At 67.8% G+C, this 56,135-nt stretch carries 59 protein-coding genes (2 of these 59 running past the window's edge); 50 read left to right on the top strand and 9 right to left on the bottom strand.

All coding sequences use genetic code 11. From position 1 onward, the window contains the following. Positions 1-291: the 3' portion of an NAD(P)/FAD-dependent oxidoreductase gene (locus tag V4U86_RS23105; protein WP_395308206.1), read on the top strand. The gene continues 897 nt to the left of window position 1, outside the view; the window shows 291 of its 1,188 coding nt (coding positions 898-1,188); its start codon lies beyond the left edge, outside the window; the stop codon is at positions 289-291. Positions 292-337: 46 nt separating this feature from the next. Here the strand turns inward: V4U86_RS23105 and V4U86_RS23100 are convergent, their stop codons facing one another. The 3 genes from V4U86_RS23100 to mftR form a co-directional block, all read right to left on the bottom strand. Beyond that, positions 338-1,615, bottom strand: a complete 1,278-nt coding sequence (locus V4U86_RS23100) for a VOC family protein (RefSeq protein ID WP_395308205.1) — start codon at positions 1,613-1,615, stop codon at positions 338-340. Continuing rightward, entirely contained in the window at positions 1,612-2,136 is a 525-nt protein-coding gene (locus V4U86_RS23095; protein ID WP_395308204.1) for an RNA polymerase sigma factor, read from the bottom strand. Before V4U86_RS23095 ends, V4U86_RS23100 begins: the two co-directional genes overlap by 4 nt. Before the next feature lie 97 nt (positions 2,137-2,233). Next, positions 2,234-2,824: a mycofactocin system transcriptional regulator gene (gene mftR, locus V4U86_RS23090; RefSeq protein WP_395308203.1), complete on the bottom strand. Its 591-nt coding sequence runs from the start codon at positions 2,822-2,824 to the stop codon at positions 2,234-2,236. Positions 2,825-2,926: 102 nt separating this feature from the next. Between mftR and mftA the strand changes: the two genes are divergently transcribed. The 7 genes from mftA (at position 2,927) to mftG (ending at position 9,398) form a co-directional block, all read left to right on the top strand. Then, on the top strand, positions 2,927-3,022 hold the full coding sequence (gene mftA / locus V4U86_RS23085; protein ID WP_073856536.1) for a mycofactocin precursor MftA: 96 nt from the start codon (positions 2,927-2,929) through the stop codon (positions 3,020-3,022). Then, positions 3,007-3,324 carry a mycofactocin biosynthesis chaperone MftB gene (mftB, locus tag V4U86_RS23080; protein ID WP_395308202.1) on the top strand — a complete coding sequence of 106 codons (318 nt, stop codon included), beginning with the start codon at positions 3,007-3,009 and terminating at the stop codon, positions 3,322-3,324. Before mftA ends, mftB begins: the two co-directional genes overlap by 16 nt. Further along, positions 3,321-4,547 carry a mycofactocin radical SAM maturase gene (gene mftC / locus V4U86_RS23075; RefSeq protein ID WP_395308201.1) on the top strand — a complete coding sequence of 409 codons (1,227 nt, stop codon included), beginning with the start codon at positions 3,321-3,323 and terminating at the stop codon, positions 4,545-4,547. Before mftB ends, mftC begins: the two co-directional genes overlap by 4 nt. Before the next feature lie 5 nt (positions 4,548-4,552). Then, positions 4,553-5,737, top strand: a complete 1,185-nt coding sequence (mftD, locus tag V4U86_RS23070; protein ID WP_395308200.1) for a pre-mycofactocin synthase MftD — start codon at positions 4,553-4,555, stop codon at positions 5,735-5,737. 110 nt (positions 5,738-5,847) lie between these two features. Beyond that, the gene (gene mftE, locus V4U86_RS23065) at positions 5,848-6,591 is read left to right on the top strand and encodes a mycofactocin biosynthesis peptidyl-dipeptidase MftE (protein WP_395308199.1); all 744 of its coding nucleotides are present in this window, start codon (positions 5,848-5,850) and stop codon (positions 6,589-6,591) included. Then, entirely contained in the window at positions 6,588-7,997 is a 1,410-nt protein-coding gene (mftF, locus tag V4U86_RS23060; RefSeq protein ID WP_395308198.1) for a mycofactocin biosynthesis glycosyltransferase MftF, read from the top strand. Before mftE ends, mftF begins: the two co-directional genes overlap by 4 nt. 9 nt (positions 7,998-8,006) lie before the next feature. Further along, positions 8,007-9,398 (top strand): mycofactocin dehydrogenase MftG, encoded by a 1,392-nt coding sequence (gene mftG, locus V4U86_RS23055; protein WP_395308197.1) that lies wholly within the window; start codon positions 8,007-8,009, stop codon positions 9,396-9,398. Between the two features lie 6 nt (positions 9,399-9,404). On the opposite strand, the gene V4U86_RS23050 is transcribed toward mftG, so the two are convergent. Then, a complete protein-coding gene (locus tag V4U86_RS23050) occupies positions 9,405-10,994 on the bottom strand; it encodes an MFS transporter (RefSeq protein WP_395308196.1) in 1,590 nt (529 codons plus the stop codon). 92 nt (positions 10,995-11,086) lie between these two features. Here V4U86_RS23050 and V4U86_RS23045 point away from each other — a divergent pair, with 92 nt between their 5' ends. Then, on the top strand, positions 11,087-11,743 hold the full coding sequence (locus tag V4U86_RS23045) for a TetR/AcrR family transcriptional regulator (protein ID WP_395308195.1): 657 nt from the start codon (positions 11,087-11,089) through the stop codon (positions 11,741-11,743). Here V4U86_RS23045 and V4U86_RS23040 read toward each other — a convergent pair. Continuing rightward, positions 11,709-12,974 carry a cytochrome P450 gene (locus V4U86_RS23040; protein ID WP_395308194.1) on the bottom strand — a complete coding sequence of 422 codons (1,266 nt, stop codon included), beginning with the start codon at positions 12,972-12,974 and terminating at the stop codon, positions 11,709-11,711. The two genes, V4U86_RS23045 and V4U86_RS23040, sit on opposite strands and share 35 nt — an antisense overlap. Before the next feature lie 152 nt (positions 12,975-13,126). On the opposite strand from V4U86_RS23040, the gene V4U86_RS23035 reads away from it, so the two are divergent. Both V4U86_RS23035 and V4U86_RS23030 read left to right on the top strand, forming a co-directional pair. After that, the gene (locus V4U86_RS23035) at positions 13,127-14,680 is read left to right on the top strand and encodes a carboxylesterase/lipase family protein (protein ID WP_395312175.1); all 1,554 of its coding nucleotides are present in this window, start codon (positions 13,127-13,129) and stop codon (positions 14,678-14,680) included. Beyond that, on the top strand, positions 14,680-15,012 hold the full coding sequence (locus V4U86_RS23030; RefSeq protein ID WP_395308193.1) for a nuclear transport factor 2 family protein: 333 nt from the start codon (positions 14,680-14,682) through the stop codon (positions 15,010-15,012). The genes V4U86_RS23035 and V4U86_RS23030 overlap by 1 nt, the downstream gene beginning before the upstream one ends. Here V4U86_RS23030 and V4U86_RS23025 read toward each other — a convergent pair. Further along, the gene (locus V4U86_RS23025; RefSeq protein ID WP_395312174.1) at positions 15,003-15,482 is read right to left on the bottom strand and encodes a hotdog fold domain-containing protein; all 480 of its coding nucleotides are present in this window, start codon (positions 15,480-15,482) and stop codon (positions 15,003-15,005) included. The two genes, V4U86_RS23030 and V4U86_RS23025, sit on opposite strands and share 10 nt — an antisense overlap. A gap of 434 nt (positions 15,483-15,916) precedes the next feature. On the opposite strand from V4U86_RS23025, the gene rpsJ reads away from it, so the two are divergent. From rpsJ to V4U86_RS22925, 20 genes are all read left to right on the top strand, one after another. Then, on the top strand, positions 15,917-16,222 hold the full coding sequence (gene rpsJ, locus V4U86_RS23020) for a 30S ribosomal protein S10 (protein ID WP_003883485.1): 306 nt from the start codon (positions 15,917-15,919) through the stop codon (positions 16,220-16,222). Between the two features lie 14 nt (positions 16,223-16,236). Next, complete coding sequence (rplC, locus tag V4U86_RS23015; RefSeq protein ID WP_073856300.1) at positions 16,237-16,890, top strand: 50S ribosomal protein L3; 654 nt, start codon at positions 16,237-16,239, stop codon at positions 16,888-16,890. Continuing rightward, positions 16,890-17,540, top strand: a complete 651-nt coding sequence (rplD, locus tag V4U86_RS23010; RefSeq protein WP_395308192.1) for a 50S ribosomal protein L4 — start codon at positions 16,890-16,892, stop codon at positions 17,538-17,540. Before rplC ends, rplD begins: the two co-directional genes overlap by 1 nt. Further along, the gene (rplW, locus tag V4U86_RS23005; RefSeq protein ID WP_073856302.1) at positions 17,540-17,842 is read left to right on the top strand and encodes a 50S ribosomal protein L23; all 303 of its coding nucleotides are present in this window, start codon (positions 17,540-17,542) and stop codon (positions 17,840-17,842) included. Before rplD ends, rplW begins: the two co-directional genes overlap by 1 nt. Before the next feature lie 31 nt (positions 17,843-17,873). Beyond that, positions 17,874-18,710 carry a 50S ribosomal protein L2 gene (gene rplB / locus V4U86_RS23000; RefSeq protein WP_395308191.1) on the top strand — a complete coding sequence of 279 codons (837 nt, stop codon included), beginning with the start codon at positions 17,874-17,876 and terminating at the stop codon, positions 18,708-18,710. Positions 18,711-18,721: 11 nt separating this feature from the next. Beyond that, complete coding sequence (gene rpsS / locus V4U86_RS22995) at positions 18,722-19,003, top strand: 30S ribosomal protein S19 (RefSeq protein WP_010908582.1); 282 nt, start codon at positions 18,722-18,724, stop codon at positions 19,001-19,003. Continuing rightward, positions 19,003-19,461 carry a 50S ribosomal protein L22 gene (gene rplV / locus V4U86_RS22990; protein ID WP_395308190.1) on the top strand — a complete coding sequence of 153 codons (459 nt, stop codon included), beginning with the start codon at positions 19,003-19,005 and terminating at the stop codon, positions 19,459-19,461. Before rpsS ends, rplV begins: the two co-directional genes overlap by 1 nt. Further along, on the top strand, positions 19,461-20,288 hold the full coding sequence (gene rpsC, locus V4U86_RS22985) for a 30S ribosomal protein S3 (RefSeq protein WP_395308189.1): 828 nt from the start codon (positions 19,461-19,463) through the stop codon (positions 20,286-20,288). The genes rplV and rpsC overlap by 1 nt, the downstream gene beginning before the upstream one ends. A 1-nt stretch (position 20,289) precedes the next feature. After that, positions 20,290-20,706 (top strand): 50S ribosomal protein L16, encoded by a 417-nt coding sequence (gene rplP, locus V4U86_RS22980; protein ID WP_395308188.1) that lies wholly within the window; start codon positions 20,290-20,292, stop codon positions 20,704-20,706. Continuing rightward, a complete protein-coding gene (gene rpmC, locus V4U86_RS22975) occupies positions 20,706-20,939 on the top strand; it encodes a 50S ribosomal protein L29 (protein WP_087019260.1) in 234 nt (77 codons plus the stop codon). Before rplP ends, rpmC begins: the two co-directional genes overlap by 1 nt. Before the next feature lies 1 nt (position 20,940). Further along, positions 20,941-21,237: a 30S ribosomal protein S17 gene (gene rpsQ / locus V4U86_RS22970; RefSeq protein ID WP_395308187.1), complete on the top strand. Its 297-nt coding sequence runs from the start codon at positions 20,941-20,943 to the stop codon at positions 21,235-21,237. A gap of 371 nt (positions 21,238-21,608) precedes the next feature. Further along, a complete protein-coding gene (locus V4U86_RS22965; protein WP_395308186.1) occupies positions 21,609-23,117 on the top strand; it encodes a hypothetical protein in 1,509 nt (502 codons plus the stop codon). A 68-nt stretch (positions 23,118-23,185) separates the two neighbouring features. After that, positions 23,186-25,114 (top strand): hypothetical protein, encoded by a 1,929-nt coding sequence (locus V4U86_RS22960; RefSeq protein ID WP_395308185.1) that lies wholly within the window; start codon positions 23,186-23,188, stop codon positions 25,112-25,114. 38 nt (positions 25,115-25,152) lie between these two features. Further along, positions 25,153-26,637, top strand: coding sequence for a hypothetical protein (locus V4U86_RS22955; RefSeq protein WP_395308184.1), 1,485 nt, complete (start codon positions 25,153-25,155; stop codon positions 26,635-26,637). Beyond that, on the top strand, positions 26,634-28,124 hold the full coding sequence (locus tag V4U86_RS22950) for a glycosyltransferase (RefSeq protein WP_395308183.1): 1,491 nt from the start codon (positions 26,634-26,636) through the stop codon (positions 28,122-28,124). The genes V4U86_RS22955 and V4U86_RS22950 overlap by 4 nt, the downstream gene beginning before the upstream one ends. Continuing rightward, positions 28,121-29,797, top strand: a complete 1,677-nt coding sequence (locus V4U86_RS22945; RefSeq protein WP_395308182.1) for an ArnT family glycosyltransferase — start codon at positions 28,121-28,123, stop codon at positions 29,795-29,797. Before V4U86_RS22950 ends, V4U86_RS22945 begins: the two co-directional genes overlap by 4 nt. An 18-nt stretch (positions 29,798-29,815) precedes the next feature. Further along, complete coding sequence (locus V4U86_RS22940; protein ID WP_395308181.1) at positions 29,816-32,494, top strand: alpha/beta hydrolase-fold protein; 2,679 nt, start codon at positions 29,816-29,818, stop codon at positions 32,492-32,494. 87 nt (positions 32,495-32,581) lie between these two features. Continuing rightward, positions 32,582-34,933, top strand: coding sequence for an arylsulfatase (locus tag V4U86_RS22935; protein WP_395308180.1), 2,352 nt, complete (start codon positions 32,582-32,584; stop codon positions 34,931-34,933). Beyond that, positions 34,933-35,655 (top strand): hypothetical protein, encoded by a 723-nt coding sequence (locus V4U86_RS22930; RefSeq protein ID WP_395308179.1) that lies wholly within the window; start codon positions 34,933-34,935, stop codon positions 35,653-35,655. Before V4U86_RS22935 ends, V4U86_RS22930 begins: the two co-directional genes overlap by 1 nt. A gap of 41 nt (positions 35,656-35,696) precedes the next feature. Further along, positions 35,697-36,503, top strand: a complete 807-nt coding sequence (locus V4U86_RS22925) for a formylglycine-generating enzyme family protein (protein ID WP_395312173.1) — start codon at positions 35,697-35,699, stop codon at positions 36,501-36,503. A gap of 4 nt (positions 36,504-36,507) precedes the next feature. Here the strand turns inward: V4U86_RS22925 and V4U86_RS22920 are convergent, their stop codons facing one another. Both V4U86_RS22920 and V4U86_RS22915 read right to left on the bottom strand, forming a co-directional pair. Then, positions 36,508-37,206, bottom strand: coding sequence for a YoaK family protein (locus V4U86_RS22920; protein ID WP_395308178.1), 699 nt, complete (start codon positions 37,204-37,206; stop codon positions 36,508-36,510). After that, positions 37,206-38,786 (bottom strand): hypothetical protein, encoded by a 1,581-nt coding sequence (locus tag V4U86_RS22915; protein WP_395308177.1) that lies wholly within the window; start codon positions 38,784-38,786, stop codon positions 37,206-37,208. Before V4U86_RS22915 ends, V4U86_RS22920 begins: the two co-directional genes overlap by 1 nt. Before the next feature lie 371 nt (positions 38,787-39,157). Here V4U86_RS22915 and V4U86_RS22910 point away from each other — a divergent pair, with 371 nt between their 5' ends. Beyond that, a complete protein-coding gene (locus tag V4U86_RS22910) occupies positions 39,158-40,552 on the top strand; it encodes an MFS transporter (RefSeq protein WP_395308176.1) in 1,395 nt (464 codons plus the stop codon). Positions 40,553-40,558: 6 nt separating this feature from the next. On the opposite strand, the gene V4U86_RS22905 is transcribed toward V4U86_RS22910, so the two are convergent. Further along, on the bottom strand, positions 40,559-42,229 hold the full coding sequence (locus tag V4U86_RS22905; RefSeq protein ID WP_395308175.1) for a PucR family transcriptional regulator: 1,671 nt from the start codon (positions 42,227-42,229) through the stop codon (positions 40,559-40,561). Positions 42,230-42,462: 233 nt separating this feature from the next. Between V4U86_RS22905 and V4U86_RS22900 the strand changes: the two genes are divergently transcribed. The 18 genes from V4U86_RS22900 to rpsE form a co-directional block, all read left to right on the top strand. Further along, complete coding sequence (locus V4U86_RS22900) at positions 42,463-42,915, top strand: GlcG/HbpS family heme-binding protein (protein ID WP_395308174.1); 453 nt, start codon at positions 42,463-42,465, stop codon at positions 42,913-42,915. A gap of 191 nt (positions 42,916-43,106) precedes the next feature. Then, on the top strand, positions 43,107-43,826 hold the full coding sequence (locus tag V4U86_RS22895) for a TenA family transcriptional regulator (RefSeq protein ID WP_395308173.1): 720 nt from the start codon (positions 43,107-43,109) through the stop codon (positions 43,824-43,826). A 65-nt stretch (positions 43,827-43,891) separates the two neighbouring features. After that, entirely contained in the window at positions 43,892-44,224 is a 333-nt protein-coding gene (locus tag V4U86_RS22890; protein WP_395308172.1) for a Rieske (2Fe-2S) protein, read from the top strand. Then, positions 44,221-45,447: an NAD(P)/FAD-dependent oxidoreductase gene (locus V4U86_RS22885; protein ID WP_395308171.1), complete on the top strand. Its 1,227-nt coding sequence runs from the start codon at positions 44,221-44,223 to the stop codon at positions 45,445-45,447. The genes V4U86_RS22890 and V4U86_RS22885 overlap by 4 nt, the downstream gene beginning before the upstream one ends. After that, the gene (locus tag V4U86_RS22880) at positions 45,444-46,895 is read left to right on the top strand and encodes an aldehyde dehydrogenase family protein (protein WP_395308170.1); all 1,452 of its coding nucleotides are present in this window, start codon (positions 45,444-45,446) and stop codon (positions 46,893-46,895) included. Before V4U86_RS22885 ends, V4U86_RS22880 begins: the two co-directional genes overlap by 4 nt. A gap of 28 nt (positions 46,896-46,923) precedes the next feature. Further along, positions 46,924-47,301 carry a Rieske (2Fe-2S) protein gene (locus tag V4U86_RS22875; RefSeq protein WP_395308169.1) on the top strand — a complete coding sequence of 126 codons (378 nt, stop codon included), beginning with the start codon at positions 46,924-46,926 and terminating at the stop codon, positions 47,299-47,301. After that, on the top strand, positions 47,298-48,902 hold the full coding sequence (locus tag V4U86_RS22870) for a gamma-glutamyltransferase family protein (protein WP_395308168.1): 1,605 nt from the start codon (positions 47,298-47,300) through the stop codon (positions 48,900-48,902). Before V4U86_RS22875 ends, V4U86_RS22870 begins: the two co-directional genes overlap by 4 nt. Next, entirely contained in the window at positions 48,892-49,326 is a 435-nt protein-coding gene (locus V4U86_RS22865) for a RidA family protein (RefSeq protein ID WP_395308167.1), read from the top strand. Before V4U86_RS22870 ends, V4U86_RS22865 begins: the two co-directional genes overlap by 11 nt. A gap of 212 nt (positions 49,327-49,538) precedes the next feature. Continuing rightward, positions 49,539-51,059: a permease gene (locus V4U86_RS22860; protein ID WP_395308166.1), complete on the top strand. Its 1,521-nt coding sequence runs from the start codon at positions 49,539-49,541 to the stop codon at positions 51,057-51,059. An 11-nt stretch (positions 51,060-51,070) separates the two neighbouring features. Next, positions 51,071-52,447, top strand: a complete 1,377-nt coding sequence (locus V4U86_RS22855) for an amidase (protein WP_395308165.1) — start codon at positions 51,071-51,073, stop codon at positions 52,445-52,447. A 194-nt stretch (positions 52,448-52,641) separates the two neighbouring features. Beyond that, positions 52,642-53,010, top strand: a complete 369-nt coding sequence (rplN, locus tag V4U86_RS22850) for a 50S ribosomal protein L14 (protein ID WP_068000387.1) — start codon at positions 52,642-52,644, stop codon at positions 53,008-53,010. Further along, entirely contained in the window at positions 53,011-53,328 is a 318-nt protein-coding gene (gene rplX, locus V4U86_RS22845) for a 50S ribosomal protein L24 (protein WP_395308164.1), read from the top strand. It begins immediately after the preceding gene. A 2-nt stretch (positions 53,329-53,330) separates the two neighbouring features. Next, positions 53,331-53,903 (top strand): 50S ribosomal protein L5, encoded by a 573-nt coding sequence (rplE, locus tag V4U86_RS22840; RefSeq protein WP_057167044.1) that lies wholly within the window; start codon positions 53,331-53,333, stop codon positions 53,901-53,903. Between the two features lie 3 nt (positions 53,904-53,906). Continuing rightward, on the top strand, positions 53,907-54,092 hold the full coding sequence (locus V4U86_RS22835) for a type Z 30S ribosomal protein S14 (RefSeq protein WP_019510998.1): 186 nt from the start codon (positions 53,907-53,909) through the stop codon (positions 54,090-54,092). A 69-nt stretch (positions 54,093-54,161) separates the two neighbouring features. Beyond that, positions 54,162-54,560, top strand: coding sequence for a 30S ribosomal protein S8 (gene rpsH / locus V4U86_RS22830; protein WP_087019285.1), 399 nt, complete (start codon positions 54,162-54,164; stop codon positions 54,558-54,560). A 12-nt stretch (positions 54,561-54,572) separates the two neighbouring features. Next, the gene (rplF, locus tag V4U86_RS22825; RefSeq protein ID WP_395308163.1) at positions 54,573-55,112 is read left to right on the top strand and encodes a 50S ribosomal protein L6; all 540 of its coding nucleotides are present in this window, start codon (positions 54,573-54,575) and stop codon (positions 55,110-55,112) included. Positions 55,113-55,115: 3 nt separating this feature from the next. Beyond that, the gene (rplR, locus tag V4U86_RS22820; RefSeq protein WP_395308162.1) at positions 55,116-55,520 is read left to right on the top strand and encodes a 50S ribosomal protein L18; all 405 of its coding nucleotides are present in this window, start codon (positions 55,116-55,118) and stop codon (positions 55,518-55,520) included. A 25-nt stretch (positions 55,521-55,545) separates the two neighbouring features. Next, positions 55,546-56,135, top strand: the 5' portion of a protein-coding gene (gene rpsE, locus V4U86_RS22815) for a 30S ribosomal protein S5 (RefSeq protein WP_395308161.1). The gene runs 79 nt beyond the window's last position; the window shows 590 of its 669 coding nt (coding positions 1-590); it begins with the start codon at positions 55,546-55,548; its stop codon lies beyond the right edge, outside the window.

The following is a 56,135-nucleotide window of genomic DNA, read 5'->3' as shown; positions in this document are numbered from 1 at the left end:
CGGGTGCTGGTGCCGGCGATCCTGGGCCAGGAGCCGGGCAGCCCGGCGATCTCGGTGCCGTACTTCTGGAGCGACCAGTACGACGTCAAGATCCAGTGCCTCGGCGAACCGGCGTCCGACGACGTGGTGCACCTCGTCGAGGACGACGGCCGCAAGTTCCTGGCCTACTACGAGCGCGACGGGGTCGTCACCGCCGTCGTCGGCGGTGGGATGCCCGGCAAGGTGATGAAGGCCCGCGGCAAGATCGCGTCCGGCGCCGCCATCGCCGACGTGCTGCCCGCTTCTTCGTGATTTGTGGAGTTACCCGGAACCATTCCGGGTAAGCCTCCACAAACCGCTAGTGCTGGCCGAGATAGAACCGGCCGCCCTGATCGTCGGCGCACAGCGCGGACCTGCCGTAGGGCTGGGTCGAGGGTTCCTCGATGACGGTGCCGCCGGCCGCCCGCACCCGGGCCACGGCGGCATCGACGTCGGTGACCGTCCACATCGGCACCGTCGCGGGCTGCGCCGATCCACCGGCCATCCCCGCCATCGGCTGTGACTGCTGCACGGCCCACCCATCGCGGACCCGGCCGGACTCGAACGTCCAGTGCAGCACCCGGCTGTAGAACGCCCGGAAGGCGGCGGAGTCCTCGACGAGATAGGTGATGTAGGAAAGCTCGCCCGGCCCGGCCCCGTTGCGCGGCGGCCGCGGGGTGGCAGCGGTGTCGCGGTACACCGCGAACGGGGCGCCCTGCGGATCGGTGGCGTCGAGCACGGTGCCGAACTCGCGGGGCTGCGGTTCGCCCACCGTGCCGCCCCCGGCCAGGATCGCCTCGCGGGCGGCCTCGAGATCGTCGACGGCGTAGCAGCAGAACAGCGTGCTGGGGCCGGGGGTCTCGAAAACCCCCATCGACAGCGCGGATTCGCTGGGCGGGGTGATGTGGTGGCCCTCGAACGACCAGTCGAGCACGTGTGCGTAGAACGTCTTGGCGCGCGCGGCGTCCGGGGTGTTGATCGACACGTAGCCGACGTCGCCGTGCTGGATCAGCAGCGGTGCACCGGTGATCGGGCCGGACAGCATCCACCGGTGCCCGGCCGGGTCGAGGATCGTCGCGCCGCGCGACCCGTGACTCTCGTGGGCCTCCTGCAGCACGGTGGCGCCGCGGTCCCGGGCGCGACGCAGCGCCGCATCGGTGTCGTCGACCGGAAGCATCAGGCTCACCGAGACTGACTGCGGGGCAGGCGCTTTGAGGCCGAGTTCGGGGTACTCGTCGGCCAGGTAGAGCACTCCGCCGCCGACGGACAGTTCGGCGTGCCCGACCCGGCCGTCGTCCATCAGGATCGGGGCACCGACGAGCGTCGCGCCGAGGGCGTCGACGTACCAGTCGATGGCGGCGCGCGCATCCGGCACCGACAGATACGGGATCGCGGCGGGGCGAGGGTTGCTGATCTCGGTCGAATTCAGTTCAGCGATGGCGGTGTCGGTGCCACTCATGACAACTCCTGACGTATTGGCGGGTAGGGAGAGGGCCGACTCCAGACGTGCGCGCAGCCGGGCCGCGAACGCCGGATCGGGGGCGACCGGCCGGTCGCCGCCACGCAGCGCGGCCAACGGATCGTGCGAGTTGTTCACGGCCGCCCTCCTTCCGGTGCCGGGTACTGGGATCTGAAGGCGCGTCGGGCCCGCACCAGCAGGGTTTCGGTGGCGTGCACGGTGCGGCCGATCAGCTCGGCGCACTCGCCGACCGTGCAGTCGTCGAGATAGCGCAGCGCAAGCACCGTGCGGTGGTGTTCGGGCAGCCGGGCCAGCACCGCCTCGGCGACGATGCGGTCCAGTTCGGAGTCCCACTCGTCGACCGGGTCGAACGGCTCCGGCGGTTCGGCCACCGGAACGCTCAGGTGGGCGTGCCCTCGGCGGTAGTGGTCGGCGAGTTTGTGCCGGGCCACGCCGATCAGCCAGGGCACCGTCATCGGCGGCGGTGCCGGTTTGCGTGCCGCGTCCATGGCCGCGAGGAAGGTGTCCGAGGTCAGGTCCTCGGCGGACGCCCGGTCACCGCACCGCCGGGCGAAGTACCCGTACACGACCGGCAACGCCTCGTCGTAGAGCTCCAGCAGCTCCCGAGGGGCATCGCGGTGACCCGATTCGACGCTCACATATCTATCGTCGCCGCCCGGCGCCGAACTCCGACACCCCAATTTCGAGCGATTTGTGGAGTTCTCGTCGGAGTGGTTCCTACTAAGACTCCAGAGATCACAGATCGGAGAGGCCGCGACCGACCACGTCGAAGGATTCGCCCAGCAGTTCGGGCAGCGACGCGGACTCGTCGGCCAGCCACTGCTCGTAGGCCGTGAGGGCCACGCCCAGCAGGGTCCAGGCGACCGTCTGCGGGACCAGGCCATCGGGTTTGTCGCCACGGCGGTGGGCCACGAAGTCCGCGACGACGGTGCGCCAGCCGGCATACATGGTCATCGAATGTGCCTGCAGCGCATCGGTTCCCAGGATAAGACGCATCCGCTGGCGGTGCCGGTCCTTGTCGTCGAACTCGTTGAACGCCAGCAGGGCGGTGCGCAGGGCCTCGCCGATGCCCATGCCCGGGTCGGCCTTGGCGAGCAGCGTCCGCATCAGGTTCAGGTGCGCGTCGAAGTCGCCCCAGGGGATGGCGTTCTTGGACGGGTAGTAGCGGAACAGCGTGCGGCGGGCGATCCCGGCCGCCCGGGCGACGTCGTCGACGCTCACCTCGTCGAAGCCGCGGCTGGCGAACAGGTCCAGCGCGACGGCGGTGATGTGGTCCTGCGTGGTGGACGGCCGGCGGCCGACCCGCGGCCCGGACACCTGCGCCATCAATCCCCCTCTTCCGTTTCTGCACTCGATGCCATATTCTTGCGACCCGGGTCACAAAAGTCGAGAGCCATGACCCCATTACAGCCCAGAAAGGTGCGATCCATGGACCAGAATCAGCAGGTCGAGACCGAAGCTCAGCTCGTCACCGAGTCCCTCGTCGAAGAGGTCTCGATCGACGGTATGTGCGGGGTTTACTGATCGTGACCGCACCCACTGCTGATGCAGTGGCGTTCGACCCCGATCGCGGCTGGCGGCTGCACCCCCAGGTGGCGGTGCGGCCGGAGCCGTTCGGGGCGCTGCTGTACCACTTCGGTACCCGCAAGCTGTCCTTCCTCAAGAACCGGACGATCCTCGACGTGGTCAACTCGCTGGACGAGCACCCGAGTGTCCGATCCGCTTGTCGCGCCGCCGGAATCGACGACGACGCCCAAGCCCCGTATCTACACGCGCTGAGCGTGCTGGTGAAATCCCACATGCTGGTCGCGAAGGAGACTCAATGACCGCCGTATTGCCGCCGACGACGGCGCAGGCCCAGGCCCCCGTCAAGGTGCCCCGTCTGGTCGAGCAGTTCGAACACGGGCTGGACGCGCCGATCTGCCTCACCTGGGAACTGACCTACGCCTGCAACCTGTCCTGCGTGCACTGCCTGTCCTCGTCGGGTAAGCGTGACCCGCGCGAGCTGTCCACGCAGCAGTGCAAGGACATCATCGACGAGCTCGAGCGCATGCAGGTGTTCTACGTGAACATCGGCGGCGGCGAACCGACCGTGCGGTCGGACTTCTGGGAACTGGTCGACTACGCGACCGAACACCATGTCGGGGTGAAGTTCTCCACCAACGGTGTGCGCATCGACAAGAAGGTGGCAGCGAAGCTGGCCGCCAGCGACTACGTCGACGTGCAGATCTCGCTGGACGGCGCGACCGCCGAGGTCAACGACGAGGTGCGCGGTCCGGGCTCCTTCGCGATGGCGATCCGGGCGCTGGAGAACCTGCGCGAAGCGGGCTTCAAGGACGCCAAGATCTCGGTCGTGGTGACCCGCCAGAACGTCGATCAGCTCGACGAATTCAAGGCGCTGGCAGACAATTACGGCGCCACCCTGCGTATCACCCGGTTGCGGCCGTCCGGTCGCGGCGCCGATGTGTGGGATGACCTGCATCCCACCCCCGTGCAGCAGGTCCAGCTCTACGACTGGCTGGTCGCCCACGGCGAAGGCGTGCTCACCGGCGATTCGTTCTTCCACCTGTCGGGGCTGGGGGAGCCGGGCGCACTGGCCGGGCTGAACCTGTGCGGCGCGGGCCGGGTGGTCTGCCTGATCGACCCCGTCGGCGACGTGTACGCCTGCCCGTTCGCCATCCACGAGAAGTTCCTGGCCGGAAACATCCTGGAGGACACCGGTTTCGGAACCGGGTTCAAGAACGTCTGGCAGAAGTCTCCACTGTTCCAGGAGCTGCGCGAACCGCAGTCCGCAGGCGCCTGCAGCGGCTGCGCGCACTACGACGCGTGCCGGGGCGGCTGCATGGCGGCCAAGTTCTTCACCGGTCTGCCCATGGACGGCCCGGACCCCGAATGCGTGCAGGGTTACGGCGAACCTGCCCTGGCCGCCGAACGGGAGAAGCCCAAGTCCAGCGTCGACCACTCCCGGGCCGGTGGCCGTAAAGGTCCGATCCCGCTCAAATTGCTCACCGTCCCACCCAAGAAGTTCTGTAACGAAAGTCCTGTGTAGAGATCATGGCTCGCGATACCTGGTTCGAGACCGTTGCCATCGCCCAACAGCGTGCGAAGAAACGGCTGCCCCGCTCCGCCTACTCCTCGCTGATCTCGGCCAGCGAGAAGGGGCTGACGGTGTCCGACAATGTCGAGGCATTCGGCGAACTGGGCTTCGCCCCGCACGTCATCGGCGCCACCGAGAAGCGTGAGATGGCGACAACGGTGATGGGGCAGGACATTTCGATGCCGGTCATCATCTCGCCGACCGGCGTGCAGGCGGTCGACCCGGACGGTGAGGTTGCGGTCGCCCGTGCCGCGGCTGCTCGTGGGACTGCCATGGGTTTGTCGTCGTTCGCCAGCAAGCCGATGGAGGAAGTGACCGCGGTCAACGACAAGATCTTCTTCCAGATCTACTGGCTGGGCAGCCGCGACGACATCCTGGCGCGGATGGAGCGGGCTCGGGCGGCCGGTGCCAAGGGCCTGATCCTGACCACCGACTGGAGCTTCAGCCATGGCCGGGACTGGGGTAGCCCCAAGATCCCGGAAAGCATGGACCTCAAGACGATGGTGAAGATGTCCCCGGAGGTCATCACCAAGCCGCGCTGGTTCTACAGCTTCGCCAAGCATCTGCGTCCGCCCGACCTGCGGGTTCCCAACCAGGGCCGCAAGGGTGAAGCGGGTCCGACCTTCTTCGAGGCCTACGGCCAGTGGATGGGCACCCCGCCGCCGACCTGGGAAGACGTCGCCTGGCTGCGCGAGCAGTGGGGCGGGCCGTTCCTGCTCAAGGGCATGGTCCGCGTCGATGACGCCAAACGCGCTGTGGACGCGGGTGTTTCGGCGATCACGGTGTCCAACCACGGCGGCAACAACCTGGACGGCACCCCGGCGGCGATCCGCTGCCTGCCGGCCATCGCCGACGCCGTCGGTGACCAGGTCGATGTTTTGCTGGACGGCGGCATCCGGCGCGGCAGCGATGTCGTCAAGGCCGTCGCACTCGGTGCCCGGGCGGTGATGATCGGGCGCGCCTACCTGTGGGGGCTGGCGGCCAACGGGCAGGCCGGTGTCGAGAACGTCCTGGACATCCTCAGTGGTGGCATCGACTCGGCGCTGCGCGGCCTGGCCAAGTCCTCGATCCACGATTTGACGCCCGAGGACATTCTGATCCCGGAGGGGTTCACCCGTACGCTCGGAGCGCCGAAAGCCTGACCCCCTGAGACAGGCGTGACAGACGTGACGGGCGTGACCGGTTGTCCGCCGACTGGCCGACAGTACGGAAATCAATTGCTGCGCATGCGCCAACAATCGGTGCATACCAGGTGAATTCGGCCTACCATCGGCGGGTGCCTACACCCGGGGAACTCGGCAGTCTGACGTCGAGTGGACTGCTCGGCACGTCAGCTGTCGGCCATCCGGCGCTCATTGTGCCGCTCGGTTCGACCGAGCAACACGGACCGCACCTGCCGTTGGACACCGATACCCGGATCGCCACCGCGGTGGCCCGGGCCGCGGCCGCCCGGCTGGGGGCGGACTGGTTGCTGGCCCCGGCCCTCGGGTACGGCGCCAGCGGGGAACACGAGGGCTTCGCGGGCACCGTGTCCATCGGTACCCAGGCCCTGCGGTTGCTGCTGTTGGAGTACGGCCGCTCCGCGTGCAACTGGGCGCCGCGGCTGGTGTTCGTCAACGGCCACGGCGGTAATGTCGAGGCGCTTGCCGAGGCGGTGGCGCTGCTGCGCGCCGAGGGGCGTGACGTCGGCTGGACGTCGTGCATGGTGGCCGGCGCCGATGCGCACGCCGGGCACACCGAAACGTCTGTATTGCTACATATTTCGCCGGACGTGGTGCGCAGCGAGGCGGTGGTGGCCGGAAACAGCGCGCCGCTGGCCGACCTGATGCCCGCGCTGCGGGCCGGTGGGGTTGCCGCGGTCAGTGCCGTCGGGATCCTCGGCGATCCGACCACGGCCACGGCGGCCGATGGCCAACGTTATTTCGCCGACATGGTTGACGGCTGTGTCCGTCGGGTGCTGGCCTGGACTCCGAACGGGCGCGGGATGCTGGCATGACGGGGCCGCGGCTTCCGGACGGATTCGCCATTCAGGTGGACCGCAGGGTCAAGGTGCTGGGTTCGGGGTCGGCGTTGCTGGGTGGTTCGCCGACCCGGCTGCTGCGGTTGGCTCCGGTCGCGCAGACCATGATCGACGGTGGTCGCCTGGAGGTGCACGACGCGTTGTCCGCGCAGTTGGCGCGCACCCTGCTCGACGCCACCGTCGCGCATCCGCGTCCGCCCAGTGGGCCGTCCCACCATGACGTCACCGTGGTCATTCCGGTGCGCGACAACGTGATCGGCGTGCGGCGGCTGGTGCGGTCGCTGCGCGGGATGAAGGTGGTGGTGGTCGACGACGGGTCCGCAGAACCGCTACAGGAGTCCGACCTCGACGGCGCGCTGTGCGAGGTGCGGGTGCTGCGGCACCCACGCAGTCGCGGCCCGGCGGCCGCCCGTAACACCGGTCTGCGGACCTGTGACACCGACTTCGTGGCCTTCCTGGACTCCGACGTGGTGCCCCGGCGCGGCTGGCTGGAGGCCCTGCTCGGACATTTCTGCGACCCGGCGGTGGCGCTGGTGGCGCCCCGGATCGTGAGCCTGCGCGAGCCGGAGAACCTGGTGGCCCGATACGAGGCGGTGCGCTCCTCGCTGGACCTGGGGATGCGGGAGGCGCCGGTGGTGCCCTACGGCCCGGTGTCCTACGTGCCGAGCGCGGCCATCATCTGCCGGCGCAGCGCGCTGACCGAGGTGGGCGGTTTCGACGAGACGTTGCGGTCCGGTGAGGACGTCGACCTATGCTGGCGGCTGGTGGAGGCGGGGGCCCGGCTGCGCTACGAGCCGATCGCGCTGGTCGGCCACGAACACCGCACACGGTTACGGGAGTGGTTCCAGCGCAAGGCTTTCTACGGACAGTCTGCGGCCCCGCTGGCGGTCCGGCACCCGGGCAAGACCGCCCCGATGGTGGTGTCCCGGTGGATGCTGCTGCTGTGGTTCCTGATCGCGACTCGGTCGGGCTGCGGCTACTTCCTCGCGGCGGTGGTGGCGGTGCTGTTCGGCAAACGGATCGCCGGTTCGTTGGAGTCCGCGGAGACCGGGCGCCGCGACGTGGCCGCCGTCGCGGCCGGCGGGGTGTGGGGAGCGGCGCTGCAGGTGGCCGCGGCCATCTGCCGGCACTACTGGCCGGTGACGCTGCTGGCGGCGGTGCTGTTCCGGCGGTGCCGGCATGTGGTGCTCGCGGCGTCGGTGCTCGACGGGCTGGCCGACTGGGCGAAACGCCGGCACAGCACCGAGGACGAGCACCGGGTCGGGTTGCTGAGCTATCTGATGCTCAAACGTCTCGACGATGCCGCCTACGGGCTGGGCCTGTGGACCGGCGTCCTGCGCGAACGCCACATCGGCGCGCTCAAACCGCAGATCCGAAGCTGATTCAGCACGGTGCAAGCCCTCGACGTCGTCCGTAGTGACGTCCTGATCATCGGTGCCGGCAGTGCCGGTTCGGTTCTGGCCGAACGGCTTTCCGCGGATGCCGACCGCCGCGTGGTGGTCCTGGAAGCGGGTCCGCAAGCCGTCCCGTCGCGCCCCGGCGATGCCCATCTGGTGCCGATCGGACCCGACAGCGCGGTGGCCGGGCGCTACCCGGCGGTGCTGACCGAGCAGCCGCGCCGGGAAGTCGAGCTGGTGCGTGGCGCCGTGGTCGGCGGATCCGGCGCGATCAACGGCGGCTACTTCTGTCGCGGGTTACCCGCGGACTTCGACGCCTGGGCGATCCCCGGCTGGTCCTGGGCGGACGTGCTACCGCACTTCCGGGCGATCGAGACCGATCTGGACTTCGCCGGCCCGCTGCACGGTGCCGACGGCCCCATCCCGGTCGCACGTGTTCGCGAATTCAGCGCCGGTACCGATCAATTCGTCCAACGTGTGTTGGGCCTCGGGTTCGGTTGGGTCGACGACCTCAACGGCGCAGGCCCCTTCGACGGGGTCGGTGCGTTACCGCTCAATGTCGCGGACGGCACCAGGATCGGTCCGGGAGCCGCGTTCCTGCACCCCGCGCTGGCCCGCCCGAACCTGAGCGTGCACCCCGGGACCAGGGTGGCGCGGATCCTGTTCTCGGGGCATCGGGCGGTCGGGGTGGATGCGCAGGGCCCGGCGGGGCCGGTGCGACACATCGCCGAGCGGATCGTGCTGTGCGCGGGCGCGATCGGTTCCGCGCACCTGCTGATGGTGTCCGGATGCGGCCCGGCCGACGTGCTGACCGCCGCCGGGATCCCCGTGCGGGCCGACCTGCCCGTCGGTGCGGCGTTCGGCGATCACCCGGAGTGGGTGCTGCCGGTCGACTGGCCCGCCACCGGTGGCCGGACCCCGCTGGAAGCGGCGCTTTCCGTGGGAGATGTCGAGATCCGCTTGTATACAACGGGTTTTGCTCAGATGACCGGGGAGCCGCCCTCGGATCCACCGCATATCGGGGTGGCCCTCATGCGACCAGAGGCCCGCGGTCGCCTGACCGTGCGTTCCGCGGACATCTCGGTCGTGCCCCGCATCGAGCACCGCTACGACACCGTCGCCGGGGACGTCCGGGCGCTGCAGCGAGGTGCGGGCCTGGCCCGCGAGATCGCCGGAATCGTTGCCCGTGAAGCGAACTGGTCGACAACTCAGCATCTGTGCGGGACGGCTCCGTTGGGGACGGTCCTCGACCCGCAGTGCCAAGTGCGCGGTGTCGACGGGTTGTGGGTGGTCGACGGGTCGATCATGCCGACGCCGATATCGCGGGGCCCGCACGCCACCATCGCGATGATCGGGCACCGCGCGGCACAGTTCCTGGCCGGCTGAACTCGATCAGGCCCGGTGTCGTCCGGCACTGCGGTTGCGGCGGATCGGGCGCAGCTGCTGCCCGTCGCGACCCGGCGCCCACAGGCCGATGAGGACGGCGCTGACAGCGACGGTCACCGCCAGCCCGAATGTCGAGGCGTTCATCGCCTCGACGAACGCGGTCTTGCTCAGCTCGGCGATCTGCGCGCCCAGCGGGCCGAGCTGGGCCGACACCTCCAGGGCCTGGCCCAGCGACCCCAGGGTGGCCTCGCGGACCGGTTCGGGAAGTTGCTCGGGCAACCGTGGTGCGAGCAGGTCGGTGTACTGCGCGGCCAATAGGGAACCGGCCAGCGCGATGCCGAGCGCAGCGCCCACCTCGCGGGCGGCGTCGTTGACCGCAGAGGCGACGCCCTGCTTGTCGTCGGGCGCGGTGTTCATGATCGCCGAAGTCATTGGTGCGGTGAGCAAGCCGATACCGAAGCTCATGACCAGCATGGGCCACGCGATGGCCCCGTAACCGTCGTCGACGGTGATACCGCCCATCAGCAGGAAGCCGAGCGCGATGAGGCCCAGACCGGAGAACACCACGAGCCGCAGACCGAGTCTGGGCACGAACCAAAAGGCGGTCGCCGACAGCACCAGGATCGGACCTATCAACGGGGAGATGGCGATTGCGGTCTTGATCGGGCTGTAGCCCAGGATCAACTGCATGTACTGCATGACGATGTAGAAGTAACCGAAGTTGGACAGGAAGAACACCGTGATGGCGGCGGCCCCGGTGGTGAAGGTCGGGTGGGCGAACAACCGGACGTCCAGCAGCGGGTAACGCGTTCGCAGCTCGACGACACCGAAAGTCAGTGCCAACAGCACACCTATCGCGATGCTGCCGATCACCAGCCCATCCGACCAGCCACGAGCGGGCACCTCCAGGATGCCGAACACGATCATCGCCAACCCGCCGCCGATCAGGACTGCACCGATCCAGTCCAGCGGTTTGGGTTCCGACTCCTTGGACGTCCCGATGGTCAGCGCGAACAGGAACAGCACGGCACCGGCTCCGGTGAATCCCCAGAAGATCGACTGCCAGCCGAAGAAGTGCAGCAGCGCACCGGATCCCAGCATGCCGACCACCGCGCCGCTGCCCGCCGCGCCGGCCCAGAACCCCACGGCCTTGTTGCGCTGGTCTCTCGGATAGGCGGTGGTCAGCAGGGACAGCGTCGCGGGCATCACGAAGGCGGCACCGACCCCGGCGGCCCCGCGCGCGATGATCAGGTGCAGCGGGTCGGACCAGATGGCCGGCGCGATCGAGGCCAACGTGAACACGGCGAGCCCGAGCAGCAGTGCACCGCGCCGGCCGTACCGGTCGCCCAGTGCCCCGGCCGGGAGCAACAGGCAGGCCAGCACGAGGGTGTAGCAGTCGACGATCCAGGTGAGTTCGGTTTGGGTGGCCGAGGTGGCCACGGCGAGGTCGGGGAGCGCGGTGTTCAGGGCGACCATCGAGGAGATCACCAGCAAGACGCCCAGGCAGGCCACGCACAGCGTCCAGGCGCGGGCTCGGCTGGACAGGCCGTCCAGCGCGTCGCCGCGGCGGTCGGGCTCGGCGAGTGTCTCGACCATGGCCCCCCCGTTTCGACGAGTGCGTTATTTTTAATACTGCTCGTCTTGTTCCGAGACTAACAGTCTCGTAGCGTCTCAGGAGGGGAGTTGGGATGACGACGACGGATCCACGCCCGGCGCGGTCGCGGGCCCGGCTTCTGGAGGCAGCGACCGCGCTGCTGCGCACCGGGGGCCCCAGCGCGGTGACGGTGGACGCCGTGGTGCGCGCGTCCAACGTCGCACGGGCAACCCTGTACCGGCACTTCCCGAGTGGCAACGACCTGCTGGCCGCGGCCTTTCACGCGCTGATCCCGCCCGCGCCCATGCCGCCGGAGGACGGCACCCTGCGGGACCGGTTGATCGCCGCCCTGGACGGCTTCGCCGACCTGATCGCGGAGGCGCCGATCAGCCTGGCTGCGACGTCCTGGCTCGCGTTGGGCGGGGGATTGGATCCGTCCTGGTGGACCAGCAAGGGGGACCGCACCGCGGAAAGCGATGCCGTCCGCACCCTGCGTGAGCGGGTCGCCGAACAGTACGCGGCACCGTTCGACGCGGTCTTCGATCACCCGGACGCCGTCGAGGCGCTCGGTGACGTCGACCGGATCCAGGCGGTGGCGCTGCTGCTCGGGCCGATCGTGCTGGGCAAGCTGTCCACGCTGACCGATTTCGACTACCGCAGGGTCGCGCGCATCGCGGTCGACGGCTACCTGGCGACGCACCAGGCGCCAGGTGTCGTCAGCGCAGCGAGTACCGGATCGGCAGGTGTTTGAGCCCGCCCACGAAGGTCGTCGCCGACAGCTCCGGGGTGCCGGCGAGCTCGATCGAATCCAGTCGCGGGATCAGTTCGGAGAACAGGCTGTGCATCTCCATCCGGGCCAGTGCCGCGCCCAGGCAGAAATGCACCCCGTAACCGAACGCGACATGCTTGTTCGGGTCGCGACTCACATCGAAGCGGAACGGGTCGGTGAACACCTCTTCGTCGCGGTTGCCCGAAACATAAGCGAGATAGACGGATTCGCCCTCGGCGATCGGCACACCACGCACCTCGGTGTCGGCGGTGGCGGTGCGCATGAACTCCTTGACCGGAGTGGTCCAGCGGATCATCTCTTCGACTCCGGTGCCCATCAGATCCGGCTGCGCGCGCAAGCGGTCCAGCTGATCGGGGTTCTCGATGAGTGCCAGCAGCCCGCCGGAGATCGCGTCCTTGGTGGTGTCATGCCCGGCGCTGGCCACGATCACGTAGTAGGACGCGGTGTCCACGTCGGACAGCGGTTCACCGTCGATGGTCCCGTTGGCGATCGCCGAGGCCAGATCGTCGGTCGGGTTCGCCCGCCGTGACGCGGTGAGCTGGGCGAAGTAGCCGAAGAAGTCGAGCAGCACCTGAAGCTGGTCCTCCAGGGATCCGCCGTCGCGCTTGTACTCGTCGTCGTCGCCGCCGAACATTTCCTGGGTCAGCATGTGCATGCGGCCGTAATCCTCCTCGGGCAGGCCGAGCAGCGACATGATGACGTAGAGCGGGAAATGCACTGCAATCTCGGTGACGAAATCGCACTCCGGTCCGATGTCACGCATCCGGTCCACATAGCGCTTGGCGAGTTCGTCCACTCGGACCTTGAGGTCCCGCATCGCCTTCGGGCGGAACCAATCGGCACCGATCGCCCGGACCTTGCGATGGTGCGGGTCGTCCATATGGATGAGCGTGCGCAGGCCCATCCCGGCCTCCAACTGCTGTTTGGCGAGGTCGTCGGCGGCCGCGGTGGCCAGCAGCGGCCGCGGCTCACTGATGAACAGATTGTTGTCGCGTTCGATGGCCATGATGTCGGCGTGCTTGGTGACGGCCCAGAACGGGCGGTAGAGCCTGGATTCCACCCGCACGACCGGTTCGTGGGCGCGCAGATAGGCCAGCGCCTCGTGCAACCGCGCGTCATCGGCGTAGGCCTTCGGCTCCACGAAGACCGTGGCGAATTCGCTGGCCTTGTCGTCCTTGGTCGGGGTGCTCATCAACGGCTCCTTCGCCGGTTGTTGACGGGTGTCAAGAAGGAGTGTAGGTCGGCGGCGGCGACCGCATGCCCGGATTGGAGGGGAATGCACGTCAGTAAGCTCGGGCGGTGCTCTTTGCGTCCCGTCTCGACCGATGCGTGCCGGCACTGCTGATGGTCCTGATGCTCGTAATGGGCTGTGGCCGCAACGATGCCGATTCCGCGGTGTCGTTGCCGCCGGACCCGTCCGTGGTGAACACCACGCTCGGCCTGGTGCAGGGCGTGGCCACCCTGGACAAACGGCATTTCGCCGGCATCCCGTACGCCGCGCCACCGGTAGGACCGTTGCGCTGGCAACCTCCACAGCCCGCGGTGCCGTGGACCGGGGTGCGCGACGCGACCAAGGTCGGACCGCGCTGCGTGCAGGACGAGGGCGGTGATGTGGAGATGGGGCGCCAAACCGACGAGGACTGCCTGACGCTCAATGTCTGGACGCCGCCGCCCACCGGGGAAGCCCGCCCGGTGATGGTGTGGCTGCACGGCGGCGCGTTCATCAACGGCAACGGCGCGATGTACGACTCACGCTGGTTCGTCGACCGCGGCGACATCATCGTCGTCACGGTCAACTACCGGCTCGGCGCGCTCGGATTTCTCGCCCACCCCGCGCTCGGGCCGCCCGGGTCGGTCGGCAATTACGGGCTGGCCGACCAGCAGGCCGCGCTGCGCTGGGTGCACGAGAACATCGCGGCCTTCGGTGGTGACCCGGACAAGGTGACCATCGCGGGGGAGTCCGCGGGTGGGATGTCGGTCTGCGATCACCTGGTGGCACCGGAGTCGCGCGGGTTGTTCCGCGCGGCGATCATCCAGAGCGCCCCGTGCCAGGCGCAGCTGGCGCTTCCGGAGGCCGAACGCATCAGCGAGGCCTATGCGCGTGACGTCGGCTGCGGCGATCCCGCGACCGTCGCGGCCTGCCTGCGCGCCCTGCCGGAGTACAAACTGCGAAACCCGGTGTGGTACGACCGGATCGGCGAGGACACCCTCAGCGGCCCGGTGCACGGCACCACCGTGCTGCCCGAAGACCCGATGGTCGCGCTGAGGGAGGGCCGCGGTGCCGACGTACCCGTGCTGATCGGCAGCAACCGCGACGAGTTCACTCTGTTCACCGCCCTGCAGTATCTGCGCGGTGCCCGCCAGTACACCCCCGGCGAGTATCCCGACCTGCTGGCGGACACCTTCGGTGCGGATGCGGCGGCCGTCGGCGCCCGGTACCCCTTGGATCGGTACGAGGGCAATGCGGCGTCGGCCTACGCGGCGGCGGTCACCGACGGGGTGTTCGCCTGCGTGGCCGATCGGATGGCCGCCGAACTGGCCACCGTCAACGACGTGTACGCCTACGAGTTCAACGACCCGCATCCGCCGACCCCAGAACCCATGCGCAACTTGCCCTTTCCGGTCGGGGCCAGTCACTCCCTGGAGCTGCGCTACCTGTTCGACGTCGGCGGTGCGCCGCCGCTGGACCCCGCTCAACAGGAGCTGTCGAACCAGATGATCGACTACTGGGCTCATTTCGTGAAGACCGGTGCTCCGGCGGCCGAGGGCGCGCCGGACTGGCCGGCGGTGTCCGGCAGCGGCCCGTGGATGTCGCTTCGTCCGGACGGTTCGCGGGTGGTCACCGATTTCGACAGGGCACATCAGTGTGATTTCTGGGCAGGTAAAGGAGGCCGGTGATGGATTTCGCGCAGGACTGGGTCAATGCGTGGAACCGGCACGACGTGGAGGCCGTGCTGGCCCATTTCCATGACGACGTGGTCTTCACCTCGCCGGTCGCCGAGAGGGTCGTTCCGGTCAGCGCCGGAGTGCTCCGCGGGAAGGACGCGCTACGCGACTACTGGGTGACGGCGCTGGCCCAACTACCCGATCTGCATTTCGACATCGTCGGTGTGTACCGCGGTGTCTCGACACTGGTGATCAACTACCGCAACCACCGCGGACAACTGGTCAACGAGGTGCTGATCTTCGACGGTGACCTGGTCCGGGAAGGGCACGGCACCTATCTCTGACCGGCCGGGGTCACCCAGCAGGTGATGTCGGCGTGCACGACCTCGGTGCCGGCCCGGTCGGTGATGGCGACCGGCACGACGACCTCGGTGCCCTCGGTGACGGCGTCGAAATCCGGCGGGGTGAACTCGGCCACCGCCCGCAGCGAGGTGGTCGCCTTGGCCAGGTACTGCACGGTCATCGCCTTCGGGATCCAGCGGTGACTGGTGGGAACGGTGGCCTCCATGGCCATGCCCATCGCCACCTCGGCCGCGTTGCACGAGGCGATGGCGTGCACGGTGTGCAGGTGGTTGTGGACGTAGAACCACTTCGGCACGGCCACCTCGGCGCGGCCCGGGGCCATCTGCACCACGTGCGGCAGGATCGAGGCGAAATACGGGACCCGCGCCATGGCTGCCGCCGAGAACAACCGGCTGCCCAGCGGCTTGTTCGACAACTGCTGCCAGGCGCGGTAGGTCGGGCTCTCGGAGATCTGTGGCATCCGCCTATCTTACTCACGAGTAAGATAGGCGGATGCGCGAGGCCGGAGCCGCGTATCGCCGGGGTCGGGATTGCGTGTATGACGGCGGTCTCGGTGAGCCTCCAAGCTGCTCAAATGGGAATTTGGAGGACGCCGGGATCTGAGGCATACTGTTCGGGTTGCCTTGAGCCGGGTTCGCCTGGCTGCGGGCATCCGACCGGCGCCCTTGACGGGCGCACCCGGTCCCTACCTCGATCGCGACAATTTACCGACGCGGACGAATGTGCGTGAGGGCGACACACCCGAGCGCGGGGGTCGGTGAACCAGAGACAGGTAAACAGCGGCGGCACAGCCTGCGCGCGCACCGGGAGACCGGGGCGGGTGCACTGGCCAGACCAGGACAAGGGGCCCAACCATGGGCCCGCTAGTAGTGAGGTAGGAGAAGCGTGGCGGGACAGAAGATCCGCATCAGGCTCAAGGCCTACGACCACGAGGCTATTGACGCCTCGGCGCGCAAGATCGTCGAGACGGTCACCCGTACGGGAGCAAGCGTGGTCGGCCCGGTGCCGCTGCCGACCGAGAAGAACGTGTACTGCGTTATCCGGTCCCCCCATAAGTACAAGGACTCGCGGGAGCATTTCGAAATGCGGACCCACAAGCGCCTTATCGACATCCTCGACCCGACGCCGAAGACCGTTGACGCCCTGATGCGCATCGATCTGCCGGCCAGTGTCGACGTCAATATCCAGTAGGAGATACCCGAGAAATGGCTAGAAAAGGCATTTTGGGCACCAAGCTGGGCATGACGCAGGTGTTCGACGAGAACAACAAGGTCGTCCCGGTCACGGTCGTCAAGGCCGGCCCGAACGTTGTGACGCGCATCCGCACCCCGGAGCGCGACGGCTACAGCGCCGTGCAGCTCGCCTACGGCGAGATCAGCCCGCGCAAGGTGAACAAGCCGGTTGCCGGTCAGTTCGCCGCCGCCGGTGTGAACCCGCGCCGCCATCTCGCCGAGCTCCGGCTCGACGACGAGGCCGCCGCCGGTGAGTACGAAGTCGGCCAGGAGCTGACCGCCGAGATCTTCGCCGACGGCGCGTACGTCGACGTGACCGGCACCAGCAAGGGCAAGGGCTTCGCCGGCACCATGAAGCGGCACGGCTTCGCCGGTCAGGGCGCCAGCCACGGCGCGCAGGCCGTGCACCGTCGTCCCGGTTCCATCGGTGGCTGCGCCACCCCGGGCCGCGTCTTCAAGGGCACCCGCATGTCGGGTCGCATGGGCAGTGACCGCGTCACCACCCAGAACCTGAAGGTCCACAAGGTCGATGCCGAGAACGGCGTGCTGCTGATCAAGGGCGCCGTCCCCGGGCGCAACGGTGGACTCGTCGTGGTCCGCACCGCGATCAAACGAGGTGAGAAGTAATGGCTCTCAAGCTTGACGTTCACACTCCGGACGGCAAGAAGGACGGTTCGGTAGAGCTGCCCTCCGCGCTGTTCGACGTGGAACCCAACATTGCGCTGCTGCACCAGGTCGTGACCGCGCAGCTGGCCGCGAAGCGTCAGGGCACGCATTCGGCCAAGACGCGCGCCGAGGTCTCCGGTGGCGGCAAGAAGCCGTACCGCCAGAAGGGCACCGGCCGCGCCCGTCAGGGCTCGACCCGCGCACCGCAGTTCACCGGTGGTGGCATCGTGCACGGCCCGAAGCCGCGTGACTACAGCGAGCGCACCCCCAAGAAGATGATCGCCGCCGCCACCCGCGGGGCGCTCTCGGACCGGGCGCGCAACGACCGCATCCACGCGATCACCGAACTGGTCAGCGGGCAGACCCCGTCGACCAAGGCGGCCAAGGCGTTCCTGGAGAGCCTGACCACCAACAAGAACGTGCTGGTTGTCATCGGCCGCAGCGATGAGGTCGGCGCCAAGAGCGTGCGCAACCTGCCCAACGTTCACGTTCTCCCGGCCGACCAGCTCAACGCGTACGACGTGCTGCACGCCGATGACGTGATCTTCAGCGTCGAGGCACTGGATGCCTACATCAGTGCGAACACCAAGAAAGATGAGGTGTCAGCCTGATGGCAACCGTGACTGACCCCCGCGACATCATCCTGGCCCCGGTCATCTCGGAGAAGTCGTACTCGCTGATCGAGGACAACGTGTACACGTTCGTCGTGCACCCGGACTCGAACAAGACGCAGATCAAGATCGCGATCGAGAAGATCTTCTCCGTCAAGGTCGACTCGGTGAACACGCTGAACCGTAACGGCAAGCGCAAGCGGACCCGTAGTGGCTACGGAACGCGCAAGAGCACCAAGCGCGCCATCGTGACCCTGGCCGCGGGCAGCAAGCCGATCGACTTGTTCGGAGCGCCGGCCTAACGGCGGGCAGAGAGACTCAGGAACTACAGAAATGGCAATTCGCAAGTACAAGCCGACGACCCCGGGTCGTCGCGGTTCGAGCGTCTCCGATTTCGCCGAGATCACTCGTTCGACTCCGGAGAAGTCGCTGGTTCGCCCGCTGCACGGCACCGGTGGACGTAACGCGCACGGTCGCATCACCACGCGGCACAAGGGCGGCGGGCACAAGCGTGCCTACCGGCTCATCGACTTCCGTCGCCACGACAAGGACGGCGTCGACGCCAAGGTCGCGCACATCGAGTACGACCCCAACCGCACCGCGAACATCGCGCTGCTGCACTACCTGGACGGCGAGAAGCGCTACATCATCGCGCCGCAGGGACTGAAGCAGGGCACCATCGTGGAGTCGGGCGCCAACGCCGACATCAAGCCGGGTAACAACCTGCCGCTGCGCAACATCCCGGCCGGTACCGTCATCCACGCGGTGGAGCTGCGTCCCGGTGGCGGTGCGAAGCTGGCCCGTTCGGCCGGCGTCAGCATCCAGCTGCTGGGCAAGGAAGGCACCTACGCCACGCTGCGTATGCCCTCCGGTGAGATCCGTCGCGTCGACGTGCGCTGCCGCGCCACCGTCGGCGAGGTCGGCAACGCCGAGCAGGCCAACATCAACTGGGGTAAAGCCGGCCGCATGCGGTGGAAGGGCAAGCGCCCCACCGTCCGTGGTGTCGTCATGAACCCGGTCGACCATCCGCACGGCGGTGGTGAGGGTAAGACCTCCGGTGGCCGCCACCCGGTGAGCCCGTGGGGCAAGCCCGAGGGCCGCACCCGCAAGCCCAACAAGGCGAGCGACAAGCTCATCGTCCGTCGCCGGCGCACCGGCAAGAAGCGCTAGGGAGTAAAGCGATGCCACGCAGCCTGAAGAAGGGCCCGTTCGTCGACGACCATCTCTTGAAGAAGGTCGACGTCCAGAACGAGAAGAACACCAAGCAGGTCATCAAGACCTGGTCGCGCCGTTCGACCATCATTCCGGACTTCATCGGTCACACCTTCGCCGTCCACGACGGTCGTAAGCACGTGCCGGTGTTCGTCACCGAGGCCATGGTCGGCCACAAGCTGGGCGAGTTCGCGCCCACCCGTACGTTCAAGGGTCACATCAAGGATGACCGGAAGGCGAAGCGCCGGTAATGACTACGACGATTGAATATCCGTCCGCGAAGGCGGTGGCACGCTTCGTGCCGTTCTCGCCGACCAAGGCACGCCGGGTCATCGACCTGGTCCGTGGCAAGTCCGTGGCCGAGGCGCTCGACATCCTGCGGTGGGCACCGCAGGACGCCAGCACCACCGTCGCCAAGGTGATCGCCAGTGCGGCCGCCAACGCGCAGAACAACGACGGCCTGGATCCCTCGACCCTCGTGGTCGCGACGATCTACGCCGACGGTGGCCCGACCGCCAAGCGCATCCGGCCGCGCGCCCAGGGGCGCGCGTTCCGTATCCGCAAGCGCAGCAGCCACATCACCGTGATCGTGGAGAGCCGTCCGCCCAAGCAGAAGGGTGCCGCCGCAGCGTCTGCGCGCAGCCGTCGTGCCCAGGCGAGCAAGGCTGCTGCTGCGAAGGCCACCGATTCGAAGGAGGGCTCGGAGTAGTGGGCCAGAAAATCAACCCGCACGGCTTCCGGCTCGGCATCACCACCGACTGGAAGTCCCGGTGGTACGCCGACAAGCAGTACGCGGACTACGTGAAGGAAGACGTCGCGATCCGTCGCCTGCTGGCCACCGGCCTGGAGCGCGCCGGCATCGCCGATGTGGAGATCGAGCGCACCCGTGACCGGGTCCGCGTGGACATCCACACCGCGCGTCCGGGCATCGTCATCGGTCGCCGCGGCACCGAGGCCGACCGCATCCGCACCGACCTGGAGAAGCTGACCAAGAAGCAGGTCCAGCTGAACATCCTCGAGGTCAAGCAGCCTGAGGCTGTTGCCCAGCTCGTCGCGCAGGGTGTCGCCGAGCAGCTTTCGAACCGCGTGGCGTTCCGCCGCGCGATGCGCAAGGCGATCCAGTCGGCGATGCGCCAGCCCAACGTCAAGGGCATCCGGGTGCAGTGCTCGGGCCGCCTCGGCGGTGCTGAGATGAGCCGTTCGGAGTTCTACCGCGAAGGTCGAGTGCCGCTGCACACGCTGCGTGCCGACATCGACTACGGCCTCTACGAGGCCAAGACCACCTTCGGCCGGATCGGCGTGAAGGTCTGGATCTACAAGGGCGACATCGTCGGTGGCAAGCGTGAGCTGACCGCCGCCGCGCCGGCCGCCGACCGTCCGCGTCGTGACCGTCCGTCGGGCACCCGCCCGCGCCGCAGTGGCGCGTCGGGCACCACCGCGACGAGCACGGAGGCCGGCCGGGCAGCAAATGAGGGTTCCGAGGCTCCGGCAGCCGAGGCACCCGCAGAGAGCACTACAGAAAATTCAGGGAGCTGACATGCTTATCCCCCGCAGGGTCAAGCACCGCAAGCAGCATCACCCCAAGCAGCGCGGCACCGCCAGCGGCGGCACCTCGGTGAGCTTCGGTGACTACGGCATCCAGGCACTGGAGCACGCCTACATCACCAACCGGCAGATCGAGTCCGCTCGTATCGCCATCAACCGGCACATCAAGCGTGGCGGCAAGGTGTGGATCAACATCTTCCCGGACCGCCCGCTGACCAAGAAGCCCGCCGAGACCCGCATGGGTTCCGGTAAGGGTTCGCCGGAGTGGTGGGTGGCCAACGTGAAGCCCGGACGCGTGCTGTTCGAGCTGAGCTACCCGGACGAGAAGACCGCGCGTGACGCGCTCACCCGTGCAATCCACAAGTTGCCGATCAAGGCACGCATCGTGACTCGAGAGGAGCAGTTCTGATGGCAGTGGGAGTTACGCCTGGCGAACTGCGTGAGCTCACCGAAGAGGAGCTCACCACTCGCCTGCGCGAATCGAAGGAAGAGCTGTTCAACCTGCGCTTCCAGATGGCGACCGGTCAGCTGACCAATAATCGGCGCCTGCGTGTCGTGCGCCACGAGATCGCACGGATCTACACCGTGCTGCGTGAACGTGAACTGGGTCTGGCCGCCGGACCCGTTGGTGAGGATTCGTAAAATGGCAGATACCAAAGGCCCCAACCACACCCCGGCCACCGAGCAGCCGCGTGGGCGTCGTAAGACGGCCATCGGCTACGTGGTGAGCGACAAGATGGAAAAGACCATCGTGGTCGAGCTGGAGTCGCGCAAGAGCCACCCGCTCTACGGCAAGATCATCCGGACCACCTCGAAGGTCAAGGCGCACGACGAGAACGGCGACGCCGGTATCGGCGACCGCGTCTCGCTGATGGAGACCCGCCCGACCTCGGCCACCAAGCGCTGGCGTCTGGTCGAGATCCTCGAGAAGGCCAAGTAGCAGAAGCGAAGTACCGAAGGCGGTTCACGCCTTCAGCTTCATCGAACCCCCGGTCACCGTGTCCACGGTGGCCGGGGGTTCGTGCATTCCGGGTCCGACATCGCGTTCGGGCGTGTCGCGCACCAAGATTCGCCGACCCGCACCGATGCGGGATATCTGTCGCCACAGCCTTGACGTCCGACTCATCGGCGTCTTTGCCAGAAGTGCGCGACACGTGCAAGTGCTTTCCGAATCAAGTTCTGCAAGTTTGCCGGCCGGCCCGGGTGCCCTAACATCGCGCAGATGAGGGTGGGGGCATCGGCTGATTCGCTTCCGCGCTGCGGCAAGAAACGCCCAGTCCGTGAGCCGGTAACCGACCCGTGTGACGTGTGATGGCCACCGCAACCACACCGGCTCCGTCCAAGTCGGCCGCCGCGCTGAACCGTTACTACGGTGTACATCCCCTTTACCGGCTCGGCCTGCGCTGGCTGCTGATCGGTGCGCTGACCGCCCTGGCGTTCCATGAAACGTTCGTCAGCCTGGCCATCACCACCCGCGAGGGCGGCATCGGCGGTTACGTCTGGACGGTGCCGCTGGTGGCGGGACTCGTCGCGATCAGTGTCAGTCGGCGCAGCCGCACCGAACTGCCCATTCACGACCGGCAGACCGACATCATCGTCGGCGGCATCGGTCTGGGCATGGCCCTGCTGATCCAGGCCGCCCTGCTCGACCGCTACGCCCTGTACTTCCACCTGCTGCGCCTCGACGTCGTCGCGGCCTGGCTGTTCGTGGCGAGTTGCTGTGTGGTGCTCTTCGGGTTGCGTCCGGTGACCCGGTTCGCCTGGGTGTGGGCGATGTTCGCGTTGGCATTCTCGCTGCCGTACTACCTGGCGGTGATCCTGCTCGGCGGCGGGAAGTTCGCCGCCGGGGCGGTGACCCTGCTGATCGCGGCGATCGGCACGGGCACCGCGGTGGGGCGGACATTCCGGCGCGGCGTCATCGGATCGCTACGGGCCTGGGCGGTCGGGTTCGCGGTGCTGATCGCGATCTGGTGGCTGTTTCCCGACGCTCCGGTGCTCGTCTACCAGCAGGTGCCGGCGGTCGCGGCGATCAGCGTGGTCGGCACGATCATGTACCTGCAGGCCCGTCGGGGTGTGCCCAAACGGTTGCTCGACCGCAAGGTGGAACCGCTGGCCGCCAAACAGGTCTGGGCCGGTGTGCCGCTGGTGGTGGCCGTTGCAGTGGCGCTGTCGCTGTGCGGCCTGCCGACCGAGACCAGCACCACCCGCATCAGCCGGCCCAGCCCGGACACCCTGGTCCAGGGTCGGCCGCTGGAACCCCCGCCGGGCTGGAAGGTGATCGAGCGGCAGGAGTTTCCGCAGGTGCGCCGGCTCTACGGGGACGGTGCGGTGCTGGTGCGTCAATACATGCTCGCCGAGACCGGAAACCCGAGATGGGACAAGCTTTCCCGGCCCCGGACCGTCGTCGTGGACAGCGTTGTCAGTCGGCGTCCGTTCTCCTTCGGCACCACTCCCGGCCGGGTGATGTACGGGCTGACCAGTGCGCGGATCAGCGCGCCGAGGCTGGTCGACCTCGATATGGGCGTCCAGGGCCGACTGACGTCGGTGGTGGACGACAAGCTGCTGGTCACCTGGAACTCGGTGCAGTTCGCCTGGGGAGATGATCGTCTGGCACAGCGCGTGACCGTGTTCGCCGTCGACAACCACGATCCGGACGCGCCCTTCCCGACCCCCTCGACGAGCGTGGCTTCCAATATCGGGACGTTGATAACCCTGCTGTTCCGCGGCAACGCGGTGCTCGACGAGAAGACGCCGTCGTTCAAGGACGAGGACATGCTGCGCACCTTCACGCGGGCACTGGTGGCGGCCCAGTTCCGATGAGACGAGACAGGATGACGATTTCGGTGAACGCAGGTCTGGTAGGAACCCAGCGGCATAGGCTTTCTCGGGTGACTTCGCGCTTACTGCCCCTGGTTGCAGCCGTGTTGGTCGTCGGAGGGACAACGTTGCCCGGTGTCGCCGTGGCCGAGCCCGAACCCGATATGTCGCTGGCAAATTCGCCGACACTGAGCCTGCGGACCATCGGCATGGACTCCACGATCTCGCTGTACGGCATCGAAGGCCAGCAGACGCTGTCGGTGCCGGTCCCGCCCGGACTGGTGCCCGCCGAGTTGGTCGCCACCGTGGCGCTGCCGGTGAACGCCCTCGGCGGAACACTGGAGGTGAGCCAGGACGAGCGCATCATCTCCAGGGTCCCGCTGCCGCCGGACCGGGCCCCGATCACCATCCCGTTGGACGGCGCCCGGATCGTCGACAATGCCGTGACGGTACTGCTGCGCAGTTATCTGACGCTGCCCGAGGGCTATTGCGTGTTCGACCCGTCGAACCCGTTGCGGCTGGTGGGAACCGAGGTCAGGTACTCCGGGCAGGAGCTCGCCCCGACCACCGTCGCCGACTTCCTGCCGCCGGTGCTGCAGCGGCTCACCCTGGCCGTCCCGCCGAACCCGTCACGCGCGGAGTCCGATGCCGCGGTGCGGCTGGCGTCGGCGACCGTCGCACGCTACGGGCCGCAGCGCACCGAGATCGACCTCGTCTCCTCCGACGGCACACTGCGGCCCCCCGTTCCGTTGGAGCGCCAGATCATGATCCGTGAAGGCGATGCGCCGGGAGTTCGCCTGCAGGGCCCCAATGCCGTACCGACACTGCTCGTCACGGGCTCGGCCGCGGATCTGGCAAACCAGGCACGACTGCTCACCAGCGATCTGTCCAGGCTGGCCGTGCAGTCCAGTGCGGTGGCCGGCCCGATCGCCACGGTCCCGCAGTTGCCCAGTGACCGCACCACGATCCGCAAGCTGGGTCAGCCCGGCGTCAACGCCACCAACCTCGTCAATCCCCGGGTCACCGTCCCGATCGACCAGACCCGGGTCGGCCGTTCCGTCAAGGACGTCCGGGTCCACCTGCAGGGTTCCTACACGCCGCTGCCCGAGGGTCTCGCCGGGCAGGTCACGGTGAGTGCGGCCGGCGAGATGCTGGCCCGCTGGGCCACCGAGCCCAGCGGACAGATCGATCGGTGGATCGACGTTCCGGAACGACTCTTGGAGCGCTACACGAACCTCGACATCGCGGTCGACGCAGCGGGCAACACCGGCCGGTGCGGCGAGTTCCAGCCCATCACCCTGACCATCGACGGTGAGTCGGCGGTCGAGACCAAACTGGCCAGTCCGCCGTCCCCGGTCGGCTTCCAGTCCCTGCCGCAGGCCCTGATGCCCCGTATCGAGGTCGGAATCGACGAGGGCCTGGACAACCTGCAACGCGCGGTCCGCATCGTCACCGGTCTGCAGCGTCTGAGCGGCCTGCCGTTCGACACCACGGTGGTTTCCCGCGATGATGCGATCGGCTCCGCCAACCCGGCGATCGTGGTCAGCGCCGAAGGGTGGAACGACGACCGCGTCAAGCTGCCCGTCGCGGTCGATGCCGAGGGCGTCATCACCGTCGAGAACGTCGACGGCAGCGGCAATTCCAGCACGCTGGCGCTCGATCCAGAGGTCGGCTTCGGATCCTTGCAGACCATGTACACCGGAGGCCGCACGCTGCTGGTCGCCACGTCGAGCAATGCGCCCGCCGAGTTGGACAGGCTGCTGACCTGGCTGGACTCCGACGTCAACCGTTGGTCGGGGTTGACCGGCAACGCCGTGGTCTCGATGCCGGGACGCGAACCCATCCAGCTGACCACGCCGGCCGCCGCCGAGCAGGAATCGGCGCTGCCCGACGACCGCAGGAGCCTCTACCTGGCCATCGGCGTCGGAGTGCTGGCGCTGGCAGCGCTGGGCGGGGCACTGGTCGTTCTGCGCGGCAGGCGGTCCCGGGGCCAGCAGTGACCGCTGCCGCCGAAGTTCCCCACGAGCAGGGTCACCGCATGCTGCGGTGGTACTACGGGTTGAACCCCGTCGTGCGGCTGCTGGTTCGGTGGGCGTTCATCGCGGTGCTCACCCTGGTGGCGTTCTGGGAGACGCTGGACAACCTGGTGCAGACCACCCTGGCCGGCGGCCTGGTCAGTTATGTGTGGATCGTGCCACCGGCGGCCGCACTGGCCGCGCTGGGCGTGAATTTCCGGCGCCGCAACGAACTTCCCATTCATGACCGGCAGACCGACATCATCGTCGGACTCATCGGGATGGGACTGGCCCTGATGGTGCAGGGCGTACTGCTCGCCCGGTACGCGGAGTTCTTCCACCTGATGCGGCTGGACCTGCTCGCGATGTGGTTGTTCGCCTTCAGTTGCGGCGTGGTGCTCTTCGGCGTCCGCCCGATCATGCGGTTCGTCTGGGTCTGGGTGATGTTGTCGCTCGTCTTCCCGCTGCCCTACCAGATACTGGTGATCGTGCTGGGCGGCGGCAAGGTGGCCGCGGCGATCGGGACCATCGTCATTGCGGCCGCCGCGAGTGCGATCGCGGTCGGGCGCACCCCACGGCGGGCTCTGATCGGCGCGGTCGGATCGTTGCTGATCGGTCTGGTCATCCTGCTGGCGATGTACCTGTTCGCCGAGAATTCCTCCCTGCTTGCCTACCAGGCGATTCCGGCGTTGGGCTCGATCCTGGTCGTCGGTCTGTCCGGCTTCCTGTATGTGCGCCGCGGCAAACCGAAACAGATCTGGAACCGTAAGGTCGAACCCCTTGCCGCCAAGCAGATCTGGTCGGCCGTTCCGCTGGTGATCGTGGTGGCCACAGCACTGGCCTTCATGCCGCTGCCGGTCCAGTTGAGCAAGACGACGATCAGCCGGGCTGCCCCGTTCGATCTCGAACCGGACCGGGAGCTCGCCACACCCACGGGGTGGTCGCTCAGCACGGCGACCACCTACAGCGAGGTGTCGCGATATTACGGTGACGATGCCGTGTTGGTCCGGCAACGTTTCGTCGCCGACGCGGGAGACCCGCGCTTCGACAAGCTGTCGGCGCCACGGACACTGACCGTGGACAGCATCGTCAGCGATCTGCCGTTCTCCTTCGACGCCTATCCCGGACAGGTGCTCTACGACACCACCGGCACCCGGCTCAGCGCGCCGCGTGAAGTCGACCTGGGACACGGAGTGACGGGCGAAATCATCTCCGCCATCGACGACAGGTTGCTCGTGACGTGGAATGTGCTGAGGTTCGCCTGGGGCGACGACGACAAGGATCAGATTGTCGACGTCTTCGCAGTCGACAACCACCTGCCCAATGCGCCGTTCCCGTCCCCCGAGCGCGGACTGATCTCCACGCTGCGCAACCTGCTGACCGTCCTGTTCCGCGGCAATGCCGTTGTCGTCCAGGAGCATCCGAAGTTCAAGGATGCCGAACTGCTCACCGAATTCGGCCGCGACCTGGTCGCCGCACAGTTCGAGCCGACAGGAGCCAAGAAATGACCGCCCGGCAGATCTTCGACGCGGACACCGTCACGGCCGAGCAGCAGGAGTACGCGCTGGACCGGGCGATCAACGGGTTACGCGACGATGATCCCCGCCAGTCCGCGTCGAAACCGCTGCTGGGGTGGCAGAAACCGGTTCTGCTCGGTCTGCTCGCGGTGGTCGTCGCGCTGGCGGTCCTGTGGCCCAAGCAGACCGCGGTGGGGCTGATCGGGCTCTGCACACTGGCCTACCTGTTGACCCTCGGGGACCGGGTGCTGATCTTCCGACGGGGCCTGGCCTCGCGGCCCATCGTCATCCCCGACGAGGTGGCCCGGGCCATCCCGGATGACGAGTTACCCGCGTACACCATCCTGGTGCCGGCCTACAACGAACCCGAGGTGGTCGCCGACCTCATCGGCGCGATGGATTCGCTGGAGTACCCCCGGGAACGGTTACAGGTGTTGCTGTTGCTGGAGGCCGACGACCAGGTCACCATCGACGCGGCCGAGGCGTGCGGCGAATCCGACGTCATCACCATCCTGTTGGTGCCCCCGGCCGAACCGCGGACCAAACCCAAGGCCTGCAACTACGGGCTGCATTTCGCCACCGGGGACATCGTCACCATCTTCGATGCCGAGGATCTGCCCGAACCGCTGCAGTTGCGCCGGGTGGTGGCGGCGTTCCGGGACCTGCCCGACGACGTCGCCTGTGTGCAGGCCAAACTCGTCTACCACAACGGGCACCAGAATCTGCTGACGGCGTGGTTCACCGCCGAGTACGGGCTGTGGTTCGGTTACCTGCTGCCCGGCATGATGGTCAGTACGTCGCCGATCCCGTTGGGCGGCACCTCGAATCATCTGCGCCGCGACCTGCTGCAGGGAATCGGCGCGTGGGATCCGTTCAACGTCACCGAGGACGCTGATCTGGGGCTGCGGATCGCCGCCCACGGATACCACACCGCGGTCATCGATTCGTACACGCTGGAAGAGGCCAACAGCGACCCGATCAACTGGATCCGCCAGCGATCCCGTTGGTACAAGGGCTATCTGCAGACCTGGCTGGTGCACATCCGCCGGCCGCTGAAGCTGTACCGGACCCTCGGGCTGCGCAGTTTCATCCGGTTCACCCTGGTGCTGGCCGGCACCCCGATCATCGCCGTGCTGAACCTGCTGTTCTGGTTCATCACGGTGCTGTGGTTCCTCGGGCAGCCCGAAGTGGTCGGCGACGTGTTCCCGGCCGTCATCTACTTTCCTGCGCTGGTCGCCATGATCATCGGCAACTTCACGGTCGTGTACATGAACATGATCGCGCTGCGCGAGGACGACCGATCCGATCTGCTGGTGCCCGCCCTGACCGTGCCGCTGTTCTGGTTGATGATGAGCATCGCCGCGGCCAAGGGCTGCTACCAGATGATCCGGCAGCCCTCCTTCTGGGAGAAGACATTTCACGGTCTGTCCGAGAAACCCGATGAGACCACGGTGCACCAGGCGGCAGGTGCGAAATGAGGTTGGGTTCGGACCGCCGGCTGAAGGTCGGCATTTTCCTCGTCTGCCTGGTGCTCTACATCGGCGTCGGGTACTGGTTGCAGGTGCGGCAGGGCTACATCATGGGCGACACGCTGTCCCGGGTGTCGTCCACCAGGTCGGTGCTGTTCAGCCGAGATCCACATCTGGCGGCGCTCGGTTTCATCTTCACACCGGTGGCCGCCATGGTGCAGATCCCGGCGGTCTGGGTCAGCCCGTTCTTCCCGGAGATCACCGCGCGGGCGTTCTCGGGCACGTTGATGTCGGGACTGTTCATGTCCGGCGCGGCGGGCCAGATCTTCAGCATGGGAGCCGATCGCGGCCTGCCGCGGGCTTATTCGCTGACGATCACCGCGGTGTTCGCGCTGAATCCGATGATCGTCTTCTACGGCTCGAACGGGATGAGTGAGGCCCCGTTCATCTTCTTCATGACCTGGGCGGTGCGCAGGCTGATCATGTGGATGGTGGACGACGACGTGCACCACCTGATAGCCGCAGGCGGGGTGGCGATGGGGTTGGCGTATCTCACCCGGTACGACGCGTTGGCCTCGGTCGGGGCCGCCGGACTTGTCGTCGGCGTCACCACCTACCTGCGGGCCCGGTCCGCGCCGCGGGTTCATCGTGCGGTGATGGACATGCTGATCGTCAGCGGGCCGGGGATCCTGGCCTTCCTCGGCTGGGCCGCGGCCGGCTGGCTGATCACCGGTGAGGCGTTCGCGCAGTTCACCTCTCAGTACGGCAACGCCGCGATCATGGAGCAGTCGGGGGCAGCCGACCCGAGCACCGTGGAAGCGGTCAGCTTCGCCGCAGCATGCATCATGTTCCTGGCGCCGACCCTGCTCCCGCTGATGCTGTGGGCCCTCATGCAGCGGTGGGGCCGAGCGAACTGGCAGATGCTGGTGGTCCCGCTCGCCATGTTCGGTGCGGTGTTGGCATTCCAGGCGCTCAGTTACGCACAGGGGTCAACCTTCCCGTTCCTGCGGTTCTTCATCATCGCCATTCCGATGGCGGCGACGCTGGCCTTGCTCGGGGTGCCCGACGGGGCCTTCGCCCGCGGTAAACGCCGGGGCAGGTACGCACCCGTGGTCACCGAGACCGTGCCGCAGCGTCGTTCGGCGGCAACATATGTGGCGGTCGCGGCGACCCTGGCGATCGGCATTCCGGTCACCGTGGTGGGGATGTCGATACCCGAGTATGCGCCGCAGGAGTACGCCCTGGCGGCGGTGTTGACACCTGACCCCGACGATGTCACCGAACTTGCCGCCACCGAGCAGCGCATCGCGCGGACATTCGCCACCGAGCGCCGGATCGCCGACTATCTGGAGACATTGGACCTGCCGGACAGTTCGGTGATCACCGACACGGTGTACGGATTCGGCATCATCGCGGCCTCACCGCGGCCGAAGGTCTTCGTGATCCCGTCGGACCCGGACTTCACCGAACTGCTCAACGACCCGACCGAGAACGGGATCCGGTACCTGCTGTCGGTGCCACCGGCCGGGCGGGGCAGCTCGGATGCGCTCAACCTGCGGTACCCGACGCTCTACGAGACCGGGGGAGAGGTCGCCACGCTCGAACTGGAGATCCCGAACGACGGTGATGGGCAACCGGATTGGCGGCTGTACCGGGTCAACGATCCCAGTGAGTCCGGGTAATCGGCGCCCGGTCGGGTCATGGCCCCGCAACTGAGAGTTCGCGCCTGCACCGCGGTGGTGGCGTTGATGATGGTGCTCGGTGTGCTGGCCGGATGCTCGTCCGCGCCGGAGGGTGGTAGCTCCGAACCGGCCGGACAGGACGCGGGAACCGTCGTCGCCGACACCGAGCTGACCGGCCTCGACCCGGCCGTGGTCGACGCGACGTCATGGACGCGGCTGATCACCTACCGTTCGCGTTCGGGCATCGACGACGGCAACACCCAGGTGACCGGATCGGTATTCGTGCCGAAGGGCGACCCGCCGGAGGGTGGCTTCCGCATCGTCGTGGTGGCGCCGAATGTGGTGGGGACAGCACCGGATTGCGCCGCATCACGCTCACCGGACCTGCTGGGCAACACCACCGCTGTGAAGACGTTGCTGCAGGCCCGCAACATCGTGTTCGTACCCGACTATCAGGGCTTGGGTGCCTCGCCCGACGGCAGCACGACCTATCACCCGTATGCGGACTCCACCACCGCCGGTTACGTGATCATCGACGGCGTGCGGGCGGTCCGGGAGCTGGTTTCGGTGCCGACGTCGACGTCGTGGGCAGCGTTGGGCAGCTTCGAGGGTGGGCAGGCGGTCTGGGCGGCCAACGAACTGGTCGACAACTATGGGTCCGGGTTGGACCTCGTCGCCACCGCCAGCCTGTCACCGCTCGCGGACTTCCAGGGTCTCGCCGATGCAGCGGCGGCGGGCACACTGACCCCGGAACAGAAGCTCGTCTACATCGCCTACCTGGCCGCCGTACACGCCGAGCACGAGTACGACGTCGATCTCGACGACTACCGGCGCGGTGCGGCACAGGACAATTGGGACGCACTGCTGTCCTGTCAGGCCGGCACCGATCGGTTGGCGCTGGCCGGGCAGATCCCGCCACCGGACCTGATGCCGTCCGGTCCCGAAGCGCTGTCGGCGCTGCGCGGATACCTGCAGAAGACCACGCTGCCGCAAGGGCCGACCTCGGCGCCGATGTACGTGATCTACGGTGGCCGCGATGCGGTGCTGCCGGCCGCGTGGACCGAAGTGGCTCTCGGGCGAGCCTGCCGGATGGGTGATGTCATCCAGATCGCCTTCTGGCCCGACGAAGGGCACCCGTCGATCGATCCGGTCGCGGCCGCGGGCTGGCTGATCGAACGTCTGGAACTGAACCCGTCGGCGAACGACTGCGAATCGTTCCTGGCGGGCCGCGATCTCCCGGGACTCGATGCCGGACAGCAGAACCGTGCGCCGCGCGAGGCGGCCGATCGGTCGGTCGACAGCGATTCCGGCGACTCGGCACCGGCACCGCCGTCGTCCGGGGTGTCGCTGACCGGAGGCTGGCTGCCGTTCCTGGTCCAGGTGGTGACAATCGCCGCGCTGGTGTTCGCCGTGGGGCGCCGTTCCCGGTTCTGGAACGTGCACTGGATACCGGCCTCGCTGATGATCGGGTTCGCGCTGGCCGCGATGACGCGATTGTTCGTCCAGTTCGAGGGATGGACGGACCGGGCCGCGTCGTGGCAGACCGTGTTCTGGGTCGCGGCGACCGGATTCGCGCTCGGAGTGGCGGTCTTCGGCTGGCAGCACCGCCCGTGGTGGCAACGGTCGGTCTCGGTGTCGGCGGTGCTGCTGTGCACGGTGACCGCACTGTTCGCGCTCAACACCGCGACGGGCTACTTCCCGACCGTGGCGTCGCTGTGGCGGCAGGTCAGCGGCGCGCAGCCCGACGACTGGGTCGACGAGTCCGTCGTCGCGCAGATGGTGCGTGACGGAGACCGGCCCGCGGAGGGCACCGTGGCGTGGATCGAGATCCCCAACGACGCCTCGGGTTTCGATCACCGCGACGAGTTGATCTATCTTCCGCCGGCCTGGTTCACCGCCGACCCGCCGCCGGCGTTGCCGGTCGTGGTGATGCTGGGCGGCGAGTTCAGCCAGCCCTCGGACTGGCCGGTCTCGGCCAGGGCCGTGCAGACACTCGACCGGTTCGCCGCGGCGCATGACGGTTACGCCCCGGTGGTCGTGTTCCCGGATACCACCGGCAGTTTCAGCAATGACACCGAATGTGTGAACGGCCCCCGTGGACAGGCCGCCGACCATCTGATGAACGATGTCGTCCCCTACGTCAAGGCGACGTTCGGGGTGAGTGCCGATGCCGCGCAGTGGGGGCTGGTGGGCTGGTCGTCCGGGGGAACATGTGCGCTGACGACGGCGGTGCGGCACCCAGAGACGTTCAGCGCGTTCGTCGACCTCGACGGTCAGCTCGGTCCGAACATGGGCACCAAGCGGCAGACCGTCGCCCGGCTGTTCGGAGGCGACGAGCAGGCCTGGGCGGACTTCGATCCCCGGACCGTGATCGAGCGGCGCGGCAGGTTCCCCGGGATGGCGGCGTGGCTGGGGGTGTCGGAAAAGATGCCCACCGAATACCGCCCAGCCGGCGACACCGCGCCGAATCCGGACGCGATCGGTGACTGGGTGCCCTACTCCGAGGAACACGCCGACAATGCGCGCAAGCTGTGTCTGCTGCTGAGCGGGCACGGGGTCGAGTGCTCCGTCGTCGGGTACGGTGGAGCGCACGATTTCGATTCGGCGGCTGAGGCTTTCAGGACCGCGCTGCCGTGGCTGGCCGGTCGGCTGGGAACCCCGCAGGTGCCCGCGCGGGGTCTGCCGGGGTCGCCGTGACCGGCACCGGTCGCGGCGGCCGTCAATTTGTCGCGTATACGCCACCTCACCGGTGTAATCTCCGGGCGACGCCGATCGGGAGGTCCGATGACCGCAGAGTTCCAGGGCAAGATCGCCACCGACATTCGAGATTCGGAATCGGATTGGCGACCCTATGCGGCGCCCACGGCACCGGAGGGCGCACCGAATGTCCTATACCTGGTGTGGGATGACATCGGCATCGCCACCTGGGATTGTTTCGGTGGGCTCGTGCAGATGCCGGCCATGCGCCGGATCGCGGAAAAAGGTGTGCGGCTCTCACAGTTTCATACGACCGCGCTGTGCTCGCCCACCCGTGCCGCGCTACTCACCGGACGCAACCCGACCACCGTCGGGATGGCCACCATCGAGGAGTTCACCGACGGGTTCCCGAACGCGAACGGACGGATCCCGTTCGAGACGGCGTTGCTCTCGGAGGTGCTGGCCGAGCGCGGCTACAACACATACTGCGTGGGCAAGTGGCACCTGACCCCATTGGAGGAGGCCAATCTGGCCGCCACCCGGCGGCACTGGCCACTCGGGCGCGGCTTCGAACGGTTCTACGGTTTCCTCGGCGGCGAGACCGACCAGTGGTACCCGGACCTGGTGTCGGACAATCACCCCACCGTGCCGCCGGCCGGCCCCGAGGACGGGTACCACCTGTCGAAGGATCTGGCGGACAAGACGATCGAGTTCATCAAGGACTCGAAGGTGATCGCCCCGGACAAGCCGTGGTTCTCCTATCTGTGCCCGGGGGCCGGGCACGCGCCGCACCATGTCTTCAAGGAGTGGGCCGACAGGTACACCGGCGTCTTCGACATGGGTTACGAGCGCTACCGCGAGATCGTGCTGGCGAACCAGAAGCAAATGGGGCTGGTGCCGGCGGACACCGAACTGTCCCCGATCAACCCGTACGCCGATGCCCAGGGGCCCAACGGTGAACCCTGGCCCGACCAGGACACCGTGCGCCCCTGGGACACCCTCGGCGAGGACGAGAAGAAGCTGTTCTGCCGGATGGCCGAGGTGTTCGCCGGCTTCCTGTCCTATACCGATGCCCAGATCGGCCGCGTCCTGGACTATCTGGAGGAGACCGGGCAGCTCGACAACACGATCGTGGTGGTCATCTCCGACAACGGTGCCAGCGGTGAGGGTGGGCCGAACGGTTCGGTGAACGAGAGCAAGTTCTTCAACGGTTACATCGACACCGTGGAAGAGAGCATGCGGTTCTTCGATGTCCTCGGTGGCCCGCAGACGTTCAACCACTACCCGATCGGGTGGGCCATGGCGTTCAATACGCCGTACAAATTGTTCAAGCGCTACGCCTCACACGAGGGCGGCATCGCCGACAACGCCATCATCTCCTGGCCGACCGGGATCGACGCGCACGGCGAGATTCGGGACAACTACGTCAACGTCGCCGACATCACCCCGACCGTCTACGAGCTGCTGGGCATCACCGCGCCCGACGAGGTACGCGGCATTGCGCAGAAACCGTTGGACGGCACCAGTTTTGCCGCCACGCTGCGGGACGCGCAGGTCAAGTCGGACAAGGCCACCCAGTTCTACTCGATGCTGGGCACCCGCGGCATCTGGCATGACGGCTGGTTCGCCAACACCGTGCACGCGGCCAGCCCGGCCGGCTGGGGGCACTTCGACGACGACCGGTGGGAGCTCTTCCACATCGAGTCCGACCGCAGCCAGTGCCACGACCTGGCCGCCGAGCACCCGGAGAAACTGGAGGAACTCAAGGCGCTGTGGTTCGCCGAGGCCGACAAGTACAACGGACTGCCACTGGGCGACCTCAACATCTTCGAGACCCTGGGCCGCTGGCGGCCCTACCTCTCCGGTGAACGCACCAGCTACGTCTACTACCCGGACAACTCCGAAGTCGGCAGCGGCGCGACGCCGGAGATCCGGGGCCGGTCGTTCTCGGTGTTCGTGGAGGTGAACGTGGAGCGCAGCGGCGCCGAAGGCGTGCTCTACAAGCACGGGGCCGGCCACGGTGGACATGTGCTGTTCCTCCAGGACGCGCGGCTGCACTACGTCTACAACTTCATGGGGGAGGAGGAGCAGGCGGTGTCCTCCTCCCAGACGGTGCCGCCGGGTAACCACATCCTCGGTGTGCGCTACGAGCGCACCGGCACCGTCGAGAACAGCCACACCCCGCTCGGGGACGTGTCGATCTACGTGGACGGCACGGTGGTCGGGACCCGCAGCGGGGTGCGCGCCCATCCGGGCAGCTTCGGGTTGGCCGGGGCCGGGATCAAGGTGGGCAGCAACCCCGGCCAGGCGGTCTGCAGCGCATACCGGGCGCCGTACCCGTTCACCGGTGGGACAATCGCCAAAGGGGTGATCGACATCTCCGGCGCGCCCTACCTCGATGTGGAGCGTGAATTGGCACGGGCGTTCGCGAAGGACTGATGACGGACCGTCACGAAGGACTGATCGGACACTGCCGGGCGGCGGCGGTGGTGGCGGTGTTGCTGGCCGCCCCGGTACTGGGCGGGTGCACCAGATCCAGCGACGGGACGCCGGTCGCCGCGGGTGCCGCCACCGGGACGGCCGATGCCGGCCAACCCGGCGGTCCTGCGGGAAGCGCGTCGCAGCATCCCGACTTCGGGGTGCTGCCCACCACCGGCAACGCGCCGGCGCCGACCGGCGCCGTCACCTGCGGCCCCGAGCAACGCCCGACGATCGGTCTGGTGGCCAAGGTCGGCGACCCGGCCGCCCCGGTCCTCACCGTCGCCGTTCCGGACGGGTGGTCGATGCAGGGCGGGTCCGGTGACGTCGGCGCCCGGTTGGCGGGCCCCGACGGGATGTCGGCGACGGTGCGCATCGTGGCCACCACACTCGACCCGCAGCAGGCCTTCACCGAGTACGCCGCCGCGCTGACAAGGGACTCCGCGGTGAGCTCACTGAGCGTGCTGCCCGCCCAACTGTGCGACTACAGCGGACAGAAGCTGCTCGGCACCGTCTCGGACAACCCGGCGGAGTCGACAGAATTCGTCGACCGCGTCGTGCACGTGTGGACCGGCAGCGGTGACTATCTGGTCTCCGTGCACGCCGAAGCCCCGGCGGGCGCGCCCGGATTCGATTCTGCCGCAACGCAAGTGACCGACGACTTCGAAGTGAAGATGCCGTGACGGTCACCGAGCTGGTGGAGCTGCCCGGTGGTTCGGTCACGATGGGCTCGACCCGCTTCTACCCGGAGGAAGCCCCGCTGCGTGCCGAGCGGGTCGGCGCCTTCGCCCTCGAACGTCACCCCGTCACCACCGCCCAGTACGCGGCGTTCGTCGCCGACACCGGATACCTGACGGTGGCGGAACGCCCGCTGGACCCGCGGTTGTATCCGGGCGTTCCCGAGCGGGACCTGCAGCCCGGGGCGATGGTGTTCCGGCCGACCGCGGGCCCGGTGGACCTGCGGGACTGGCGGCAGTGGTGGGACTGGGCGCCCGGTGCGAGCTGGCGGCACCCGTTCGGCCCGGGTAGCGAGGGTGCACCCGATCACCCGGTGGTGCAGGTCGCCTATGCCGATGCGCTGGCCTATGCGCGGTGGGCGGGCCGGCGGCTGCCCACCGAGGCCGAGTGGGAGTACGCGGCCCGCGCGGGTGCGGACTCCACCTATCCGTGGGGCGAGGACGTCGCACCGGAGGGGGAGTTGATGGCCAACACCTGGCAGGGCGCCTTCCCGTACCGCAACGACGGTGCGCGTGGCTGGGTCGGAACCTCGCCGGTCGGGACGTTCCCGGCCAACGCATTCGGCCTGGTCGACATGATCGGCAACGTCTGGGAATGGACGTCCAGCGAGTTCACCGGCCAGGTGCGCAACCCGTGCTGCCTGCCCGCCGACGATCCCGGCGTCAGCCAGGCGCTCAAGGGCGGCTCCCACCTGTGTGCCCCGGAGTACTGCCACCGGTACCGACCGGCCGCGCGGTCCCCGCAGTCCCGGGACACCGCCACCACCCACATCGGGTTCCGCTGCGCGGCGTAGCCTCCTAGCTAGCGCCCACCAGGTGCGCCCTCCGCGGTGACAAGCGCAGGTGACCGAGCACCGCAACCCCGGCGGTCAATGCTGCCGACAGCGCGAACGGCACGGCGATGTGTAACCGCAACAGCAGCGCGCCGACGACCGCGCCGGCGAAGATCATGGCGATGGCGCCGAATCGCCGGTTGAGCAGCACACCACCACCCCTGCGTGTCCAGGTCTCACCCGCCAGTGACGCCAGCGTGGAGGTCACCACGACGGTCGTCATATCGGCGACCGCCACGGCCCGCGCGACCATGGCCTGCGAACCCATCACCGCCGCAGTCGCCGCCGCCATCACGATCTGAATGGCCGGGCCGGAGTGGTCACCGACGGCGGCGGCCACCACGGTGAGCGCGGTCAGTGTGAGCGCGCCGAGGGTCAGCAGAACCGTGACCCGGTGCTGCCATCCCTTGGTGCCCTTGCGCAATACCAGTCCGGCGACGAACGCGGCCGCGGTGAATGCGGCCAACGCGATCGCCGGACCCAGCACCGGGAGATCGTCCGCGCCGGCCACGCCCATGCCGAGGATCACGATGTTGCCGGTCATGTTCCCGGTGAACACCCGGTCCAGGGCCAGGAAGCCGACCGCGTCGACGACTCCGGTGACGAACGTCAGCGTGACGGTCGCCGCCAGGGCGAGCTTCTGTTCGATGTCGGTCAGCGCCATCAGAAGACGAGAATAGCGAAGGCCGTGGACAGCATCAGGCCGGCCATCACCGGCACAAAGCACTTCCGGGCCAGCGTGAGTACCGGCACGCGGGCGAAACCCGCGACGGCGATCAGCGATGACCACGCCACCAGGGTGCCGCCGCCGGACCAGATATTGCCCATCTGGCCGATGGCGGCCAGGGTGGCGGGATCCATATTGGCGGCGGGCCCGAGAGCGCCGGCCAGCGAGCCGGTGAGCGGCAGCCCGCTGAATCCCGAACCATCAAGTCCAGCAACGATTCCCACCAGTAGCACGCCGAAACCGAGAATGAACGGACTCGGGGTCACGTGGGCCATGGCGGCGCTGATCAGGTCGAAGAGGAGCGCTGGTCCGGTGGCGTCGGATCCCATACCGAGCACCCGGGCCGAGAAGTCGCCACTGCCGATGAAGAAGAATCCGGCGATCGGCAGCACCACGCCCATGGCCTTGAACGCGAACACCAGTCCGTCGATGATGTGCGTCGACGAGCTCTCCAGGAAGTCGCGCTTGTCAGTGGTCAGACAGGCGGCGAACAGGATGATCGCTGCGATGCCGCCGACGATGCCCGCCGCTTCCCCGCCCTGCAGCGGCGGAACCAGCGCGGTGAACTTGCCGAGCAACAGATAGACGATGAACGCGAGATAGGCGGCGGGCACCAGCGTGGCAAATGCCTTGGCGGCCGCCGACTTCGGCAGAACGGGCTCGGTCAGCGTATCGGTGGGCGTCAGGGTGGCGGTGGCCGAGGTGCCACCGGAACCTGCCGGCACGGGGGTACCACCGGAGCCTGCCGGCACCGGAGTGCCGGTGCTCTCTGCCGGAACCGGCCCGGTGCCGCCGGGGAGGTCGTCCTTGCCGTCGCCGGGCAGACCCAGCTTGTCGGCCTTGTTCTCCCAGGCGACCAGCAGATCCGGGGAGGGCTTCTGCCACGTCCGGCGCTGCATCACATAGGTGATGAGGAGGGCGGCGATGCCGGTGACCAGCGAAAGAACCAGGGCCTTGTCGGCCACGCTGTCGGCGTCGACCCCCGCCGCGGTCGCCGAGATGCCCGGCGCGACCTTGATGATGTAGTCCGACGACAGGGCCATGCCCTGCCCGGCGATGGCGATCACCATGCCCACCGACAGTGGGCTCAGACCGGCACGGATGGCCACCGGGATGAGCACCGCACCGACCAGTGGCACCGCAGGCGTGGGCCAGAAGAACAGCGAGATCACATACGTGACGACGGCGAGGGTGATGAAGCTGCTGGTTCCGGCGCGCATCACTCGCCGGAACGGGGTCACCATCAATCTGTCGGCGCCCATCTGACGAAGGGCACCCAGCATCGCGGTGATGAAGGCGATGATCAGGAAGATGTTGAACAGTTCCTGTGCGGCGACCAGGCTGGCATTGAAGATCGAGGACAGACCGGTCACGATGCTGCCCGAAAACACCCACGCCGTAAGCAATGTCGCGACGACGGCAGGCACCACGATGTTCTTGCGAAGCGCCATCGTGATGAGGATGACGACGATTCCGGCCAGATAGATCCAGTGGGCCGCGCTGAGTTGTATATCCATCGACGGTCTTTTCACTCACAACTGCTCGTGGGCTGTGCAGTCTGATGGGGGAATGCTCGGCCCGTTACCCAAGTGGGTCAACGCACACTGTGCACAACGGTGTGCGCACGGCCCTGTGCAACGTGTTCCGAGATTGTCATCCTGATGTCGCGGTGTTTCGCAAACGTTAAGATCCGCGCCGGGGTGCGGTATGTCACGATGCGCGCGCCCGGACCGGCTGTGCACGATGTCCGATTCTGGGGATCTGCTCTGTGCGCCTTGACCCACACGGGCGGCACCTTTGCAGCCCCGGGAATGAGACAGTGGCTGCGCGGGTGCCATCGCATCGCGCGCCGCCCCACCACACAGATCGGCCACGGAAGTCCCTTGCTATGACTGACACAGACAGCCGCGCCCCCGCGGGCCCGGCGGTCCCGGACGGAGCCGGCACGCCACTGGCACTGGCCGCGCTGCTCTCGGGGACATTGGTCGGCACGGTGAGCAACAACGTGGTGAACGTGCCGATGCCGGCGATTCTCGCCGAGTTCGGCGCACCGCTGGGCAGCGGTGTGTTCGTGGTGGTCGGCTTCCTGATGACATTCACTGCGACTATGCCGCTCGTCGGCTGGATCGGTGACCGGTTCGGCAGACGCCGGATTTACTGCGCATCGATGGTCGCCACCGCGGTGTGCGCCATCGGCGCCGCGACCGCGCCCTCGCTGGAACTGCTGATCCTGTGGCGCTGTCTGGGCGGTGCGGCCGCTTCCGCGCTCGGCCCCGCCGTGCTCGGCCTGCTGACCTGGCTGTTCGCCGGTGAACGGCGGGGCAGGGCGGTCGGGCTGTGGGCCTCGGTGAACGGTATCGGCCAGGCCATCGGCCCCACGATGGGCGGTTTCATCGCCGACGGCTGGGGGTGGCGGTGGGTGTTCGTGCCGCTGATACCGGTCGCGCTCGCCGGTCTGATCGGCACCCTGCTGCACATCCCCCGTCATCCCGGCACCAAGATGCGTTTCGACACCGTCGGCGCCACCGCGCTGACCCTCGGGTCGGGCCTGCTCATCCTCGGCGTCGCGCTCATCCCGCAGCAAGGTCTGTCGGTGCTGGTTGCCGTCGCCGTGTCGGTGGCCGCGGCGGTGCTGGGGTTCTTCGTCCGGCACTGCCTGCGTGTGTCGGAGCCGTTCGTCGACGTGCGGCTGGTGGCGGAGGCCCGGTTCGTCCGCAGCACCCTGGGCGCGTTCGCGTTCATGTTCAGCATGGGAGCCACGCTGCTGGCGGTGCCGCTGTACCTCGTCGGTGCCGGCCGGACCGGTTCGCTGGCCGGCGTGGTGCTGCTGGCGATCCCTGCCTCGATGGTGGTGCTGGGCCCGTTGGTCGGGCGCTACCTGGACCGGATCGGGGCCCGCCGGGTACTTCGCACCGGGTTGTCGCTGCTGATCGTCGGCCAGGCGCTGCTCGCGGCGGCCGTCGGCGCGCACCTGGTCGAGAAACGTTGGGGGCTGGCCGGCTTCGTGGCGATCCTGGTCCTGATCGGTATCGGGACGGCGTTCGTGCAGACACCGGCGGCCACCGGTGCCACCCGCTCGCCGGCGGGGGCACAGGGCACCGGCCTCGGGCTGTTCAACCTGGTGCGCTTCGGCGGCTCGGCAATGGGCGCCGCGTGGGTTGCCATCGCCCTGGGCTTCGGCAGCACCACCGGCTTCACGCTCGCGTTCGCGATGGTCGCCGTCGTCGCCGTGCTCGGCCTGCTCGGCTCGTTCATCGGGCCCGATCCGGCGCCCGAACGGTAGCGCCACTCAGCGGAAGCTGGCCTCCCGGTCGACCGCGGCGTGTACCTCACTGAGCAGGTCCAGCCGGATCGCCAGCCAGACGGTGAACTGGTTGTCGGGCAACCGGATATCGAGACCGATCGCCCGCGACACCCGATCCAGCTTGGTCAGCATGGTGTTCCGGTGCACATTGAGCACCCTGGCGGTGGCATTGACGTTGCCGCCGTTGGACAGGTACCCGGTCAGGAAATCGCGCAGATCGGGAACGGCACGCAGGGGCCCCAGGATGTCGTTGACCAGGGCCTTGCTCTGTTCGGTCTCGGCGATCTCGGCCAGCACCGTGAAGCTCCGCAGATCCTGATAGGACACCGCGCCGGTGAGCCCCAACCTGCGTGCGATGCCCAGCGCGATGCGGGCTTCGCGATAGCTGGCCGAGACGGCTTGGGCGCCACTGGCCGGCCTGCTGTAGGACACGGCGACCGCGGCGCCGCGGCGGTTCTCCAATTCGCCCGCCATCGCCTCGGCGTAATGGACCATCTCGCGGTGCCGCGCCGCGTCGTCGTCGCCGCAGAGTGAGCGCACCACCACGAGGACATCGCCCAGCACGGTGACGTAGGAGCGAACAGCGGGATCCGGTGCCACATTGGCGGCGTACCGGGCCAGCCGGACCATGCTCGCGGCGGGATTGTCCACACCTCGGGGGATCGCGCCCGGCGCGACGAAGACGCCGAACTGCGAGTCGATGTCGATGTCGTGGTACTCCGCCCGAGCGCGCATATCGTGCTCGCTGGAGAAGTGCCCGTGGACCAGGGCCTGGACGAAATCACCGCGGGCGCGTTCCTCGGCCTCATCGACGCTGTGCTGCCGCAACATCTCCGAACCGATGATCGCGGTCGCCTGTTCGGTGACGACGATGTGCCGGGCCAGATCGTGGGCGCCGGGCTCGGAGCTCGGGACCAGCACGAGGACCCAGCCTTCGAAGGCCTTGCCGAGCCGGATGGCCGTGGAGATGGCGGTCCAGGCATTGCCGTGCGGGTCGGCCAGCTGCTCGACGCGGGTGTCGTGATGACCCGAGAGTCGGGCGCCGGCCGGCAGGTCGACCGTCAACCTCGGCACGATCACCTCGGTGAGGGCCGCCGCCGCCTCGGCGGCAAAGCCGTTGTGGGCCACGATCTGGCCGCGGGCATCCAGTGCCACCGCGGGGTTACGGGCCAGGTTGGACACCTCGCGGATCAGGATCTGCAGCCCGGCCCCGCGGTGGAAGAGCCCCGCCAAGGACGCGTGCACGTGCGTGGCATACCGCATCACGTGCACCTCCTGGCTCAGCGCCCGCTCCGCCAGTAGCCGGTTGAGTGCGGTGAACCCGACCGGAAACGCCATCTCGATGACCACGAGCCCAGCGGGCAGCGTCGTCGGGAAATCGGCGGGCACCGCGCCGTCGACCACCAGGGTGGTGGCACCGCGGGCGGCCAGCGCGGCCAGCGCACCCGCGGTGCCCAGCAGCGCTTCCGGACGCGCGTAGACCGCGACACCGTCGAGCGGCTCGTGGCGGGAGAGGACCTCGGAAAGGGGGAGAACCCAATGTAATTCGCGGCCGAGGTGATCCTGTCCGGCGATCACCCGGGCACCCGACATGAGCGATTCATCGAGCAGTCCGGCGACCGTCATCCGGTCACCGTGTGGATGCTCAGCTGTCATTTGCTCACCTGCTCTGTGCGGCGCGTTCGTCGATGCGGTGGCGGACCGAACCACCACGATCACATTGTCGGCCGTCTCAGCCTATGTGCACTTTGACCACGATGTGGCCGATAAAGCGGACATTGTGACCAAGGCGGACATCGGCTTGCCCCGGTAGACATTCACCAGGCGAACAGCCTGGGACGAGAGCGCCGTCCCGCACGAACCCAGCAATTCTCAGGAGGTCAGCAGCTATGCACCAGATCTACCGGATAACCCTCGACGACGCCCTGCCCCTGCTCGCCGCCGGCCGCGCCAAGGCCGAGGAGATCGGCGTCAAGCAGACGCTGTGCATCTGCGATGACGGCGGCAATGTCCTTGCCCTGCATCGCCTTCCGGGCGCGCGGCTGACGGGTGTCGAAATCTCCATCGCCAAGGCTTTCACCGCGGCGGGCCATGAGCGGGCCACCCACCTGTTCAACGAGGCACCGGACGGCCCGGCGCTACCTGGCAACGAGGCCTTCGGTATCAGCCACATGCTGCCGGGCAAGTTCGCGGTCTTCGTCGGCGGCTTCCCGCTGGTCTTCAACGGACAGATCATCGGTGGTGTCGGCATCAGCGGCGGTAACGGTGCACAGGACAAAGCGGTCGGGGCGGCGATCCTCGCCGAGTTCGAGGCGCTGACCGCTGCGGTCGGCAGTCGCTGAGGGTGTGCACCATGTCTCGCGATGTCGTGCCGGCGGGGTGATGTTGTCCATATCGCAACCCCGGACGGCTGGCTAACGTCGCTGGTGCAGAGGCGACTTCGCAACGCCGCGTCGCCTCGCAGCCCATCAAGTGCGAAACATTATCCGTTGCCGATGGTTTCGCGAATCAACTGATCGAAGGGATCTGATCCATGACCGAACTGCTGGGCCGTGACGAGTTCCGCGCGGAACTCGAGAACGCGATCAAGGGTCGCGAGGCCAAGAACGCGTCGTTCTCCAAGGCGTGGGCCGAGGGACAACTGGAGCGCCACCATTTCGCCCGCTGGGCCGAGAACCACTTCCACTACGTCGGGCCGTTCGCCGACTACCTGGCCAACATCTACGCCAACACCCCCGACGAATTCACCGGCGCGAAGGATTTCACGCTGCAGAACATGTACGAGGAGGAGCTCGCCGACATTCGCCATACCGACCTGCTGATCAAGTTCGGCGAGGCATGCGGCACCACCAAGGAGCGCATCGAGGACCCCAACAACATGAACGCGATCACCCGCGGGCTGCAGTCCTGGTGCTACGCGGTCTCGCAGCGCGAGCACTTCGTCGTCGCCACCGCTGCCCTGGTTGTGGGCCTGGAATCGCAGGTACCCAGTATCTACACCAAGCAGATCGTGCCGCTGCGTGAGGTGTACAAGTTCACCGAGGACGAGATCGAGTTCTTCGATCTGCACATCACCTCCGATGTCGTGCACGGTGAGCGCGGATACCAGATCGTGCTGGACCACGCCGACACCGTAGCGCTGCAGCAGCGTTGCCTGCAGATGGTGCGCTGGGGAGCCGAGATGCGGTTCTCCTACACCAAGGGTCTCTACGACACCTATGTCGCCAGCGAGCTGGAGCCGGTCGCCGTCTAGCGATCTCGGCGCGCCGGCCGTCGCTGCGCGGTGGTCGGCGCGCCGAAGTCCAGAAAGGGAAACACATGAGCACGGAGTGGGTTGCGGTGGCGACCACCAAGGAGTTGGGCCGGCGCCGCAAGCTCCGGGTAGAGGTCGGCGGCACGGCCATCGCGTTGTTCCAAGCCGGGGGCAAGGTGTACGCATTCGCCGATCTCTGTGTGCACCAAGACCGTTCACTGTTCAAGGGCACCCTTTTGCACGGCAAGGTGATCTGCCCCGGCCATCAGTGGCAGTTCGAACTCGAAACCGGCTACGAGGCCGACCAGGACCTCTGTCAGCCCACCTATCCGGTGCGCGTCGACGATGACGGCACCGTCTACATCATGGCCACCGTGCCAGAGGAGGCGCGCGCATGACCCGTCCCACCTACGTCACCATCGGTGCGGGCCAGACCGCCGCCGTGGCGGCGCGCAACCTGCGGCGCCGCGGATTCGACGGGCGCATCGTGCTCATCGGCGACGAGCCTTACGCGCCCTACCAGCGTCCGCCGCTGTCCAAGGAGTTCCTCACCGGTGCCGAGACCGAGGACACGCTGTGGATCCTGCGGCCCAGCTGGGTCGCCGACAACGACGTGGAGATCGTCACCGGTGTCACCGCCACACGTGTTGACACCGCCTCCGGCACAGTGGAATTCGCTGACGGAGCCGCACTGTCGGCTGATGCCGTGCTGTTTGCCACCGGCGGAGCGCCCCGGACCCTGACGGTGCCGGGTCCACGTCCCGACCTGGTGCATTACCTGCGCACCCTCGACGACGCCGAGCGGCTCGCCCCGCTGCTGACACCCGGCCGCCGGCTGGCCGTCATCGGCGCCGGCTTCATCGGCCTGGAGATCGCCGCGACCGCCACGGCCGCGGGGGCGACGGTGACGGTGCTCGAAACCGCGCCGGTGCCGCTGGCCCGGGCGATCGGCACCGAGATGGGCGCCTTGCTGACCCGTTTGCACCGCGACAACGGTATCGATCTCCGCACCGGTACCGCCGTGGGCTCGCTGCGCACCACCGCCGACGCGGTGGTGATCGGCTCCGAAGAGTTCGATGCCGTCGTCATCGGCATCGGCATCACGCCGAACGTGACAGCGGCAGTGGCGTCCGGTCTCGCCGTCGACGACGGCATCATCGTCGACGCGACGGGCCGCACCGCGGTCCCGAATGTCTACGCCGCCGGCGATGTCGCACGGCGTTACTCGCCGCGGGCCGGCCGGCATGTCCGCGTCGAACATTTCGACAACGCCAGCCGCCAGGGCGTCGCGGTGGCCGACGCCATGCTGGGTAACGACACGATCTCCGACGACCCGCACTGGTTCTGGTCGGATCAGTTCGACCGCAACATGCAGTTCATCGGCACCGCACATGGTGAGCCCGCGATTCGCGGCAACCGGGACGGGATGGATTTCACGGGGTTCTACTTCGACGGCGGGGTGCTGTGCGGCGCCTTCACCGTCGAACGCGGTGAGGACATCTCGGCGGTCAGGGAAATGCTCGGCCGGGAACTCGACGTCGCCGCACTGTGCGATGAGGACACCGATCTGTTCGATATCGCCTTTGCCGATGAGGAAGAGGAAGCGCAGGTACACGCATGATCGAGGGTTTGAACTTCATCAACGGCGACTGGGTGCCCGCCCAGTCGGGTGCGACGTTCAGCCGCCACAACCCGGCGGACCCGACGGACGTCATCGGCGTCTTTCCCGCCTCGGGTCCCGACGATGTGCGCATCGCGGTGGACATGCTGGACAAGGCCGCGCCAGTTTGGGCCGCGACCGCCCCGGAACGCCGGGCCGCCATCCTGGAAGCCGCTGCCTGGCAACTGGAGTCGCGCGCCGAGCAGCTGATCGGCGAGCTCGTCCGGGAGGAGGGAAAGACCACCGCCGAGGCCACCATGGAGGTGACCCGGACACCGATGAACCTGCGGTTCTATGCCGCGGAGGCCACCAGAGCGCTCGGCCGCACCTATCCGGCCGCCGGCGACACATTGTTGTACACGGTGCGGGAACCGATCGGCGTGGTCGGGGCCATCACCCCGTGGAACTTCCCCCTGAATATCCCGTCCCGCAAGCTCGGCCCGGCGCTGGCACTGGGAAACACGGTGCTGTTCAAGCCTTCTGAGCTGACCCCACTGATGGGTCAGCGGATGGTCGAGGCGTTGCTGGCCGGCGGTCTGCCGCCGGATGTCATCGCGTTGGTGCAGGGCGACGGCGCGGCCGGGGCAGCGGTGGCCGCCGACCAACGGATCGCCGCGGTCACGTTCACCGGTTCGACCGCCGTCGGCCGGCTCATCCATGGTCAGGTCGGGCCGCAACGCCGGGTGCAGTTGGAGATGGGCGGTAAGAACCCGGTGGTGGTGGCGGGTGACGCCGATCCCGACACGGCTGCCGCGTTGATCGTCAAGGGCGCGTTCGGGTTGTCCGGTCAGGCGTGCACCGGAACCAGTCGGGTGATCGTCACCGACGCCAACCACGATGCCGTGGTCGAGAAGATCGTGGCCCGCGCCGAGGCGCTGAGCGTGGGGCCGGGCAGCCGGTCCGGCGTCGACATGGGCGCACTGGCCAGTGCGGAACAATTCGACAAGTTCCACCGCTACGTCCAGGCCGGTATCGACGACGGAGCCACCCTGCGGTGCGGTGGCACGGCGGTGTCCGGTGCCGATGTGCCCGACGGCTTCTTCGTGCGGCCCACCGTGTTCAGCGACGCCCAGCCCGGGATGAAGATCGTCGACGAGGAGGTCTTCGGTCCGTTGATCGCGATACAGCGCGCCGTTTCCCTGGACGACGCGATAGACCTGGCCAACAACACCGAGTTCGGGCTGTCGGCGGCGATCGTCACCAACGATCTCGCCGTCGCGCAGATGTTCAGCCGCCGGTCCCGGACCGGGCTGGTGAAGATCAACCAGCCGACCACCGGGATGGCGATGAACGCGCCGTTCGGCGGATACAAGGCGTCATCCACCGCGACCTTCAAAGAGCAAGCAGGCGCGTCGATGATCGATTTCTACCTCAACGAGAAGACGGTTTATCTCACCCCGGCCGGCTAGGTCGCACCCGATGGAAGAGAGCGGTGGCATGCAGGAAACACAGGAAACAACGGAATTCGTCCGGGTCGCCAGATCGGGGCAGGTCCCCGAGGGGATCGTGCGCCGATTCCACGCCGGTGAGCATGAGTTCGCGGTGGCCAGGTTGCGCGGCAAGGCATATGCGACGTCCAACTACTGCACGCACCTGGACTGCCTGCTGTCATCGGGCAAGCTGCGTGATGACGGAATCGGGTGTTCCTGCCACGGAAGCGCTTTCGACCTTGAGACCGGTGAGCCGATCAGTCCGCCGGCCACCGAGCCGATCAAGACGTTCCCGGTGCAGGAGCGCGACGGCGAGATCTTCGTCGGGCTGCAGCCCGGGGAGGCGCCCGCAGGTCCCACCCGACGGGTGCGCCGGCAATCATGACGACCACGGTGCGGCCCCCGGCCTTGTCGGCCGCAGGCATGGTCAGCAGCAGTCATCCGGTCGCCAGTCTCGCCGGTGCGCGGGTGATGGCCGACGGCGGCAACGCCATCGACGCCACCCTGGCGATGGCGTCGATGACCTGGCTCACCCTGCCCGGGCAGTGCGGTGTCGGCGGTGATGCGTTCGCCGTGGTGCGCGAGCCCGACGGCCGGGTGTGGACCGTCAACGGCTCCGGGTTCGGGCCCGATGGTGGAACGCCAGATTTCTATACGGCACAGGGGCTTTCAGCGATACCCATGGACGGCCCGTTGTCGGTGGCGGTGCCCGGGGCGCCCGCGGCGCTGACCGCGCTGCATCGGGGCGGCGCCTCCAGGTCGCTGCCCGAACTGTGGGAGGGGGCGGCGCGCCTCGCGGAGCGGGGACTGCCGTGTTCGGCACGGACCTCCGGTGACGTCGCCTTGGCGCTGGCTGCGATCGGCACCGACCCCGGGCTCTCGGCGATTTACGCCGCCGACGGCGTGCCGGCACCCGTCCGGCGCGTGCTGCCCCAGCCGGCGCTGGCGGCCACCATCCGGGCGCTGGCCCACGACCCGGACGGCTTCTACACCGGCCAGTTCGCTCAGCGCGCGGTCGCCGCGCTGCAGGCCGGCGGGGCTCCGTTCACCGGCGACGAATGGGCGGCGGGCGCCGAACTGACCGCCGAACCGGCGCTGACCGGTGGGTATGCCGGCGCGCTCGTACACCAGACCCCGCTGCCCACGCCCGGCTGGATGGTGTTGCAGCAGGCCGCGTTGTGCGACGGCGTCCTCGGCGCCACGGAATGGATGTCGGCGGCCGCGGTCGACCGGATGGCCCGAGCCGCCCGACTGTCATTCGCAGACCGATTTGCGATGTGCGGCAGTGATAATCGCCGCGACGGGGCCGATTACATCCTGAACCCGGAACGGCTGGACGCACAACGCCGCGATCTCGACGGCCGCATCGAAGTCGGTGGCCGGATCGCGGTCGGGGCGGGGGACACCACCTCGACGGTGGCGGTGGACGCCGACGGGCGGGCGGTGAGCTTCATCCACTCGCTGGCGTTCACCTTCGGCGCGAAGTTCACGGTGCCCGGCACCGGAGTGGTACTCAACAACCGGCTGGGTCGGGGCGCGTACCTGATGCCCGGGCACCCCAACGAGGTGAAACCGCGCCGCAAGCCGCTGAACACGCTCAATGCCTGGATCGTCACCGACGAGGCAGGTGGGCTGCAGCATGTCGGCAACACCCCGGGCGGCGACGGGCAGGTGCAGTGGAACATGCAGCTGATCTCGCACCTGCTCGACCACGGCCGCGATGCCGCCGAAGCGGTGACCGCATCCAGATTCACCGTCTTCCCGGGTTCGGACGCCGATGTCATCGGCGCCCCCGACGAACTGCGGGTCGAGCCCAGCCTGCCCGGCGCCGTGCGCGAGGAACTGGCCGCATTGGGGCACCGCATCGTCGTGCAACCCGATCTCGGTGCCGGCGGCAGCGCCCAACTCATCTCCGTCGACGAACGAGGTGTGCTGATCGGTGCCGCCGACCCCCGCCAGGAGGGTGTGGCGCTCGGTGTCGATTGAACGGACCGAAACATCTCCGCCGCAAGGTGATTACATCCCCGCCACGGTGCACGCCGGGCTCATCTTCAGCGCCGGGATGACGCCACGCCGCAACGGGACACTCACGGTCACCGGCACCGTCGGCCGGCAGGTCGACCTTCCCACGGCCCGCGCCGCGGCGATGCTGGCCGCAAACAATGCACTGGCCGCGGTCCGGTCGGTTCTTCCCCCGGATGCGGCGGGGGTGCGGTGCCTGCAGATGACCGTGTACGTGGCCTGTGCACCCGATTTCACCGCGGCATCGGCCGTCGCCGACGGTGCCTCCGCAGCGATCACCGCGGAACTCGGGCCGGACGCCTTGCCGGCGCGCAGCGCAATCGGGGTGTGCGCTCTGCCGTCCGGTGCCCCCGTCGAAGTGCAACTGGTGGCGGCGGTGCTGTGCTGACGCTGTGGCGCTGGACACAGTGCACAGCCGCCGGCGACGCACGGTGTGCGTTGTGGGCATTGCCGAAAGTTGGTCCATCGGCCAAGCTCTCGACACTCGCTGTGCACATCAGCCCGTGCACTGCCGAACCGCTCGGCCCTATCTGAAACCGTTCCCGGCCGCTACGTTTCTGCTCCACCGGCGACCGCAGCCCCGATTGGATGGTGACGTCCGTGTCCACTGCGCACTGGGTGTACCTGCTCGGCCTCGTCGTACTGATCGTCACGGTCATCGCCAAGAAGAACGTCATCGCCCCGGCGATGCTGGCGACATTCCTGACGGCACTGGCGTTCTCCGGCAGCGTCACCTCCGGACTGGGAGCGGTGTTCAACGCGGCGATCATCGGGACCCGGGAACTACTGCCCATTTTCATCATCATCGCGCTGGTGACCGCAATGCTCGGAGCGGTGCGCCATGCCGGCGCGGACTCGGTGATGATCCGGCCGCTGCGCGGGCTCTTCCGCAATGGCCACATCTCCTACCTGGTCCTGGCCGTCGTGACCTTTCTGCTGTCGGTATCGTTCTGGCCCACCCCGGTGCTGCCGTTGATCGCCGCGATCCTGCTGCCCGCCGCGGTGAAGGTGGGACTGCCGCCCTTCGGTGCGGCCCTCGCGATCGCGATAGCCGGGCAGGGCATGGCGCTCAGTTCGGATCTGGTCATGGGGGTGGCACCAGCGCTGTCCGCCGAGGGTGCCGACGTCTCCGCGAGCCTGATCGCCGTCCGGGCGACCCTCATCGCGCTGATCGCCGGCGTGGTGGCCCTGACGATCGCTTACTTCCGCGATGTGCGCACCAAGATGCTGGACCCGGTGGCAGCCGCTGCGGTGACGCTGCCCGTCGCAAGAGCCTCCGCGGACGCTGAGGCACCCGCAACCGGCGCCCGCGCGGGCGGCTCAGACACGTCCGGCGGGCGGGCCCGCGCCACCACCCTGCGCCCCACCGCCGCCGGCGGCGATGCTCTCGACGACGAGGACGGCTCGCCGTCGACGAAGGCGCGGCTCATCGCGATCGGTGTGCCCACCTTGTTCGCCGCCCTGCTGGCGTTCATGCTGCTGGGCCGGTTCACCCCCTGGGTGCCCGATATCGACGAAGGCCTGGGCGCGCCCCTGGTCGGGGGCGCCGCCGCGCTGGCGCTGGTGACCATCGCGGTACTGGTGAACCGACGGACCTGGCTGGACGATGTCGGTCGGCATTTCACCGATGGCATCACGTTCTCGTTCCGTTCCATGGGCATGGTCATTCCGGTGGCGGGTTTCGTCTACGTCGGGTTGTCGGACTATTCCGGCGCGATCCTGGGCTTGGACCCGGAGCTGCCCGCGCCCGCCTTCCTGCTGGATGCGGTTGCCGCGGTGGAGCCCTATATCCCTGCGATACCGGTCTTCGCGGCCTTCGCGATGCTGCTGATCGGCATGGTGATCGGGCTGGACGGCAGCGGCTGGCCCGGGCTGCCGTTCACCGGGTCGCTGGCCGCCTCGCTCGGTGAGAGCTCCGGCGCGGATGTGGCCACCCTGGCGGCGATCGCCCAGAACGGAGCCAGCTGGACCGGCGGCGGCACCCTGGTGATCTGGTCATCGCTGATCGTGGTGGCGGGCTTGACCGGGGTTTCGGTGATGGACCTCGCCCGTCGGCTCTTCATCCCGGTGGTGTGCGGCCTTGTGGTGGCCACCTCGGTGGCGGCGGTGCTGCTGCTGTGAAAATCGCAGGGGTGAACGCGACGACCGTGATCGAGACGGCCGATCTGGTGCGGTCGGGTCAGGTCAGCGCCCAGGACACCGTGGCGCGGGCTCTGACGGTCATTGAGGAGACCAACGGCGCGCTCAACGCCTTCATCCACGTCGACGGTGAGCGGGCCATGGACTGGGCCCGTGACGTCGACCGGGTGGTGGCCCGCGGTGGCGACCCGGGCGCGCTGGCCGGGGTGCCGATGGGGGTCAAGGAACTGCAGCCGGTGCAAGGCTGGCCGTTCGCGATGGGGAGCACGTTGCACGCCGGCCGGATCGCCGACCACACCTGCACCCTGGTGGCCCGAGCTGTCGCCGCCGGTGCGGTGCCGATCGGGGTGACCGCATCCCCGGAGTTCGGCCGTGCTTCCTACACCGCATCGGTATTGCACGGCATCACCCGCAACCCCTGGAACACCGACCTGACGCCGGGCGGGTCCAGTGGCGGGTCGGCCGCTGCCGTCGCGTCCGGCATGGTGCCCGTGGCAACCGGCACCGACGGCGCCGGCTCATTGCGTATTCCGGCGTCCTACTGCGGACTCGTGGGCTTCAAGGCGACTTATGGATTGGTTCCACGCGGGCCGCGGCACAGGGGAGTCGCAGACAACGACCACTACGGAGTGCTGACCCGGACCGTCGCCGATACCGCGCGGGTGCTCGACAGCATCTGCGGCATCGATCACCATGACCGGGCGTCTCTGCCGGCGCCGGCGCAATCGTTCGAAAAGAACTTGCACGCAACCGATTTGAGTGCACTGCGAGTGGCTTTCACGGCGACACCCGGTGGGGCGCCGTGTGATCCCGAGGTCGCCGCAGCGGCCGAAGTGGCCGCCGAGAAATTCATCGAGGCCACCGGTGCGCGCCGGGTGAGCGCCGCGGCGGTGCGCATCGACCCGGCGTGCAGCACAGCGTTTCGTACGCTGTCGGCGCCGGACGTCCATGCCCAGGTTGGCGCGGCGGTGGATTTCGGGAACGTTCATCCGGCGGTGCGACGCTACTTCGAGGCCGCCGCCGAACTGGATGCCACGTCGCTGCTCGATGCGCACGAGGCGCGGGCCCGGCTGGTGGCCGACATGGCGGCGGCGTTCGGAACATTCGATCTGTTGCTCACGCCGGCCACCACGGTGCCGTCCTTCGCCGCCGAGGGCCCCATGCCCACCCAGATAGACGGTCGTCCGGTGGACCACTGGGGTGCGCTGGCCGTCACCTACCCGTTCAACCTCACCGGCCAGCCGGCGATCTCTGTTCCTGCGGCCCTGGTGGGAGGGGCTCCCATGGGTTTGCAGATCGTGGGCCGGAGGCACGCCGATGCAACGGTGTTGGCGGCCGCGGCGGCGTACGAGCGGATCGGCCTCTTCTAGCAGGCCACGCACGTTTTGTGCGGCTGCGGTGAGCAATTTGGCTCTCAGCAGGTCGTCCCCTAGACTCTAGGGGTTGCCTGGGGCAGACCTCGGTTCTCTTCGTGTGAGAAAACCCTGCGTGCTCTCGGGGCAACAAAGACCGCGCACGTCAGGTCGGTATCTGCCGTGCACACAAAACCAGGTCAGGAGATCGAGTGATTCAGCAGGAATCGCGGCTGAAGGTCGCCGACAACACGGGTGCCAAGGAGATCTTGTGCATCCGCGTTCTCGGTGGCTCGTCGCGGCGCTATGCCGGCATCGGCGACATCATCGTGGCGACCGTCAAGGAAGCCATCCCGGGCGGCAACGTCAAGCGTGGAGATGTCGTCAAGGCCGTCGTGGTGCGCACCGTCAAGGAGCGCCGTCGTGCCGATGGCAGCTACATCAAGTTCGACGAGAACGCGGCGGTCATCATCAAGGCCGACAACGACCCGCGTGGCACCCGCATCTTCGGCCCGGTGGGTCGCGAGCTGCGCGAGAAGAAGTTCATGAAGATCGTTTCGCTTGCCCCGGAGGTGTTGTAAATGAAGGTGCACAAGGGCGACACCGTGCTCGTCATCTCCGGTAAGGACAAGGGCGCCAAGGGCAAGGTCATCGAGGCCTACCCGACCCGCGACAAGGTTCTGGTCGAGGGCGTCAACCGGATCAAGAAGCACACCGCGCAGTCGCAGAACGAGCGCGGCGCCTCCTCCGGCGGCATCGTCACCCAGGAAGCGGCCATCCACGTCTCCAACGTGATGGTGATCGACTCCGACGGCAACCCCACCCGCATCGGCTACCGCTTCGACGAGGAGACCGGCAAGAAGGTTCGGGTCTCCAAGCGCAACGGCAAGGACATCTGAGAATGACCACTGTAGAAAACGCCGCCAAGGTGCAGCCGCGGCTGAAGCAGCGCTACCGCGAGGAAATCAAGGACGCGCTCAACAAAGAGTTCAACTACGCCAACGTGATGCAGATCCCCGGCGTGGTCAAGGTCGTCGTGAACATGGGTGTCGGTGACGCCGCCCGCGACGCGAAGCTGATCAACGGCGCGGTGAACGATCTCGCCCTGATCACCGGCCAGAAGCCCGAGATCCGCAAGGCGCGCAAGTCCATCGCCCAGTTCAAGCTGCGCGAGGGTATGCCGATCGGCGCCCGCGTCACGCTGCGCGGTGACCGCATGTGGGAGTTCCTGGATCGCCTGGTCTCGATCGCGCTCCCGCGTATCCGTGACTTCCGCGGCCTGAGCCCCAAGCAGTTCGACGGCAGCGGCAACTACACCTTCGGGCTCTCCGAGCAGTCGGTGTTCCACGAGATCGACGTGGATTCCATCGATCGCCCCCGCGGCATGGACATCACCGTCGTCACCACGGCGACCAACGACGACGAAGGACGAGTGCTGCTGCGGGCCCTCGGCTTTCCGTTCAAGGAGAACTGAGCAATGGCAAAGAAGGCTCTGGTCAACAAGGCCAACAAGAAGCCGAAGTTCGCGGTGCGCGCGTACACCCGGTGCAACCGGTGCGGCCGGCCGCACGCGGTGTTCCGCAAGTTCGGCCTGTGCCGGATCTGCCTGCGCGAGATGGCGCATGCGGGCGAACTGCCCGGTGTCCAGAAGTCCAGCTGGTAACCAGCATTCATTACTGATTAACACGGTAGGCCCGAAGGGAACCGCCGCGAGGAAGGTGAACCGGCTGTCATGACGATGACCGATCCCATCGCAGACTTCTTGACTCGTCTGCGTAACGCCAATTCGGCGTATCACGACGAGGTGACTCTGCCGCACTCGAAGATCAAGGCGAACATCGCCGAGATCCTCAAGGAGCAGGGCTACATCTCCGATTACCGCACCGAGGATGCCCGCGTGGGCAAGTCCCTCGTGGTGCAGTTGAAGTACGGCCCCAGCCGTGAGCGCAGCATCGCCGGCTTGCGCCGGGTGAGCAAGCCCGGTCTGCGTGTCTATGCAAAGTCCACCAATCTGCCTAAGGTGCTCGGCGGCCTGGGCGTGGCGATCATCTCCACGTCCTCGGGTCTGCTCACCGATCGCCAGGCATCTCGACAGGGCGTGGGCGGCGAAGTCCTCGCTTACGTCTGGTAGGGGAACAAGAACATGTCGCGTATTGGAAAGCAGCCGGTCCCGGTTCCTGCCGGGGTCGATGTGACCATCAATGGTCAGAACGTGTCGGTCAAGGGCCCCAAGGGGACCCTGACCCTGGATGTCGCCGAGCCGATTCAGGTGTCGCGCGATGACGAGGGCGCCATCCTGGTGGCCCGCCCCGACGACGAGCGGCGCAGCCGTTCGCTGCACGGGTTGTCGCGCACCCTGGTGGCCAACCTGGTCACCGGTGTGACCGAGGGCTACACCAGGAAGATGGAGATCTACGGCGTCGGTTACCGCGTGCAGCTCAAGGGTTCCAACCTGGAGTTCGCACTCGGCTACAGCCACCCGGTTCTCATCGAAGCGCCCGAGGGCATCACTTTCACGGTGGAGACACCCACGAAGTTCTCGATCTCGGGCATCGACAAGCAGAAGGTCGGCCAGATCGCCGCGGTGATCCGTCGTCTGCGTCGCCCCGACCCGTACAAGGGCAAGGGCGTGCGCTACGAGGGTGAGCAGATCCGCCGCAAGGTCGGAAAGACAGGTAAGTAACCGATGGCTACGAAGAACGAAGCTGCCACCCACAAGCCGGTGGGGCAGAACATCTCCGAGACCCGGCGCAACGCGCGTCTGCGTCGGCACGCCCGGCTGCGTAAGAAGGTCGAAGGCACCGCCGACGCCCCGCGCCTGATGGTCAACCGCTCGTCGCGGCACATCCACGTCCAGCTCATCGACGATCTCGCCGGCGTCACCGTCGCCGCGGCCTCGTCCATCGAGCCCGACGTGCGTGCGGTCGACGGTGACAAGAAGGCGCAGAGCGTGCGCGTCGGTCAGCTGATCGCCGAGCGCGCCAAGGCTGCCGGAGTCGAGACGGTCGTGTTCGACCGTGGCGGCTACACCTACGGTGGCCGGATCGCCGCGCTGGCGGATGCCGCGCGTGAAGGCGGGCTGAAATTCTGATGACTGTTAACGAGAGGACTGCATGATGGCCGAGCAGGCTGGCGCCGGTTCGGCGCAGGACAATCGCGGTGGCCGCGACGATCGTGGCGGCCGTGGCCGTCGCGACGATCGTGGCGGCCGGGGCCGCGGCGACGACCGCGGTGAGAAGAGCAACTACATCGAGCGCGTCGTCACCATCAACCGCGTCTCCAAGGTGGTCAAGGGTGGTCGGCGCTTCAGCTTCACCGCCCTGGTCATCGTCGGCGACGGCAACGGCATGGTCGGTGTCGGCTACGGCAAGGCCAAGGAAGTTCCGGCCGCCATCGCCAAGGGCGTCGAGGAAGCTCGCAAGAACTTCTTCCGGGTGCCGCTGATCGGCGGGACCATCGTCCACCCGGTGCAGGGTGAGGCCGCGGCCGGTGTCGTGATGCTGCGTCCGGCCAGCCCCGGTACCGGTGTGATCGCCGGTGGCGCTGCTCGTGCCGTGCTGGAATGCGCCGGGGTGCACGACATCCTGGCCAAGTCGCTGGGCAGCGACAACGCGATCAACGTGGTGCACGCCACCGTTGCCGCGCTGAAGCAGATCCAGCGTCCCGAAGAGGTGGCGGCCCGTCGCGGCCTGACCATCGAGGATGT

It is taken from the genome of Mycobacterium sp. AMU20-3851 (assembly GCF_043974665.1).
GTDB lineage: Bacteria > Actinomycetota > Actinomycetes > Mycobacteriales > Mycobacteriaceae > Mycobacterium.
The sequence above is the reverse complement of the archived record's forward strand: the minus strand, read 5'-3'. Positions and strand labels throughout refer to the sequence as shown.

Excerpts from the sequence above, each read along its gene's own strand:
- mftR (WP_395308203.1), bottom strand. The coding sequence starts at position 2,824 with ATGGCGCAGGTGTCCGGGCCGCGGGTCGGCCGCCGGCCGTCCACCACG.
- V4U86_RS22930 (WP_395308179.1), top strand. The coding sequence starts at position 34,933 with ATGACGGACCGTCACGAAGGACTGATCGGACACTGCCGGGCGGCGGCG.
- rpsQ (WP_395308187.1), top strand. The coding sequence starts at position 20,941 with ATGGCAGATACCAAAGGCCCCAACCACACCCCGGCCACCGAGCAGCCG.
- V4U86_RS22945 (WP_395308182.1), top strand. The coding sequence starts at position 28,121 with ATGAGGTTGGGTTCGGACCGCCGGCTGAAGGTCGGCATTTTCCTCGTC.
- V4U86_RS22885 (WP_395308171.1), top strand. The coding sequence starts at position 44,221 with ATGACCCGTCCCACCTACGTCACCATCGGTGCGGGCCAGACCGCCGCC.
- V4U86_RS23050 (WP_395308196.1), bottom strand. The coding sequence starts at position 10,994 with ATGGTCGAGACACTCGCCGAGCCCGACCGCCGCGGCGACGCGCTGGAC.
- rpmC (WP_087019260.1), top strand. The coding sequence starts at position 20,706 with ATGGCAGTGGGAGTTACGCCTGGCGAACTGCGTGAGCTCACCGAAGAG.
- V4U86_RS22965 (WP_395308186.1), top strand. The coding sequence starts at position 21,609 with ATGGCCACCGCAACCACACCGGCTCCGTCCAAGTCGGCCGCCGCGCTG.
- V4U86_RS22915 (WP_395308177.1), bottom strand. The coding sequence starts at position 38,786 with ATGGATATACAACTCAGCGCGGCCCACTGGATCTATCTGGCCGGAATC.
- V4U86_RS22880 (WP_395308170.1), top strand. The coding sequence starts at position 45,444 with ATGATCGAGGGTTTGAACTTCATCAACGGCGACTGGGTGCCCGCCCAG.
- rplW (WP_073856302.1), top strand. The coding sequence starts at position 17,540 with ATGGCAACCGTGACTGACCCCCGCGACATCATCCTGGCCCCGGTCATC.
- V4U86_RS22875 (WP_395308169.1), top strand. The coding sequence starts at position 46,924 with ATGCAGGAAACACAGGAAACAACGGAATTCGTCCGGGTCGCCAGATCG.
- rplB (WP_395308191.1), top strand. The coding sequence starts at position 17,874 with ATGGCAATTCGCAAGTACAAGCCGACGACCCCGGGTCGTCGCGGTTCG.
- V4U86_RS22900 (WP_395308174.1), top strand. The coding sequence starts at position 42,463 with ATGCACCAGATCTACCGGATAACCCTCGACGACGCCCTGCCCCTGCTC.
- V4U86_RS22940 (WP_395308181.1), top strand. The coding sequence starts at position 29,816 with ATGGCCCCGCAACTGAGAGTTCGCGCCTGCACCGCGGTGGTGGCGTTG.
- rplE (WP_057167044.1), top strand. The coding sequence starts at position 53,331 with ATGACCACTGTAGAAAACGCCGCCAAGGTGCAGCCGCGGCTGAAGCAG.
- rplR (WP_395308162.1), top strand. The coding sequence starts at position 55,116 with ATGGCTACGAAGAACGAAGCTGCCACCCACAAGCCGGTGGGGCAGAAC.
- mftD (WP_395308200.1), top strand. The coding sequence starts at position 4,553 with ATGGCTCGCGATACCTGGTTCGAGACCGTTGCCATCGCCCAACAGCGT.
- V4U86_RS23035 (WP_395312175.1), top strand. The coding sequence starts at position 13,127 with ATGGTCCTGATGCTCGTAATGGGCTGTGGCCGCAACGATGCCGATTCC.
- rpsS (WP_010908582.1), top strand. The coding sequence starts at position 18,722 with ATGCCACGCAGCCTGAAGAAGGGCCCGTTCGTCGACGACCATCTCTTG.
- rplC (WP_073856300.1), top strand. The coding sequence starts at position 16,237 with ATGGCTAGAAAAGGCATTTTGGGCACCAAGCTGGGCATGACGCAGGTG.
- V4U86_RS23045 (WP_395308195.1), top strand. The coding sequence starts at position 11,087 with ATGACGACGACGGATCCACGCCCGGCGCGGTCGCGGGCCCGGCTTCTG.
- V4U86_RS23040 (WP_395308194.1), bottom strand. The coding sequence starts at position 12,974 with ATGAGCACCCCGACCAAGGACGACAAGGCCAGCGAATTCGCCACGGTC.
- V4U86_RS22890 (WP_395308172.1), top strand. The coding sequence starts at position 43,892 with ATGAGCACGGAGTGGGTTGCGGTGGCGACCACCAAGGAGTTGGGCCGG.
- rplF (WP_395308163.1), top strand. The coding sequence starts at position 54,573 with ATGTCGCGTATTGGAAAGCAGCCGGTCCCGGTTCCTGCCGGGGTCGAT.
- V4U86_RS22955 (WP_395308184.1), top strand. The coding sequence starts at position 25,153 with ATGCTGCGGTGGTACTACGGGTTGAACCCCGTCGTGCGGCTGCTGGTT.
- V4U86_RS22935 (WP_395308180.1), top strand. The coding sequence starts at position 32,582 with ATGACCGCAGAGTTCCAGGGCAAGATCGCCACCGACATTCGAGATTCG.
- V4U86_RS22920 (WP_395308178.1), bottom strand. The coding sequence starts at position 37,206 with ATGGCGCTGACCGACATCGAACAGAAGCTCGCCCTGGCGGCGACCGTC.
- mftC (WP_395308201.1), top strand. The coding sequence starts at position 3,321 with ATGACCGCCGTATTGCCGCCGACGACGGCGCAGGCCCAGGCCCCCGTC.
- rplV (WP_395308190.1), top strand. The coding sequence starts at position 19,003 with ATGACTACGACGATTGAATATCCGTCCGCGAAGGCGGTGGCACGCTTC.
- rplP (WP_395308188.1), top strand. The coding sequence starts at position 20,290 with ATGCTTATCCCCCGCAGGGTCAAGCACCGCAAGCAGCATCACCCCAAG.
- rplD (WP_395308192.1), top strand. The coding sequence starts at position 16,890 with ATGGCTCTCAAGCTTGACGTTCACACTCCGGACGGCAAGAAGGACGGT.
- V4U86_RS22895 (WP_395308173.1), top strand. The coding sequence starts at position 43,107 with ATGACCGAACTGCTGGGCCGTGACGAGTTCCGCGCGGAACTCGAGAAC.
- V4U86_RS22950 (WP_395308183.1), top strand. The coding sequence starts at position 26,634 with ATGACCGCCCGGCAGATCTTCGACGCGGACACCGTCACGGCCGAGCAG.
- V4U86_RS23030 (WP_395308193.1), top strand. The coding sequence starts at position 14,680 with ATGGATTTCGCGCAGGACTGGGTCAATGCGTGGAACCGGCACGACGTG.
- V4U86_RS22925 (WP_395312173.1), top strand. The coding sequence starts at position 35,697 with ATGGGCTCGACCCGCTTCTACCCGGAGGAAGCCCCGCTGCGTGCCGAG.
- V4U86_RS22870 (WP_395308168.1), top strand. The coding sequence starts at position 47,298 with ATGACGACCACGGTGCGGCCCCCGGCCTTGTCGGCCGCAGGCATGGTC.
- V4U86_RS22835 (WP_019510998.1), top strand. The coding sequence starts at position 53,907 with ATGGCAAAGAAGGCTCTGGTCAACAAGGCCAACAAGAAGCCGAAGTTC.
- rplX (WP_395308164.1), top strand. The coding sequence starts at position 53,011 with ATGAAGGTGCACAAGGGCGACACCGTGCTCGTCATCTCCGGTAAGGAC.
- V4U86_RS22910 (WP_395308176.1), top strand. The coding sequence starts at position 39,158 with ATGACTGACACAGACAGCCGCGCCCCCGCGGGCCCGGCGGTCCCGGAC.
- rpsH (WP_087019285.1), top strand. The coding sequence starts at position 54,162 with ATGACGATGACCGATCCCATCGCAGACTTCTTGACTCGTCTGCGTAAC.
- mftF (WP_395308198.1), top strand. The coding sequence starts at position 6,588 with ATGACGGGGCCGCGGCTTCCGGACGGATTCGCCATTCAGGTGGACCGC.
- V4U86_RS22905 (WP_395308175.1), bottom strand. The coding sequence starts at position 42,229 with ATGACAGCTGAGCATCCACACGGTGACCGGATGACGGTCGCCGGACTG.
- mftA (WP_073856536.1), top strand. The coding sequence starts at position 2,927 with ATGGACCAGAATCAGCAGGTCGAGACCGAAGCTCAGCTCGTCACCGAG.